Annotated in this window: 48 protein-coding genes, 2 tRNA genes and 1 pseudogene (1 of these 51 running past the window's edge); 32 read left to right on the top strand and 19 right to left on the bottom strand. The window is 34.2% G+C overall.

Annotated features, from left to right (window positions below):
* Positions 1–1,383, top strand: a 1,383-nt coding sequence (locus BUE24_RS23560; RefSeq protein WP_139241881.1) for a CBM96 family carbohydrate-binding protein, incomplete at its 5' end; no start/stop codon positions are given.
* Between the two features lie 335 nt (positions 1,384–1,718).
* Positions 1,719–3,608 (top strand): CBM96 family carbohydrate-binding protein, encoded by a 1,890-nt coding sequence (locus BUE24_RS00015; protein ID WP_073312325.1) that lies wholly within the window; start codon positions 1,719–1,721, stop codon positions 3,606–3,608.
* A gap of 219 nt (positions 3,609–3,827) precedes the next feature.
* On the opposite strand, the gene BUE24_RS00020 is transcribed toward BUE24_RS00015, so the two are convergent.
* The 8 genes from BUE24_RS00020 to BUE24_RS00055 form a co-directional block, all read right to left on the bottom strand.
* Positions 3,828–4,841, bottom strand: coding sequence for a LacI family DNA-binding transcriptional regulator (locus BUE24_RS00020; RefSeq protein ID WP_073312326.1), 1,014 nt, complete (start codon positions 4,839–4,841; stop codon positions 3,828–3,830).
* 275 nt (positions 4,842–5,116) lie between these two features.
* Positions 5,117–7,105 carry a glycoside hydrolase family 127 protein gene (locus tag BUE24_RS00025; RefSeq protein ID WP_073312327.1) on the bottom strand — a complete coding sequence of 663 codons (1,989 nt, stop codon included), beginning with the start codon at positions 7,103–7,105 and terminating at the stop codon, positions 5,117–5,119.
* 68 nt (positions 7,106–7,173) lie between these two features.
* Positions 7,174–8,691: a sulfatase family protein gene (locus BUE24_RS00030; RefSeq protein WP_073312328.1), complete on the bottom strand. Its 1,518-nt coding sequence runs from the start codon at positions 8,689–8,691 to the stop codon at positions 7,174–7,176.
* 3 nt (positions 8,692–8,694) lie between these two features.
* The gene (locus BUE24_RS00035; RefSeq protein WP_073312329.1) at positions 8,695–9,330 is read right to left on the bottom strand and encodes a bifunctional 4-hydroxy-2-oxoglutarate aldolase/2-dehydro-3-deoxy-phosphogluconate aldolase; all 636 of its coding nucleotides are present in this window, start codon (positions 9,328–9,330) and stop codon (positions 8,695–8,697) included.
* Positions 9,323–10,273, bottom strand: a complete 951-nt coding sequence (locus tag BUE24_RS00040) for a 2-dehydro-3-deoxygalactonokinase (protein ID WP_073312330.1) — start codon at positions 10,271–10,273, stop codon at positions 9,323–9,325. Before BUE24_RS00040 ends, BUE24_RS00035 begins: the two co-directional genes overlap by 8 nt.
* Before the next feature lie 2 nt (positions 10,274–10,275).
* Positions 10,276–11,715 carry an aldehyde dehydrogenase family protein gene (locus BUE24_RS00045; RefSeq protein WP_073312331.1) on the bottom strand — a complete coding sequence of 480 codons (1,440 nt, stop codon included), beginning with the start codon at positions 11,713–11,715 and terminating at the stop codon, positions 10,276–10,278.
* Positions 11,699–12,853 (bottom strand): mandelate racemase/muconate lactonizing enzyme family protein, encoded by a 1,155-nt coding sequence (locus BUE24_RS00050; RefSeq protein WP_073312332.1) that lies wholly within the window; start codon positions 12,851–12,853, stop codon positions 11,699–11,701. The genes BUE24_RS00045 and BUE24_RS00050 overlap by 17 nt, the downstream gene beginning before the upstream one ends.
* A 356-nt stretch (positions 12,854–13,209) precedes the next feature.
* Positions 13,210–14,082: an AraC family transcriptional regulator gene (locus BUE24_RS00055; RefSeq protein ID WP_073312333.1), complete on the bottom strand. Its 873-nt coding sequence runs from the start codon at positions 14,080–14,082 to the stop codon at positions 13,210–13,212.
* Between the two features lie 403 nt (positions 14,083–14,485).
* Here BUE24_RS00055 and BUE24_RS00060 point away from each other — a divergent pair, with 403 nt between their 5' ends.
* From BUE24_RS00060 to BUE24_RS00080, 5 genes are all read left to right on the top strand, one after another.
* Entirely contained in the window at positions 14,486–17,527 is a 3,042-nt protein-coding gene (locus tag BUE24_RS00060) for a SusC/RagA family TonB-linked outer membrane protein (protein ID WP_073312334.1), read from the top strand.
* A gap of 17 nt (positions 17,528–17,544) precedes the next feature.
* Positions 17,545–19,149, top strand: a complete 1,605-nt coding sequence (locus BUE24_RS00065; RefSeq protein WP_073312335.1) for a RagB/SusD family nutrient uptake outer membrane protein — start codon at positions 17,545–17,547, stop codon at positions 19,147–19,149.
* Between the two features lie 203 nt (positions 19,150–19,352).
* Entirely contained in the window at positions 19,353–21,740 is a 2,388-nt protein-coding gene (locus tag BUE24_RS00070) for an alpha-amylase family protein (protein ID WP_073312337.1), read from the top strand.
* A gap of 6 nt (positions 21,741–21,746) precedes the next feature.
* Positions 21,747–22,751 (top strand): family 16 glycosylhydrolase, encoded by a 1,005-nt coding sequence (locus BUE24_RS00075; protein ID WP_084549337.1) that lies wholly within the window; start codon positions 21,747–21,749, stop codon positions 22,749–22,751.
* A gap of 24 nt (positions 22,752–22,775) precedes the next feature.
* Entirely contained in the window at positions 22,776–24,344 is a 1,569-nt protein-coding gene (locus BUE24_RS00080; RefSeq protein ID WP_073312338.1) for an MFS transporter, read from the top strand.
* Positions 24,345–24,574: 230 nt separating this feature from the next.
* Here the strand turns inward: BUE24_RS00080 and BUE24_RS23775 are convergent, their stop codons facing one another.
* Entirely contained in the window at positions 24,575–24,715 is a 141-nt protein-coding gene (locus BUE24_RS23775) for a hypothetical protein (protein ID WP_170864521.1), read from the bottom strand.
* Positions 24,716–24,774: 59 nt separating this feature from the next.
* Between BUE24_RS23775 and BUE24_RS00085 the strand changes: the two genes are divergently transcribed.
* Both BUE24_RS00085 and BUE24_RS00090 read left to right on the top strand, forming a co-directional pair.
* Complete coding sequence (locus BUE24_RS00085; RefSeq protein WP_170864522.1) at positions 24,775–25,602, top strand: helix-turn-helix domain-containing protein; 828 nt, start codon at positions 24,775–24,777, stop codon at positions 25,600–25,602.
* Positions 25,603–25,764: 162 nt separating this feature from the next.
* Positions 25,765–26,673, top strand: coding sequence for a DUF2911 domain-containing protein (locus tag BUE24_RS00090; protein ID WP_084549338.1), 909 nt, complete (start codon positions 25,765–25,767; stop codon positions 26,671–26,673).
* 82 nt (positions 26,674–26,755) lie between these two features.
* On the opposite strand, the gene BUE24_RS00095 is transcribed toward BUE24_RS00090, so the two are convergent.
* The 3 genes from BUE24_RS00095 to BUE24_RS00105 all read right to left on the bottom strand — a co-directional run bounded on the left by BUE24_RS00095 (position 26,756) and on the right by BUE24_RS00105 (position 31,800).
* Positions 26,756–28,270 (bottom strand): hypothetical protein, encoded by a 1,515-nt coding sequence (locus BUE24_RS00095; RefSeq protein ID WP_073312341.1) that lies wholly within the window; start codon positions 28,268–28,270, stop codon positions 26,756–26,758.
* Between the two features lie 473 nt (positions 28,271–28,743).
* Positions 28,744–29,937 (bottom strand): formylglycine-generating enzyme family protein, encoded by a 1,194-nt coding sequence (locus BUE24_RS00100; RefSeq protein WP_084549339.1) that lies wholly within the window; start codon positions 29,935–29,937, stop codon positions 28,744–28,746.
* 204 nt (positions 29,938–30,141) lie between these two features.
* The gene (locus tag BUE24_RS00105; protein ID WP_073312342.1) at positions 30,142–31,800 is read right to left on the bottom strand and encodes a sulfatase; all 1,659 of its coding nucleotides are present in this window, start codon (positions 31,798–31,800) and stop codon (positions 30,142–30,144) included.
* A 198-nt stretch (positions 31,801–31,998) separates the two neighbouring features.
* Here BUE24_RS00105 and BUE24_RS00110 point away from each other — a divergent pair, with 198 nt between their 5' ends.
* The 3 genes from BUE24_RS00110 to BUE24_RS00120 all read left to right on the top strand — a co-directional run bounded on the left by BUE24_RS00110 (position 31,999) and on the right by BUE24_RS00120 (position 36,902).
* Positions 31,999–33,042: an aldose epimerase family protein gene (locus BUE24_RS00110; RefSeq protein WP_073312343.1), complete on the top strand. Its 1,044-nt coding sequence runs from the start codon at positions 31,999–32,001 to the stop codon at positions 33,040–33,042.
* A 218-nt stretch (positions 33,043–33,260) separates the two neighbouring features.
* On the top strand, positions 33,261–35,285 hold the full coding sequence (locus tag BUE24_RS00115) for an Ig-like domain-containing protein (RefSeq protein ID WP_073312349.1): 2,025 nt from the start codon (positions 33,261–33,263) through the stop codon (positions 35,283–35,285).
* A 222-nt stretch (positions 35,286–35,507) separates the two neighbouring features.
* Complete coding sequence (locus tag BUE24_RS00120) at positions 35,508–36,902, top strand: sulfatase-like hydrolase/transferase (protein WP_073314351.1); 1,395 nt, start codon at positions 35,508–35,510, stop codon at positions 36,900–36,902.
* 27 nt (positions 36,903–36,929) lie between these two features.
* Here the strand turns inward: BUE24_RS00120 and BUE24_RS00125 are convergent, their stop codons facing one another.
* Positions 36,930–37,439 carry a GNAT family N-acetyltransferase gene (locus BUE24_RS00125; RefSeq protein ID WP_073314353.1) on the bottom strand — a complete coding sequence of 170 codons (510 nt, stop codon included), beginning with the start codon at positions 37,437–37,439 and terminating at the stop codon, positions 36,930–36,932.
* 216 nt (positions 37,440–37,655) lie between these two features.
* Between BUE24_RS00125 and BUE24_RS00130 the strand changes: the two genes are divergently transcribed.
* From BUE24_RS00130 to BUE24_RS00190, 13 genes and pseudogenes are all read left to right on the top strand, one after another.
* Positions 37,656–38,237, top strand: coding sequence for a Crp/Fnr family transcriptional regulator (locus BUE24_RS00130; protein ID WP_073312351.1), 582 nt, complete (start codon positions 37,656–37,658; stop codon positions 38,235–38,237).
* A 64-nt stretch (positions 38,238–38,301) separates the two neighbouring features.
* Positions 38,302–38,925 carry an FMN-dependent NADH-azoreductase gene (locus tag BUE24_RS00135; RefSeq protein ID WP_073312353.1) on the top strand — a complete coding sequence of 208 codons (624 nt, stop codon included), beginning with the start codon at positions 38,302–38,304 and terminating at the stop codon, positions 38,923–38,925.
* Positions 38,926–39,115: 190 nt separating this feature from the next.
* On the top strand, positions 39,116–40,378 hold the full coding sequence (locus BUE24_RS00140) for a glycosyl hydrolase family 18 protein (RefSeq protein ID WP_073312354.1): 1,263 nt from the start codon (positions 39,116–39,118) through the stop codon (positions 40,376–40,378).
* Positions 40,379–40,552: 174 nt separating this feature from the next.
* A pseudogene (locus BUE24_RS24190) lies at positions 40,553–40,879 on the top strand (ACT domain-containing protein); the annotation flags it as partial.
* Between the two features lie 83 nt (positions 40,880–40,962).
* On the top strand, positions 40,963–42,006 hold the full coding sequence (locus BUE24_RS00150; RefSeq protein WP_073312356.1) for a helix-turn-helix domain-containing protein: 1,044 nt from the start codon (positions 40,963–40,965) through the stop codon (positions 42,004–42,006).
* 75 nt (positions 42,007–42,081) lie between these two features.
* The gene (locus tag BUE24_RS00155; protein WP_073312358.1) at positions 42,082–42,828 is read left to right on the top strand and encodes a type 1 glutamine amidotransferase domain-containing protein; all 747 of its coding nucleotides are present in this window, start codon (positions 42,082–42,084) and stop codon (positions 42,826–42,828) included.
* A 12-nt stretch (positions 42,829–42,840) separates the two neighbouring features.
* Complete coding sequence (locus BUE24_RS00160; protein WP_073312360.1) at positions 42,841–43,275, top strand: nuclear transport factor 2 family protein; 435 nt, start codon at positions 42,841–42,843, stop codon at positions 43,273–43,275.
* A gap of 8 nt (positions 43,276–43,283) precedes the next feature.
* Positions 43,284–43,760: a YybH family protein gene (locus BUE24_RS00165; protein WP_073312362.1), complete on the top strand. Its 477-nt coding sequence runs from the start codon at positions 43,284–43,286 to the stop codon at positions 43,758–43,760.
* A gap of 11 nt (positions 43,761–43,771) precedes the next feature.
* Positions 43,772–44,854: a serine hydrolase domain-containing protein gene (locus BUE24_RS00170; RefSeq protein ID WP_073312364.1), complete on the top strand. Its 1,083-nt coding sequence runs from the start codon at positions 43,772–43,774 to the stop codon at positions 44,852–44,854.
* 56 nt (positions 44,855–44,910) lie between these two features.
* Positions 44,911–46,308 (top strand): serine hydrolase domain-containing protein, encoded by a 1,398-nt coding sequence (locus BUE24_RS00175; RefSeq protein ID WP_073312366.1) that lies wholly within the window; start codon positions 44,911–44,913, stop codon positions 46,306–46,308.
* A gap of 228 nt (positions 46,309–46,536) precedes the next feature.
* Positions 46,537–47,355: a retropepsin-like aspartic protease gene (locus BUE24_RS00180; RefSeq protein WP_073312368.1), complete on the top strand. Its 819-nt coding sequence runs from the start codon at positions 46,537–46,539 to the stop codon at positions 47,353–47,355.
* Positions 47,330–47,716: a hypothetical protein gene (locus BUE24_RS00185; protein ID WP_073312370.1), complete on the top strand. Its 387-nt coding sequence runs from the start codon at positions 47,330–47,332 to the stop codon at positions 47,714–47,716. Before BUE24_RS00180 ends, BUE24_RS00185 begins: the two co-directional genes overlap by 26 nt.
* 158 nt (positions 47,717–47,874) lie before the next feature.
* Positions 47,875–48,456, top strand: coding sequence for a hypothetical protein (locus tag BUE24_RS00190; protein ID WP_073312372.1), 582 nt, complete (start codon positions 47,875–47,877; stop codon positions 48,454–48,456).
* A gap of 36 nt (positions 48,457–48,492) precedes the next feature.
* Here BUE24_RS00190 and BUE24_RS00195 read toward each other — a convergent pair.
* Positions 48,493–48,577, bottom strand: a tRNA-Ser gene (locus tag BUE24_RS00195).
* Positions 48,578–48,749: 172 nt separating this feature from the next.
* On the opposite strand from BUE24_RS00195, the gene BUE24_RS00200 reads away from it, so the two are divergent.
* Both BUE24_RS00200 and BUE24_RS23780 read left to right on the top strand, forming a co-directional pair.
* A complete protein-coding gene (locus BUE24_RS00200) occupies positions 48,750–49,811 on the top strand; it encodes a M28 family metallopeptidase (protein ID WP_073312374.1) in 1,062 nt (353 codons plus the stop codon).
* A gap of 374 nt (positions 49,812–50,185) precedes the next feature.
* On the top strand, positions 50,186–50,344 hold the full coding sequence (locus BUE24_RS23780; RefSeq protein WP_170864523.1) for a hypothetical protein: 159 nt from the start codon (positions 50,186–50,188) through the stop codon (positions 50,342–50,344).
* 144 nt (positions 50,345–50,488) lie between these two features.
* Here BUE24_RS23780 and BUE24_RS00205 read toward each other — a convergent pair.
* The 4 genes from BUE24_RS00205 to BUE24_RS00220 form a co-directional block, all read right to left on the bottom strand.
* A tRNA-His gene (locus BUE24_RS00205) sits at positions 50,489–50,564 on the bottom strand.
* A gap of 59 nt (positions 50,565–50,623) precedes the next feature.
* Positions 50,624–51,340 carry a bacillithiol biosynthesis deacetylase BshB1 gene (bshB1, locus tag BUE24_RS00210; RefSeq protein ID WP_073314355.1) on the bottom strand — a complete coding sequence of 239 codons (717 nt, stop codon included), beginning with the start codon at positions 51,338–51,340 and terminating at the stop codon, positions 50,624–50,626.
* A 3-nt stretch (positions 51,341–51,343) separates the two neighbouring features.
* Entirely contained in the window at positions 51,344–52,513 is a 1,170-nt protein-coding gene (locus BUE24_RS00215; RefSeq protein ID WP_073312376.1) for a trans-sulfuration enzyme family protein, read from the bottom strand.
* 113 nt (positions 52,514–52,626) lie between these two features.
* Positions 52,627–54,822, bottom strand: coding sequence for a response regulator (locus BUE24_RS00220; protein WP_084549340.1), 2,196 nt, complete (start codon positions 54,820–54,822; stop codon positions 52,627–52,629).
* Positions 54,823–55,142: 320 nt separating this feature from the next.
* Here BUE24_RS00220 and BUE24_RS00225 point away from each other — a divergent pair, with 320 nt between their 5' ends.
* The 5 genes from BUE24_RS00225 (at position 55,143) to BUE24_RS00245 (ending at position 57,387) form a co-directional block, all read left to right on the top strand.
* Positions 55,143–55,781: a peroxiredoxin gene (locus tag BUE24_RS00225; protein WP_073312379.1), complete on the top strand. Its 639-nt coding sequence runs from the start codon at positions 55,143–55,145 to the stop codon at positions 55,779–55,781.
* Positions 55,782–55,848: 67 nt separating this feature from the next.
* Positions 55,849–56,163, top strand: a complete 315-nt coding sequence (locus BUE24_RS00230) for a thioredoxin family protein (protein WP_073314357.1) — start codon at positions 55,849–55,851, stop codon at positions 56,161–56,163.
* The gene (locus BUE24_RS00235; RefSeq protein WP_073312381.1) at positions 56,144–56,401 is read left to right on the top strand and encodes a DUF6952 family protein; all 258 of its coding nucleotides are present in this window, start codon (positions 56,144–56,146) and stop codon (positions 56,399–56,401) included. Before BUE24_RS00230 ends, BUE24_RS00235 begins: the two co-directional genes overlap by 20 nt.
* 111 nt (positions 56,402–56,512) lie before the next feature.
* Positions 56,513–57,013, top strand: coding sequence for a thiol peroxidase (gene tpx / locus BUE24_RS00240; RefSeq protein ID WP_073312383.1), 501 nt, complete (start codon positions 56,513–56,515; stop codon positions 57,011–57,013).
* 5 nt (positions 57,014–57,018) lie between these two features.
* A complete protein-coding gene (locus BUE24_RS00245) occupies positions 57,019–57,387 on the top strand; it encodes a diacylglycerol kinase (protein WP_073312385.1) in 369 nt (122 codons plus the stop codon).
* A gap of 60 nt (positions 57,388–57,447) precedes the next feature.
* On the opposite strand, the gene BUE24_RS00250 is transcribed toward BUE24_RS00245, so the two are convergent.
* Positions 57,448–57,671, bottom strand: the end of a protein-coding gene (locus tag BUE24_RS00250) for a hypothetical protein (protein WP_073312387.1). The gene runs 910 nt beyond the window's last position; 224 of the gene's 1,134 nt are visible here — the last part of the coding sequence; its start codon lies off the right edge, out of view — the gene reads right to left on this strand; the stop codon is at positions 57,448–57,450.

Consider the following 57,671-nt stretch of genomic DNA (forward strand, 5'->3'; position numbering starts at 1 on the left):
GGAAACGGCGGTGGATGTGATAATACCAAAGTAGCTATTGCTTCAGAAGACGCTTACTTGCAAGGAACCACTCGTTTTAACAACGGAGATCTTCGCGTAGAGAGTGGTAACAGGATTTCATATCTTAAGTTTACCGTGCCTTCGGCTACAGAAACGGTTACTGCAGTGAAGTTAGAATTAGCAGTGTCTTCAGATAGTGGAAGTGGATTAATTGAAGTATTTAAAGGAACTTCAAACAACTGGACAGAGGCCAATCTTTCTAACAGCAATAAGCCGGGGGAAGGGGCTAAATTAGGATCATTGAATACCAGCTATGGAGTGAGTCAATCTTATCAATGGACACTATCAGGAGTGACTCCCGGAGAAACCATTTCTCTTATTGTAAAACAAACTGGAGGGAATGATGTTTCTTTTTCGTCAAAAGAAGGGAGTGTTGCTCCAAAGTTAATCCTTGAGCTTGAGTGTAACGACGGCGGGGGAGACGGAGGAGATGGCTCTGGTGGTGATTGTGTGGCTTTGGAAGAAAATGGAGTAGTTGCTGTAGAAGCAGAGCATTTTGTAGACCAAACCAAAACTACCAATAGAGAATGGTATGCTTTTGATGCCAGTACAACAGGAACACCAACACCAGATCCAGATCCAAATCATGCTAGCGGAGCTAGTGAAGGCGGATACTTAGAGATTTTACCAGATACTAGAGTCACGCATTCGGATCCTTTGGAAAATGGAGTGAGTTTCTCAAACACACCTGGACAAGTTGCGATTATTAACTACAAGGTGAAATTTACAAACCCAGGAAAATACTTTGTATGGGTGCGAGCACATTCTACCGGATCTGAGGATAATGGAGTGCACGTTGGTATCGACGGAACCTGGCCCGCTTCTGGACAAAGAATGCAATGGTGTTCTGGTAAAAACCAATGGACTTGGGAGAGTAAGCAACGTACTGGCGCAAATCACTGTGGAGAACCAGAAAAGATATTCATTAATGTACCCACAGCAGGAGTACACACCATATCTTTTTCGATGAGAGAAGATGGATTTGAAATGGATAAGTTTGTACTTTCTAAAGTGTATACAAAACCTACTGGAACTGGACCGACTGAGGTATTAGTAGATTGTGTAAAGAATGATAACAAAGCATATTCAAATACTCTTAAAGAAACTAAAATTAAAGTATATCCAAATCCGGCAAATGATTTTATTCAGATAGCAGGTACACAAGAAGGAGATGAAATTATTATATATGATTTAAATGGGAGAAAAATTTATTACACCAAAACCAATAGTAATATAAAGCATATGGATATTTCTAGATTAAAGAGAGGGATTTACATCATTTCTATCTCCGGAAAAGATAAAATACAGTTTGTCAAACAATAATGATAATAAAGTAGTATTCGAGTATTTCTTAAAACCGAATAGTATAAAATAAAGTTTTTACAGCCCACTTAATACTTTTGGAGCATCATACTTTTTAAAATAATTTTTAATAAGAGACCTCTTTTTCAAAGGGGGAGGTATAGTACTGATGTGGCAATAGTTGTGGGCTGTTTATTTCATATAAGATCTATTAGATCATTAATCCATATCCAAAATTTCATTCCGTAACAGCCATAAATGAAGAGATGACCAAAACTAAACTGATAGTGTTTTGCTGGTTTTTAGCTGACTTTGGAAATCCATTAATAGGAATGATAAAGTAAATCAATTTAATTATGAAAGAAAATAGACTTGATTACAACGTAATAATATTTATCATTTTGCTAATGATATTGACAACTACAAAAATGCGTGGTCAACGATTTATCGGAGATGCTGGAGTAACATTCGATAATTCCAAAAATGACATTAATTACCCTTTTATGCGAGAATGGCAAAAGGCAGGAGTTGAAGGAGGAATTCCTTTAAGAAATACCTTGCCGATTAAGATTACCTTAGCACCAACAGATTCAAAAGGAATTCAAGATGCCATTAATCAGGTAGATACGGGAGGGGAACCAAGTGTAATCTTATTGAAAGAAGGAACATACACCATTGACCAACCGATACAGCTTAAATCAAATGTTATCTTAAGAGGGGAGAGTAAAAATCAAGTTGTACTTGAAGTTATTATACGGTCAAATGGAAGTAATAACAAACAGGTAATCACGTTTGATGACGTTCGTAAATCTGGTTTGGAAGATCTAACTTTTGAATATATACCAAACAAATCAATTATCTTATATGATGATCGTAACGTACCTCTTAATCGATTTTGTGGAAGTCGTTGTTTTAGCAATGATCCTGAAGGAGACAAAAATATGTATGTGTCTTTTGTGCGAATGAAGGAGAATTCAAAAAATTGTTGGATTGATAATTGTGTGTTTAAAAACTCAGGATCCGATCCTTTGGAAATATGGGGAAATCATATTACATGTAGAAATAATTTTATTGATGCTTGTTATAACAAAGGAGGAGGAGGTAATGGATATTATGATATTCGAGGAGATTACAATCTTTTTGCCTATGAGAAAGTAAGAAGGATTAGACACTTTACCATTCAGCAAAAAGCAAAATATAATGTAGTCACTCAATGTGAGATTGAGGTAGACGTTAATTTTCATAATGGAGACAGAGGGTTTAATTTAGTAGAAAACAATAGAATTACTAGTTTGCAATGGAGATCCTGGGGAGCTTTTGCCTCAGGAGGATTTAGATATGGACATGATAAACCTGGACCAAACAATATCATTTTTAATAATATCACAAAGGGTAGGGGGAATTCTGAACAGTTTGGTGGTAACGATAAAGTATTTGTTTTTGATCAATATTCAAAACCTCGAGTATTAAAAAATGCTCCTCCATCTGGAAATACTTTTTACCCAGTAGTATTAAATGGGAATGGAGGGAATAATGGAGAAGGATGTGAAGAAATACTAGAAATAACTGCATGGCAAGATGCTTATCTACAAGGAAACGCCTCTTTCAATGCTACTAGTTTACGTGTTGAGAAGGGAAAAAGAGTATCCTATCTCAAATTTGAAATTCCTGAGGATATTGAGGATGTTACAGGCGCAGTATTAGAAATGAGTGTGTCTAATGACTCTGGAAGTGGACTAATTGAAGTGTACAAGGGAAATTCAAATGATTGGACAGAAACAAATCTATCTACTAGTAATAAACCTGACGAAATGGGGAAATTAGGATCACTTAACACTTCTTATGGGGTAGGGCAATATTATCAATGGGAACTATCTGGAATTACTCCTGGGGAAATTATTGCTCTTATTGTAAAACAAATTGACGGTAATGATGTTTCTTTCTCATCAAAAGAAGGTAATCGCCCTCCAAAGTTAGTTTTAGAATTAGAATGTGAAGAGCAGCAGGAGTCTGATGTATCACAAGGATTTATCGAAATGAAAATTTTCCCTAATCCTACAAATGATTTCTTAACCGTTTCAGGAGTAGAATCAGGAGAAACTATCATGCTTTATGACTTTTTAGGCAACATTTTGAAATCCATTATATCTAAAGGAGAAGAAGATCGATTAGACCTTTCTGAGATACCTTCTGGTCAATATGTTATCAAGGCTATAGGAAATAGTTTAATATTGATAAAAGAATAAAATCACTTTGTCAGAATAAGTCTTACTAAGATACACGTAACATGATTTGAATTTTATAAAAGAAAGAGGGCTTTTGCTCTCTTTTTTAATGCTTCAATTTTTATTGGGAGCTTGAGTGATTCTTGTTATTAACTTTTTTTTGGTAAATAACAAAGTATTACCAGCTGATTTGGATGGTAATGACTCAAATTGGTATCAAGTAAAAACAGTGATAGCTTATTATTTACAAGTGGATTTTCTTTTGATCAACGAAGTGTTCATTATAGTTGTTTTATATTCTTCAGAATTTTGATTTATTCTATTCACTAATTGTTTTACAGCTAACAACCCCAATTCTTGACCATGTTGATTTACAGTGGTTAATGGCGGATTGCTGTTTTCTGATAATATTCCATCTGTGAATCCTATTACGGAAATATCTTCGGGAACTTTCAATCCTAAACCTATAATAAGATTCATAGCACAAATCGCGGATAATTCATCTGAAGCTAGAACACCATCAATAGTATCACTTTGTAAATAGCCCTGAAAATCTTTAGCAAAAATTTTATAATCGTCAATGACAAAGAGTTTTGAAGATTCAATGTTTGATGCTTTATTTATAGCTTTTTGGAAACCTTGAAGTCTTCTTGTACCAACACTAGTATTATGAATAGGAGTTACAAAAGCAAGATTCTTACAGCTAGAATCTATTAGGGTAGTTGTTGCATTATAAGAAGACTTAAAATCATCGATGACTATTTTATCGGTAATAATTTCATCAATTACACGATCAAATTGAATAACAGGTAACCCTCTATCAATAATGGATTGAATATGCTTATAATTCTTTTTTATAAAGGTACCTTTGGAGATAGAGATGATTAGACCATCAACACTTCCATTTGCAAGCATTTCTATACTTTTTACTTCTTTATCATAGGACTCGTCTGAAATACAAGTAATGATATGGTATCCTTGTTTGCTAGCTTCTTTTTCTATACCTACCAATACCTTAGCAAAAAAATGAGCTAAAATATTAGGAATAATTACACCTATATTTCGTGTCTTCTGTTCTTTTAGATTTTTTGCGGTAATGTTAGGAATATAATTATATAACTCTGCTAGTTTTTTAATTTTGTTTTTGGTTGGCTTACTAATCTCTGGATTATCCGTAAGTGCTTTAGAAACTGTTGATACCGAAAAGTTTGACAGTTCTGCAAGTTTTTTTAATGTCATCATTCTATTGTTCATATTCAATATTTTTATACTAATGGTAACACCGTTTGATATAATAACTTACTATAAATAACCCTTGCCGCTATAATATTTGTTCCTGAATTTTAGGAATTAAGAACATAAGTACACACTCTTCTAATCGTCCTCTATTTACCTGTCTTTATCTTTTGTTAGGGATAAAGGGTATTTCGAACCTGAAAAAAATCCATTCTGAAAATGCCGCAAAACTAGGTATGCCAAGAGATAATTGATTAAACAGCATAGTGGCTTGGTTTACATCGTTTATTTGTTTAATCCCATATTACAGGCATGAAGACTGTCATCTCTGCTTCTCCTCGGTTACTCCATGCAAAATAAGGAACGAATTGTGTTTTGAATGACTTCCACTGTGGTTGTTTAATCACTTTATACATATCTTCAGATCGGTCTGAACGAATTAGTATTTCTCCTTCAATGGTAGTTACACCGCCTAAAAAATCCATTCGATGATAAAGGTGTAAGTCCTGGTTACTTTTTATATAAACATCGAGTATCCTTGTGTTTTGTGGTAAGTCTGGTGATTCAATACAATACACAATGGGGCCTCGTTTGATCGCCAATTGATTTCGTACTTCTTCAATTCTAGGGTGTCCTTCTACCAGCGTAATTTCCATAGGCATATCCAAAATAATTACATCACCTGCTTTCCATTCACGATGTATAGTTGCGAATGTTCCTGGGACTACCTGTATTTCGGTTGATTTGTCATTGATTTTAAGGGTACTGCCCTTTGCCCATGCGGGTATTCTTATTTTAATTTCGAAAGCATTCGATTTACAAGCTTCAACAGTAATTTTTACAATACCTTTCCAAGGGTATTCGGTATCTTGTTTTAATTTAAGTGATGACCCATCTTGTAAAGAAGTAATCAGGTCATTTGCACCAAATAAATTTACAGAAACTCCATTTTCGGTTAAACTATATGCCCATCCAGAAATCTTAGCTAAGGTTCGCACTAGGTTAGGAGGACAGCAAAAACAATCCAGATAAGGTTTTCTGTTCGGTGTTTCAGTGATATTTTCATGAGCGTGGTAATCTCGTGTATTGTGAATCATTCGTAGAGGATTGGCATAGAAATAATCTTTACCTTCAATACCAATTCCGGATAAACCACTGTTGAAAAGTACCAATTCAATAATATCTGCATATTTGGATTCTCCATGAATTTGTAGCATTCGATAGCTAAACATGGCGTTACAAAGATTTGCACAGGTCTCATTATAGGCTGTCATATTTGGCATCATATATTCGTCAATAAACCCCTCTTCAATCATATCCAAGTTTGTTGATGCTCCATAATGAGCTTGCCCAACAGCACCAGTAACGTACATTTTTTTTGCAGTTATGTTTTCCCAAAGTTTATCCAGTGCATCAATTAATGCTTGCTCTCCGGTTTCTGCATATACATCTGCTGCTCCTGCATAATAATATAAAGCCAAAACAGCATGTCCAACAGCTTCGGTTGATTCCCTTAGGGCGGTTCTTTCTTGAACCATATCCCCAATAGGATATCCTTCTGTAGTACTATGATGTTCAACATCGTACTTACCCCGATTATTGATAAAGCGTTCAGCTAGTTTTAGATACTTTTGAGACTTGGTTATTTTGTACAACTCAACTAAACCCATAATTTGAGTTTGATTAAAACCAAACCGACCATATTGCTTAGTTTCAGGCATAAATATGGTACATAACAATTCGGCTTGTTTCAACGCAATGTTTAGAAAATTCTTTTGTCCTGTTAACTTATAATGAACACAAGCACTGATAAAAAGATGCCCGACATTATACATCTCATGATATTTCCTATTTTCATATCGATCTACTCCTTCTGTAGTTTGTATATAGGTATGGATATATCCGTCATCTTCTTGAGCCCTGCCAATGATATCGATGTATTGATCAAGTTCTTTTAAAAGTTCTGCGTCTTTGGTTTGTGCATAAACGTAAGCTTGTGCTTCCAAAAACTTATAAAAATCACCATCATGCCAAAACATACCTTGATGTGTCCCGGTTTTTTCTCCGGCTGCGATTTTAAAATTGTTCAGTGCATGACCTATATCTCCACACAAAACTTTACCCATATACGGTATCATGTTGTGATATAAAGAAGTAAATTTCTTAGCCCAAAAACCTTCGGTCCATTTGCAGTCTGTTACATTGATTTCTTGCATTTTTTTGAAAGGGCTTTCTATTGGTGCTATTATGTTTTGTTTTTTTATTTCTTCGTTTACATTCATTTCTCTGTGGTGTATTAGATGTATTTAGTTGATGTTACCAATGATTGAAAAAGTACTATTCAAAAGCATTATTCTACGGTAAAGGTTTCTTCAAAATTGGGCATATTCAATGTAGACCAATTTTCTTCTGTTTTCTTATCATGAAACCATTTAGGCTCTATATGTGTTTTTGCCCATTGATTCGATTTTGCTACCAATTGCTCAAGGACCTCTGGGTGTTGTTCACTAAGGTCGTTTTTTTCTTCAATATCATTGACTATGTTGTAAAGTTTCCAAGGAGTTCGCTCTCCTTTATAAGCTTTCCAGTTATTCAACCTAATCCCAACTTCATTACTTCCTGTTCTATGCCTTAAGGTGAATATAGGTTCTTCGGGTCGGGTTTTCTTTCCTTGAATAAAATCATACCATATATCTTTCCCATCTATTATTTTATTTTTTGGCATTTTAGCTTTGGCCAATTTTACAAGCGTTGGATAAAAATCTAGAGCAGATACTGGATGTTCATAAGTTTTTCCTTTCGGAACGTTTTTTGGCCAATGAAAAAACATAGGTACACGAATTCCTCCTTCGAGTGTATTTCCTTTTCGACCTCGTAAGGGGGTATTCACTCCTCCTTTGTCTGTTCTACCCCCATTATCACTTAAGAAGACAATAAGCGTATTTTCTAATTCTCCGGTTTTTTGTAAACTAGATACAAGTTTACCTACGCCACGATCGATAGCATGTACCATAGCTGCATAAATTCTTCTGTTTCTATCTTCTATATGCGCATATACTTCTAAGTCTTCATCTTTAGCTTCTAATGGTGTATGAGGAGCATTATACGACAGATATAAAAAGAAAGGCGATTCTTTTTTTGAAGCTTGATTTATGAAATTTTGTGCTTCTCGAGATAAAGCATCAGTAATGTATTCTGTTTCATCTACGTCAGCGCCATTCTCTTCTAATGGGGTAATGTATTCCCATATTTTATCATTCCCTTTTTCTTTTTCCTTTTGATAAGCTACTTTAAATTGTTCTGGGAAATAATTATGACCACCGCCCAAGAACCCAAAAAAATGATCAAACCCTCTATTATTAGGGTGATACTTTGAAACCGTCCCAAGATGCCATTTGCCGATAGCACCTGTATAATACCCCGCTTTGTTTAATACTTTGCTAATAAAAGGCTCTTTTATCGAAATCCCTTTCTGATCATTATTATGAGCTCTAGGTAAATTGTATTGAGAGCCAATATTGTGAGGGTATCTTCCAGTCATTAATGCCGCTCTGCTTGGACCACAAAATGGATGTGCTACATATGCTGAAGTGAAAATAGCACCGTTGTTTGCTAGGGTATCTATTGCCGGAGTTAAAATGTCTTTAGCTCCATTAAACCCAACATCTGCATAGCCAAGATCATCACATAAGATTAGGACAATATTAGGTCGTTCATCTTTTTTTGTAAGATTTGATTCTTGTGATTGCTTTTCTGCTTTGGAAGTTTCTTTGCATGAAACAGTAAAGAAAATTGTTACCACAAAGGCCAGCATATGTAGCAGAACCTTATTTATCAGTTTATACGTTATAGTTTTATTCTTGCTCATGTTTTATCTTTTTAAAACTGATGTAATGCTTTTAAAATGATCCGCCAATCCAACCAAATCATTATTTTCGATAAGATTCTTATCAAAAAGAGAACTTCCCATTCCTACCCCTTGACATCCTACGTTTAAGAAATCAGTAATGTTTTGTTTTGATACACCGCCAGTAGGTAATAAGGGAATCTCCTTCAAAGGACCTTTGATATCTTGTATGAATTGAGTACCCAATTGGGTAGCGGGAAAAACTTTTACCATATCGGCTCCCAGACTCCAGGCTTTATAAATTTCTGTTGGTGTATACGCCCCTGGAAAGACGGGAATTTTTGCTGAAACACAAGACGAAATAACTTCTTCATTAATAATTGGAGTTACTATGAATTGAGCTCCTGCATTCAATGCCTCTGCAAGCTCTTTCATAGAACAAACTGTTCCTGCCCCTACGTTCAACTCAGGGAAACTACTAACCAACTCTTTAATAGAGGTTACCGCATTTGGAGAATTCATTGTTATCTCGATCGTGTAAAAACCAGATTTCAGATAAGCAGGAATGATTTTTATAACAGTTTCAAGAGTATACCCTCGAAGGATACCAACAATTGGTGTTTGTTCAAACTTTTTCCAGGAAAATACTTGATCATGCATAGGCTTTAGCTATTTTTTTATGCCCTAATAGGAGGGCATTGTCAATAATTTCTGGTTTGAAGCAGGTAAAATTTTCCGCAGGGATATTGGATGCCAGAGCAAGAGAATAAAGTTCTTGAAGCATTCCTGATGCGCCTAAGAAAATCTGCTGTTCAGTTTGTTTCAAATGAGCAAGTTCGCTACCAATAATCAATCCAGATAGATAGTAAAAGTTCATTTCTTTTTTGGTGTGATGAAGTATGTTATTTGCTCTTATTGAAAATAAAACTTTCATTATTTCATTATTTATTCCTTTTTGTACTCCATCCAAAAATATTTTCGAAAACTTTGGATCCCATTTTATGTTGGTCATGGAGAAGGATAAAATACTTTGCGTGCTCAGTATTTCGAAAAGTTCACCAGTCATAAATGTTGAAAAATCATATATTTTATCCTCAAGAAAAGTAATATGTTTTGAATGCGTTCCTGGTAAAACGATTATTCCTTCCGAAGCTTCTGAAATATGGTCCATTAACCCAATTACTTGCGCTTCTTCACCTCGTATAACATCCTTTTTTGTTTTAACTCCGGATATTAATAGAAGTTGAATACCTTTGGCTAAAGAGGTTAAACAACAAAGTATATCCTGACCGTTGATAGATTGTGGAACAGAAGCATATTTAAGTTCTTTCATCCCAATTGTAGAGGTGATCATTCCTGAAGCAATAACCAAAAGATTGTTTTTGTCAATACCTGAGAATACGTTTAGTTGCTTTAGTAAATAATTTTTGAAAAAAGCCTCTTGAGAAAATTCCTTTTGCTCAAGGTATTTTTGATATAATTTACTAACTCCTAAATTTGTTTTGTGTTCTTGAATTACTTTTAAATTCTTAGTGTCGACCAGCCTTATTCTAAAATTGGTAGTACCCCAATCGCAACTTATAAATTGCTTTGGTAAATTCATTATTACAACTCTTTAGTAACTCTTTTCTTAATTAAATAATCATCTAGTGCAAATACAGAGCAATCAACCCCGATTCCACTATTCTTGATTCCTCCATGGGGGAGATAGATGTCATATTTAAATCCGTTGAGATGAACTTCGCCAAACTCAAGTTCTTTGGTAAATTGATGTAAGGTGTCTTCGTCAGAGGAATAGACATAGGATGCAAGACCAACACTGGTACTATTAGACAATGCAATTGCTTCCTCTATAGAAGAAAAAGAAGTGATAAGCGCTACAGGGCCAAAAATTTCTTTTTGTAAAGTATTTGCTTCATTATTTTTAAATAATAGTACTGTAGGTTGATAATAAAATCCTTCTTTTGCTATTCTTTCTCCACCAAACAACAATTTTGCTCCTTCTTCTTGCGCTTTTTTGACGATATCATCCACTTTTACCAGAGATTGTTTGTTGGCTAACGGTCCCATAAGAGAAGAATTTTCTTCATCTTTTCCATAACCGATTTTTATAGTTTTTACCTTTTGGGTAAACTTTTCTACAAAATCGTCAAAAATTGTATCGTGTACATAGAATCGATTGGGTGCAACACAAACCTGTCCGGCATTACCGTATTTCAAATCAAATCCATCGGTTACTGCTTTATCTAAATCTGCATCGGGGAATACCACAAAAGGAGCATTTCCTCCGCATTCCATACTATAACGCTTTATAGATGTACTACTACTTTGGGCAATTAGTTTTTGTGCAGTTTCTGTCGATCCAATCATTGTGATCAACTTGGGAATAGTACTTTCGCACAGAGGAATACCCACTTCTGTTACATCTCCGCAGATCACATTGATCACTCCTTTAGGGAAATTGATTTCTTCACAAATCTCTCCAATCATATAAGCAGACAAAGGAGAGAACTCTGATGGTTTTAAAATAATGCTACAACCCGCTGCCAAAGCCGGGCCTAATTTAAAACCTAAGTTCAATAAGGGGAAATTGTAAGCTAGAAAGGCAACAACAACACCTATAGGTTGATGAATCACTTTATGTGTGTGGGTGCCTTCTTTATCATTAATAGGAATATCTGTTTTGTTTTTAATCTCCTTTGCATAAAATTCAAGGGAATTCGTTATGCTCGTCATATCCTCTTGAGTGCCATTCCAGCTTTTTCCCATCTCGTACATCATCATCTCCCTTAGTACGTCTGATTTTTCTATGATTTGGCTTCTGAGTTTTAAAATCCAATTTTCACGCTCCTCAACAGATAATTTCGACCAAAATTCAAAACCTTTTTGAGCAGCATTCAGTGTATTTAGCGTATCTTGTTTTGTTGCCCAACTTAATGTTGCCACAACTTTTTCGTTTAATGGTGATATTAAATCAAAATGAGTATTACCTACTGCAGGAGTTAGCTCCCCGTTAATATATAATTTTTTATGTCCAAAGTCCATGTGTCTTGTCTATTGTATATTTTTCAATTACCTCTTCATTGACAGTAAAACCTAAACCAACGATATCATCATCTAGTTGTATAATTCCATCCTTGAAAATTACGGAATCATTTGTTAACTCTTCTCTCAAAACATTTTCGGTACGATCGTGTTCTATATAATATACCGGATCGTGCAAACGACCAGGAATTGTATCAAGATTCATAATGAAATGAGCAGCAGCAGCAAAAGCAATCCCTGTACCCCAAGTATGTGGCACAATTTCTATTCCGTATACAGAGGCCAACGTAGCGATTCTTTTTGCTTCCGTAAGTCCACCCGAAGAACATATATCCGGCTGTAGAATATCGATTGATTTTGACTCTAATAGCGTATGAAACCCGTAACGTAAGTATTCACATTCTCCTGCAGCTATAGGAATAGAAGTTCTTTTTCTCAATTCTTCAAACTGGCTGTAATATTCTGGAGAAAGAGGCTCCTCAAACCAGCTAATATCATAAGGTTCGACGGCCAGCGACAATTGCGTAGCTTCTCTTAAGTTATAGGCATGATTGGCATCAATCATCAATTTCACATCAGGACCAATAGCTTTTCTTATGGCTTTTACATGTTCGATATCCTTTTCGATACTATGACCGACTTTCATTTTAATCGCCTTGTAACCAATATCTACATATTTTTTTGCCTCTTTAGATAGAGATTCAGTAAGATCTGGTGTGTTTGTAAAATACAAACCCGTTGCATACGGTGTTATTTTGTCTCTTTTTTTTCCTCCCAGTAAATCGTATACGGGTTGTTCCAAAATCTTTCCTTTAAGATCCCATAGTGCAACATCGATGGCACTTATTGCAGCTACTAGGATTCCTCTTCTGGCGTAGTCCAGGGTTCTACGATACATTAAATTCCATAGGGTCTCTGTAGCCAAAGGGTTTTCTCCTAATAAATAGGACCTTAAAAAATCTACACCTGCTTTTATAACGCTAGCCGGGCCATAACCTTCCCCCCAACCTATATGTCCTGTGTCAGTAGTTATTTTTACGATACATATACGCCTTTCTGAATATTCCCACTGAGAAAAAGAAAAACTTTCTTTTAACGTATCGCAAAGAACAAAACTTTCAATTGATTTAATTTTCACTATACTAATTTATTGTTGAATCAATTTGTTATTTAAATGTTTGAAATTTAGCTATGTAAAAAAGAAATTAAATAATTAGAATTACGAACGAAAGATTGTTTTGGAATCTTTAGATAACAATAGCTAAACATTGTTTTAAATTTTAACAAATTAAATGCATGTTTAACAATTAAAACAGGTAGATTTTATCTTTTACATACATTATATTAACCCATTACTTTTAGACTGGAAAGAGAGCTCTTCTTTTTTAGATGCCTCTTAAATATAGCTTTAATTTGAGTTGATGCTTATTCTTTGAATGGTGCTTTTATGAAAATCAGTGAAGCCAAAAAATACTACACTTGATTGGATAAAATTTAAAAGGCTTGGAATTTCTTTTGATATTCAGAAGGAGTTATTCCCATTAGGTTCTTAAATTGCCTATTGAAATTGGTGATGGTATTAAACCCGCATTGATAACAGATGGTGGTGATTTGTAATTTTCCTTCAATTAGAAGTTTGCAGGCATTAACGATTCTGATTTCGTTTAAATATTGTGAAAATGATTTATGAGTTTGTTTTTTGAAATATCTGCAAAATGAATTTGGGGTCATATGAGCGATTGAGGCTATTTCTTTAAGCTCTATTTTTTTGTCATAATTGCTGGTCAAATACGTAATGATTTTGGCAATTTTTTGCTTTTCTTCTCTTCTGAAAAAAGCAGCTTGTGTCTCTCCACATAAAAATTGAAAATTTTCATTCTGGGATAAAGTATGAAGTATTTCTAGTATTTTAATAATTCTTAGAGCTCCATTGTCTTTTACCAAATCGATGAAGAGATTATGGATAAGGCTCTTTTTGACAACAGAAAATTTTATTCCCCTGTTAGATTGATACAGCAGAGATTTGATTTTTTTCATTTCACTCAGTTGCATGAATTCCTCTCCCAGAAAATCTGGCTCAAATTTAACTACAATAACATCGACACTTTCTGTGATTGAATCTTTCAAATAATACTCACTATTATTTTTGAATAGGTGTGGTAAATTACTTCCTATCAAATATAAATCTCCTGGATTAAAATGATGTATTGAGTTACCCACATATCTGGTACCAGAACTCTTTAAAAAATAAATAAGTTCCAGCTCTTTATGAAAATGCCAATCTTCTTCAATACAAGGAATAGTATCTCTCCTAACCAGGAAAGATTTATCGGGTATCAGATCATTTTCTTTATATGTAAGTCTCATTATTAATAGGAGTTAAGAATTGGGGTAAAATGAAGGACTACATTATAAGGATAGTGTATTTAACCTTTATTTAATGCTAAAGAATGCAAATTTATGTACTCATCAAAATTTCTGGTTTCAAAATTTCAATAATTTTTGTTAAAAATGGTACAAATAATTCATAAAACGACCTTCAAAATTGTAAAAACAGGAACAAGGTTAAGATAATGTATATGTGGGGTAAAAAAAGTCCACCGTTTTTTCATTTAATGATTTAATCTTGTCTTGATTTTAAAAAAAAGTAAAATTTTGGTAAAAAAATGATGACTTTAAAGTGATGCAATCTATACTAACTTCATTTTGCAAATTTTAAGGAAATCAAAACCGAAGGAGACAAGAATTAATTGATAGTAACACAAACATTATGAATGCTAAACTTAATGCATCACCTAAAAGTACTTTTGTAAGTCTAATCTTTATATTTTTATTAGGGGTGCTAAACATATCTGCTCAAGAATTAATTGAGGGAAAAATAGTAGACGAAGGAAATATCCCTATTCCAGGAGTTAATGTTCTTATTCAAAATACAACGAGAGGAGTAGTGTCAGATTTTGATGGTAATTTTAGTATTACGGCGTCACCCAATGATATATTGGTTGTTTCTTATTTGGGATACGAAACTCAAAGTATTTTGGTAGGGGATCAGAAAAGTATTACCATAAAATTGGTAGCCGATTCTGAAGAACTCGAGGATGTTATTGTTGTTGGTTATGGTTCTGCCAAAAGAAAAGATTTATCAGGATCTTTTTCTACCTTAAAATCAAAATCTTTCGAAAATCAACCGTTATCAAGACCTGAAGAAGCATTACAAGGTAGAGTTTCTGGTGTTTCCATTCAAAAATCTAGTGGAATTCCAGGTTCACAAATAAAAGTAAGAGTTCGAGGAGTAAATTCTGTAACAGGAAACAATGCTCCTTTGGTAGTAATCGATGGTGTTTTCGGAGGTAATTTACAAAGTCTTAATCCCGCAGATATTGAGTCTATTAATGTATTGAAAGATGCTTCGGCTTTGGCAATTTATGGTTCTCGGGGTTCTAATGGTGTGATATTAGTGACTACCAAAAGAGGAAAAGGAAAGACCAAAGTAAGTGTTGAAACATTTACAACCATTTCTGAAGTGTCTCGGTCCATAGACAGGTTAAGTTCAGAACAATTTGCACGTTTCAAGAATGAAGAAAGAATCAATAATGGTAACGCTCCAATTTTTAGTAATTCAGAAATAGCAAATTTTGCAGCCAACCCTATTGATTATGAAGATGCAATTCTTAGAGATGCTTTCGGTACCAATACGCAACTTTCTATTAGTGGAGGATCAGATAATTTCAGTTATTTTTTATCCGGTAATTATGTAAATCAGGATGGTGTTGTTATAACAAATGATTACGAAAGATATTCCATACGATCTAATGTCAAAACCGACATTTCAGATAAGCTATCTTTGGGAGTGAATATTTTTGGAAGCAGAGAAACTGATATAAATAACCCTAATTCTTTTGATAGAGTAACTGGGAGTTTATTAACAAGAGCTATTACATATGACCCTACTACTCCAATATATAGCGGGAATGAGGATATAAATGATGGTTTTAATATTGAATCATTGAATTCATTTGCAAATAATAGACCAAATCCCATTGCGGCTTTAAATCGAAGCAAACGAGAATTTATTACAGATAGACTAAACGCAAATATTGATTTTAAATATAAAATCACAGATCGTTTTACCTATAATTTAATTGTAGGTTTAGCTACGATAAATAACACTTTACAATCTTTTATAATTGACGGTGATAATTCAACGTCAGATGCTGTAGGTCATACTACGGTAAACTTTAATAACACAAGAATCACTAATCATCAAGTCAGTAATATACTTAATTACAAAAACAATTTTGGTAGCCATAATTTGGACGCTACAGCGGTATACGAATTCCAAGGGTCTCGTTCTGAAAGCAACTCATATAGTACCGTTGATGTAACTATACCTGGTTTTTTTGTTGGAGGTGATGAAGGTAATCCAGACGACCAAAGATTTACTAATGGAGGAGGGCAAACGGCAATCCAATCCTTTTTGGGTAGGGTAACCTATAGTTACGACAATAGTCTATATTTAACTACTTCACTTAGGGTAGATCAATCCTCTAGGTTTCTAGAGGATAACAGAACCGGGTATTTCCCTTCTGTGTCTTTGGCTTACGGATTTAATAAGCTGATAGAAGACAGCAAGTTTGATAATTTGAAGCTTCGAGTAAGCTGGGGAGAAGTAGGTAGCCAATTCATATCACCACTTGCTAACCAAGCTGGTGTCCTTAATGTATTTCCTGCGGTTACTTTTGATGGGGTTACTGCAGTAATTGGAAATAGATTCTCCAGAGCAGCAAATCCCAATATAACTTGGGAAACTACTGAGCAATGGAATGCCGGAGTAGATATTGGTTTGTTGAATAGGTTTTCATTATCGTTTGATTATTTTATTAAAAATACTAGAGATCTTCTATTAGTTCGTCAACTCCCTAATTCCAATATAAATTTCTCCAGTAACGTTGGAGAGGTTAAAAATCAAGGATTTGATATTACCTTATCTGGAGATATCATACAAAATGATGATTTTATCTGGAACTCGAGCCTAGCACTTTCATATGTAGAGAATGAGGTTATTGCACTTAATGACGGACAGGAACAAATTGTAGGAAATATCCAATCAATAGATGGAACAACAAACCCCATAAATGTTATACGTGAAGGATTGCCATTAGGACAATTTTATGGATTTGTATTTTTAGGTACCTGGAAGAGCACCGATAACATACCAACAAGACCTAATGGTACACCTTTATTTCGACCAGGTGATGCTAGATATCTTTTGGATGAAAATAACCGTCCAATGTTACAACCTCTAGGTAGTGGGATCCCTAAAACCACTTGGGGACTTAATAACACCTTTACTTACAAAAATTGGGATTTAAATGTCTTTATTCAAGGAGCACATGGTTTTAAAGTGTTTAATCTGGTAGAAGGAGCAATCAACGGACAAAGAGGTGCTTTTAGAGATAATTTATCATTCAATGCCCTTAATGCCTGGACTCCCGAAAACGAAACGGATGTCCCGAGATTAGGAAGTAATACATTGCTCAATTCTAGTCAGTTTGTAGAAGACGGAGATTATATAAGATTAAGTAATCTTACCATTGGATACACTATAAAAGATTTGTTTGGGGCACGAACCAAATTCTACATCGGTGGCCAAAATCTAGCAATTATAACAGATTATAGTGGTTATGATCCAGAGGTAACATCCACACCAGGAAATCCTTCGTCGGCCAACTTAGATGTAGCATCCGGTATAAACATTGGAGCAATACCGACTCCAAGATCCTATACGTTAGGAGTGAAATTTGATTTTTAATTCAAAAAAAAAGAAAAATGAAAAAAGATAAGAAAAACAAGATCTTTATGAGGCTCATTTTCGGAATTGTAATATTTGTAACAATAGGTACGGTAAATTCCTGTGCAGAACTAGATCCTGATTTAACAGAGTTTAGTGTACCACCAGAATCTTTTGCTAGTCTGGAAGAATTACGTACTAGTGTTTTTGGTTTGTATGGATTGGTGCGAACAGCAGCCGTTTTCACCACTTTTTATGCACCTAGTTGGGCAGGGGATGATATCACTACACATTCAGGATTGAATAAGGGAGATTTTAGAGAATTTGACCAACGGAATGTAAATGCAACCAATGCAAGACTACTAAATAACTGGAGAGGAATGTATAATGTGATTAATAACACAAACATAATATTATCTAGGGTAGATGCATTGCTGGGTTTTGATACTGTGGATCAAGATGAACTTTCTAGATTATTGGGAGAGGTTTACTTTTTAAGAGGAATGGCCTACTATCATCTTTCCAGAACTCATGAAAAACTACCGTTGGCTTTATCTAGGCTTCCACAAGAAGATGTAACTACATCGTCACGTCTTGATGTTTTTATGCAGATTGAATCTGATTTATTGGAGGCAGAGTCTAGATTACCAATGATTAATCCGGATATTACAGCAGTTGGAGTCGAAGGAGCATCAAGAGTAAACAAAGGTTCTGCAAGAGCATTGTTAGCTCGGTTTTATTTGGATTGGGCAGGTTTTCCGTTAAATGATACTTCTAAATATAGTGCTGCCGCAGAAATGGCAAAAAAAGTAATGGATGAAAGTGGAGCGCATGGTTTTGGATTGTTGGAAAATTTTCAGGATCTATGGAAATTAGAAAATAGATTTAATAAAGAATCTTTGTTTACCATTGCCTATAACAGTAGCGCACGAATCAGAAACTTAAAATTTAATAGAGTTGGTTATCCCGGAGAAGCTCCATTTAGAGGTTGGGATGAAACGTATGGTGAAATAAAGTTTTTTGAAGATTTTCCAGAAGGAGCAAGAAAAGAAGCGACATATAGAATGGATATAGATTGGAAGAATCTGAGCCTACAAAGAAGTCCAATTTTGGCAAAAATAACAGGTCCTCCAGGAGATTTACCGATGACTGGTGCTTGGCATTTTACAGAGCGCAATGATTTTTATATGAGATATGCAGAAATTCTTTTAACATATGCAGAAGCTTCTGGTCGATCGGGAAATATAACGACTGATGCCTGGGAAGCTCTGAATATGGTGCGCAGGAGAGCTGCAGGTTTACCATATAATACACCAGTTACAAGTCCTGTTCCGCAACTGGATTTGGAAGGAAATGAAATACCGGGATTAGTCTATGTAGATATAACCAGTGGAGATTTAGCAGAATTAGCTTTTACTGAACGAAAATGGGAGCTTGCGGGAGAATATTTAAGATGGAACGACTTGGTAAGAACACAAAGGGTGGAACAGGCTTTAAACAACAGAACTCCTGCAACTTCTATGAGCAATGACGGAACCTTACTTCAGGAGATTAACTTAATAGAAGGTAGTTTGGGTATCGATAATTATTTTTCTCCTTTGCCACAGGTGATTGTGGATGAGAACCCCAATTTAATAAACTAAACTCACTTTTTTTTATAGATTGTAGTTATAAAGGATCTAAAATAATAAACAGAGGGCTACTTTATTCCTCTGTTTATGTTTTAGAAATAGAATTAATTAATCAATCTTATGACAAACAGGTCACTTTTGTAAGTGATGTATAGTATTAGAAAAACATTGTTTTTGGCAATAACAGTACAATAACCAATATTTATCGCAAAAAAATGTCTCGACTTTTTATAAAATACCCTTTACTTATTTTACTAGTTTGTTTTTTTACTAACTGTAATCAAGAAGAAAATAGTTATAAAAAAGATGCTTTATACAAAATTGAAGTATTACAAGGGTTAATACAAAAAGCTCAAAATAAATCATTGGATGTAACACGGGAAGAAACTACGTTGTGGTTTGCCAAAGAGTTTCTAAAGTTCGCTAATTGGGATGAAACGAATAGAGATGCAGTCGAGAAATTATTCGGATATTATCAAAAATATGAAGAGGATAAAGTAAAATTAGCAAACGAATTACCGGATTTTGAAAGAAAAAAAGTCATTGAAATTTTAGACGTAGCGATTAAGAATTTAAAAGATCTTATAGATGACAATATTACAAGAAGGGCTGCTCAAAAAATAGATTGGCAAAATATTGAGGTAGAAGACAATATTTTGACAAACAATGGGAGGCCGGTTTTTTTACATGATTACTTCTCCAAAACTGTTGGAGCTCCATTAACAGATAACAATGTGTACAATGATCATTTGGGAGCAATTTATCATACAGGAAGCCATTTATACGAAGTAAATCAAGATAGACCCAGTAACCCATATATGCTTAATGAAGATGGTACTTTTGATAAAAAGCTTTTGAGCTATATCACAGAAGTACCTGATACCAATATTGGTTTTCTATTGCTTTGGAATATGGGAGTGCCGGATTGGATGAAAAAGAAAGAGCCTGAAATTGGCAAGGGGAGATCCTTATTTACCGGATTTGATATAGATAACCCTTTGGTAAGAGACGTATGGAGTAAAGTAATCAAAAAAACAGGAGAGGTAACAAAAGATAAAAAAGTAACACAATTAGGATATATTTTATCAAACGAACCCCATTGGTTTTCAGAAAAAGGACATTGGACCTATAATTTTCTGGAGATGAATTCAATTTCATCTCATACTTTAAACAAATTTAGAGTTTGGCTTTCCAAAAAATATGATAACGAGATTGATACATTGAATAAAAATTGGCAAAGCAATTTTAAAGATTTTGATGGTATCGATATTGAGATCCCAATGGACAAAGCCAAGCGAGGAACTCCAATTTGGTATGACTGGTGCAGATATAATATGGATAGAGGTACAGAGTGGTTCACCTTTTTGCAAAACGAATTAAGATCTGTAAACCCAGATGCAGATACCCATATAAAAATAATGGCAAAATTATTTGTAGATGATTATCGGTCGCACGGGGTGGATTATGAAGCACTAACAGAATTGACTTCGATGATAGGTGATGATGCAAAAATAACAGGAGGTAGAAACTACCGTTCCCAAAAACCAGAAAAATGGGAAGAAAATTATGCGTTTTATTGGAATGAATTAGCGCATTCTTATGATTTCCAAGAGTCTGTTTCTCCTCAAAAAATACACATTAATTCTGAAGGGCATTTTTTATCCACTTCCGGATGGAGGGAGTTGGATACACCTGTGGATTATGTAAGGAGTAGTTTTTGGTTGGCGACTTTACATGGTATGGATGTAAGTCTGTCTTGGTTTTGGGCAAGAGACCCTGATGGCTCTCCGGAAGATCGATTGGAAGGAGAATTGAACTTTTTTGATCCTGCATTAGCGGGTTCTTATGCCGGTTCGGTCAATATGCAGCCACATGTGGTCAACGAAGTTTCACAGGTTATGTATGATTTGAATAGCTTTTCTGAAGAAATTCTGGCACTTCGTGATCAGCGAAGACCGTTGAGGTTATTTCATTCAGAGACATCAGCTATCAACAAAAAATATCATATGACAGAACATTCAGAACTATATGAATCTTTATACTTTGAAGGATTAACTCTTGGATTTGCAACGGAAAAAATTATCCAAAAACAAGACCACAGTAATTGGGATGTCATTGCGATTTATAAGACCGAGTATGTAACGGATAGTGAATTTTTGGCATTACAATCTTACTTGGATCAGGGCGGAACTATTATTATTGATAGTACAAATAGTTTATCTAAAAATGAATATGGACAAATACGTGAGGATCGGTTAACATCAGGTAACGGAAATTTAATCTACCCCAAAGCAAGTAACCCGAATGCTTTTAAGGAATTAGTCCTATCAAGTGTTACCAATAATATATCCAATATCAAGCTTAAGGAAAATAACAGTTCTGGTCATAAAAGCTGTACTTGGAGAATAATTGAGGATCCAAAGGGTAAGGGGTATATTATGACTATTATTAATTTGGGAAAAACTACAGCTGATTTGAAGATTAGTTGCAATGATAGTAGAGAGTTGAGAGTGACTAATATGCTAAATGGTATTGAACTGGAGTCAAGTTTTAAATTAGAGTCCAAAGGAGTTTTGCTTATAAATATTTCCAAAGGAATATAAAATTCAATGAAAAAAATATTCTTTTTCCTGATTATACCCGGTATAGTTTTGCCAGATAGTTGTCAAAATAAAAAAGTGAAACATCCGTCTTCTGAAGTGATAAATAATCAGGTACTACCACTATCCGATCAAGAAAATAATGGGAATTGGTTATTGAATGAAGAGGTCAGCGATGAATTTAATGATTCGGAAATTGACGAAGAAAAATGGTACATAGTAGGTAAGTTTAAAAATGGAAAACCGTTTTATAAGCACCCGGATAAACCCCAAACAAAAGTTTGGAAAGGAAGAGCACCTTCACAGTTTTCTGGTCGAAATTATCGTTTGGAAGATGGAATTTTAAATCTTGAAGTGCGATGGGAGCCTGATTTTCCTTTCAGTGAAGAAATTAGAGTGCCTGTTTTTGGAGAAGCAATGCCTTATGAAAATATAACAACAGCTTGTTTTATTGGTAGAAGAGAATTCAGATATGGATATGTTGAGATACGTAGCAAATCAGCCGACACACAAGTTACCAGTGCTTTTTGGTCTACCGGGAGAGGTATTGAAATGGATTTTTTTGAATCTTTTGGAGATGGAGTGGGTCTAGATAAACAGCATTTGGATAGCGAGTTATGGTGGTCTATAAGAGATTGGAAACAGCTAAGAGGGAAACCTACTTACACAGAACGAAAAGACATTGGTTTTAGAATGGCAGAAGATTTTCATGTATATGGTTTCGAATGGAATGAAAAAGGAGTAAAATACTATGTTGATGGAAAATTATTATCTGTGATAAGTGCTGAACAAGTGACCAAATGGGCCAAACAGAATAGAGATGTAGACGAAAATTATAATGGTTATGTAGCCAAAGTTCCAATTCATCTATGGTTAGATATGGAAATTTTTCATTGGAATGGATATCCAAAAAGTAAAGAAGAATTAGAAGCAAATAGCCCAGATGATCAAAAAGAGGATGGAGTTGTAGATTATCAAATAGATTATGTTCGGGTCTGGCAAAAACAAGTATAAATAACCTATTTTACTAGGAATAATATGAGTAAAGAAAAAAGAAATGCATACATATATGCAACAATTGTAGCGTTAGGAGGCTTTGTGTTTGGTCTTGATGCGGCATTAATTTCTGGCGGATTTAAGTTCATTACCTCCGAGTTTAACTTGAATGATTGGGAAGTTGGGGCTATAGGTTTCGGTCCTGGGTTAGGGGTACTCATTGCTTTGCCATTATCAGCTTGGTCCAGTAATCAGTATGGTAGGAAAAGAACACTGCAGGCCATAGCCTTACTTTATATCGTTTCTGCAGTTGGATCTGCTCTGGCGACCTCGTTTACAACACTTTTTGCAGCGCGTTTTTTAGGAGGATTAGCTTTTAGTTCTATTACATTGGCATCTATGTATATGGGTGAAATTGCTCCAGCGTACGAGAGAGGTAAGTTGGTTTCTATGTTGCAAATTAATATTGGAATAGGGTTTTCTGCGGCTTATTTTATCAACTATTGGATTTTACAACAAATGTCATCTGATGCGCAATGGGTACAGACCATAAATTTGGCGTATACCGGGTGGCGGTGGATGCTGGGGATCGAGATTATTCCTGCACTGATATGGTATATTCTATTATTTAAAATCCCTAAAAGTCCAGCTTGGCTGATCTATAAGAACAGGATCGAAGAAGCCAAAAAATCCTTGTTAAAAGTTTATACGCAAAGTGAAGTCGAAGGACATATTTTGGAGATGAAAGAAAGTGTAGAAAACTCCAATAGCAATAGATCAATAGGTTCACAATTGTCAGAGATCTTTAGTAAACCTAGGAGAATAATATTGATCGTAGGACTTACTTTGGCGATAGTGCAACAATCTACAGGTATAAATGCTATTATGACCTATGCTTCTACGATGTTTGAGCAACTGGGACTAGGTACAGATGGTGCTTTTGCAAGTGCGATATGGTTAGGTGTTATTGGATTAATAGCGACAATTTTATCCTTGGTTTTAATTGATAGAATAGGAAGACGTCCTTTGGTGATCGGAGGGCTTATCTGGATAATTTTAAGTCTAGGAATATGTGCATATGGTTTTAATACGGCAACCTATACAATTACAGAAGGGGCTATTGCTAAAATGAACACGGTTCCCGAGGTTGAAAAACTGAATGTGTTAGTAGGAAAAGAATACGATAATGACATTGAATTCAAAAGAGCAATTAAAGCCATAATGGGAAACAAGTCTGCACGGGATAATTCAAGCGTCTTTTTGAAGGAGTCTGCAAATATTAATGCGCTTCTGATTTTATTAGGAATCTTGAGTTTTGTTGCAGCATTTAATTTTTCAATTGGGCCTATTATGTGGGTGTTGTTTTCAGAAATTTTTCCGATCTCCTTACGTGGGATAGCAATACCTTTATTCGCCTTAGTTTCAAGCTCAGTAAGTGCTTTGGTACAATTCTTTTTTCCCTGGCAATTGAGTAATATGGGAGCAAGTACAATCTTTATTTTCTATTCGGGTATTGTATTTCTAGGTTTGATTATTCTTTATAAGTTCTTACCAGAGACCAAAAATTTAACAATAGAAGAGATTCAATTAAAACTTCAACAAAAGAAATAAAAAAGTAATTCTAACAATTACCATACGACTGGAGGAATTAGAACATTCCAAACAAATATATTTGTAATGTGTTTTTATGCCTTTACGAATCTTAGATGACTTTATTTGTTTTATAAAATCTAGTCTAATGTTACGGAAGGCTTAATACATAGCAAAGTACATTTGTGTTATGGATGAATTTTATGATTACTTTTTGTTGTTTAGCTCTTTTCAAGGTTTCTTTTTAGCTTTTATTGTTTTATTGAAAAGAAATAATCCTCAAAATGTGTGGTTAATGTTTCTTTTGGTAGTGTTTTCCCTTTATCTTCTGGAGTTATTTCTGGTGCAGAAAAATATTTTAAAACAATTCCCTTACTTAATGCTTTCAACATATCCGTCCATTTACTTTATTGGGCCAGTGTTGTTTTTGTACGGTAAGAAACTCATCAAAATGAGAACTTTTAAGTATGAAAGTGTTATGCTATTAAGTATTCCTTTATTGATATATATAGCATTTATTCCTTACTATGTGTTGGATTCAAGCACAAAGATTGGTTGGGGTTGGTACTCGAATGATGTTTGGTGTTTTAGACTTGTGAGATTGTTTTTACACAAATTCTTTTTTATCAGTTATTCATTTGTGTTTGGGCTAGCGACAATTTATGTCCTGAATACTTTTAATAGAGTTGGCAGTAAGGAGGATGATATTACAAGAAAATATAATTGGTTTAAAATTGTACTATATATCTTCACTACATTTATGTTTATAAATTTTTTGTATTGGACACTTTGGACAAAATATTTTCATAATTCCTTTTTCACCTTATTTGTAGGGATGCTAATTCACTTTTTGATATACACCATTATTCTAAAACCTGATCACTATTTTTATTCTAACAATCAAAAAAAGGCTTATAAAAATTCTTCCATTTCTAAAGAGGAAGCAGCACGAATAGCACAAAAATTTTTATACTACCTCGAAAAGGAAGAACCTTTTTTGGATGACTCTTTTGATTTGGAAAAAATGGCCACTCGTTTACAAGTAAAAAAGCACTTTTTATCCCAAGTTATAAGCCAAAATTTAAATTCGTCTTTTACTAAAATTGTTAAAAAGTATAGAGTAGAGAAAAGTGTTTTTCTTTTAACACAAGACAAAGAAAGAAAACGAAAAATAGCCGATATTGCTTATGAATGTGGTTTTAGAGATACCTCAAGTTTCTATCGAGCATTTAAAGAAATAAAAAAAGTAACTCCAAATAATTTTAGAGAACACCTATAACGTTATCTCATAAAATTAAGAATGTTAAAGATATATAAATTCGTGTTGCAAAAAATTAATTGCAACTCGTATTATTGGTATTTAATGGATGTTTGCTGTTCTCAAGACTTGGAATCATAATAAATTCCATGCATTTCAAATAAAAGATTAATTAAGCTAAAAATGAAAAACATGTTAAGTGTAAAAATCAAAAAATTATTGGTACTGATTATAGCGGTATTTCTTATTGGATCCATTCAATCTCAAACAGATCCTGTTAAAGAGGATTTGGGAAGGTTAAATAGACCAACTACAAGTCAAAGAGCAGAAGTGTCACAAAAAATAGGAATTAGTTTCATTAAGGTAAATTATGGTAGACCGAATGTCAAAAACCGAAAAATTTTTGGTGGATTATTACAATATGGTAAAATATGGCGTCTTGGTGCAGATTACCAAACTATTCTCGATTTGCAAAACGAATATATAATTCAAACTGATACAATTCCAAAAGGGAAATATGCGCTCTATGCTATTCCCAATAAAGATAAATGGACTATCATTTTTAATACAGATACCAATGGGTGGGGTCAGTACACATATAAAGAAGAAAACAATGTTTTCAAGTTCGAGGTTGAAAGGCAAGATTCTCCCGAATTTACAGAAACTTTTACTATAGGGTTTATGAATACTTCTATGAACAACGGAGAATTATTTATACAATGGGAAGATTCAAGAGTTAGATTACCAATAACTATAGGTAAGAAGCATAGAGAGGAGATAGAAAAGAATTTTACCACTGCACTAGGGTTAAATGAAAGAAGAGTAGGGTATAAGTATTATCTGGTAAGTGAGTATTTATTTATAGAGGAGAAAGACTATAAAAAAGCACTAGCTTACATACAGAAATCTATTGATACGGGTAATACGGCTTTTTATACGCATTATTTGAAGGGAGAAATTCTATTTGCAATGGGTAACAAATCAGCAGCTGTTGCAGCTGCAAGAGAAGCGCAAAAAAACTTGTTCAAAGGATTTTCGAATCCTGAATGGGAGCATAAAATAGAAAAAGCAATCGTTGATTGGGGAAAATAACTTTGGTTATATAACTATATTAAAAAAAACAGCCTCTATAACTTAGAGGCTGTTTATGTTTTATAAAGAGAAGAATATAAGGTTAATTACAGTTTGGATAGCTGCTAGAAACTTGTTGAATACTACTCGGGCTATTGCTGCATTTTGGTTGTGTGTTATCTGTTATGTTTTGAATAAATCCACTTGGGAAATTGTTCCATCTTTGATTGGTGATTCTTACTCCATCTCCAATGCTGATACCTCCAGAAGGACCTATATATTCAAATCCTCTGAACAAACCAAAGCTTGATCCTGGATCTATCATTTTATTCCACTGATTACAAGGAACAAATTTCAGATGTTTTTGCTTTAACTTGGCTTTGGTTCCATAATTAGCTACCACTTTGGTTGCGGTCGGATTTTCAAATTTCCCGGCTCTCAAATTTCCAATTTGACTTGTGATATACTGAGATCTATTGGGGTGATCCAAAATTTCTGGAGATAGATTTACAGCCCATTGTGTACCATTATTTCGTTTAAAGGCATTTTCTCTAAATGCTTTGCCAGAAAACCCGGAAAATTGAGATTTTACAAAATCTTGAAATTGTGTTCTACCGGCATCAGTAAGAGGAAAAGCTCTTTGTGCATCAAATATTGCTAGAGTTCCTTCGTCATATCTTATGGTGAAACCTGAGCTATTACTGGTAATTCTTCTTGCAGTCACTTTTCCGTTTTGTGCAAAATGGGGAGATAACATCAACGAGGATAAACCTTTGGTATTATGAATGCCGTCTGCAAAAATATCTTCGACACCTCCATCTTTGATTCCATTTTTCACATCGTTTTTCATAGACCTATCATCGGTCTCTAATCGCAAGGTAATCCCACCTTCACATCTGAGGTTTTTAAACAAAACATTACTGCAATTATAAGTTTGAACTAAACCATATCCTGTATGGGAACCAGTTTGACTTATATTTTCTATGATCCCATTTTTGGCTCCTGGCTTTCTTTCGGATGCTCCAGAAACATGAATCATCAGTATTGAGTTTAATATACTTCTGCGATCTTTGATATCAAAATTTGCCAATCTAAAGTTGTCAACACGTCCTACACGGGCAGCGGCAATAAATTGATTAGTAAATCTGGAATCACACATGTCTATTGTAAACCGGCCATCTTTACTAATGATACTAACATTTTGCAATCGATCTCCATTTCCACTCGCACCAATATTGAATATAGCCCCTCTATTCAAATCAGGTTGAATAATAGTACCTGCAGCTATTTCTAAATGAATGTTAGATTTCAAAACAACTTTCCCCCATGTATATGTGTTCTGAGGAATTTCTATGATGGCGCCATCTCTTTTGTTCTGATTAATGAAAAGATTCAGATCGGCGCTCGTAGACCCGGTAAATACTACTCTTTTTATGTTGGAAGGAGGAGGAGTGTAAAAGTTGTTTCTCCTAAAAACAGACCCCATTTTCCCTTCATCAAAGGTTTCTGAAGATATATTTTGAGTGTCTATTTCTTCAATTTGATCAGGTGAACAACTGATAATTGTCAAAAAAATGAGTAATAAACATGTGTTTTTTATAATTGATTTGGTATTCATAATATCAAAATTTTTGACCGTAAATTTTAAATTATGGCACAATGCATCCCTTGTCAGTATGTTTTAATACACTGATTAATAGTTTGTTAAAATTTGAGTAAATTATGGAATAGAACAGTTTAGATATAGAGTGAGACTCTATTCTAATTTAACATGGGTGCATTATACCTGTTCAGTATTTACGGTTTTAATTAATATAAGTTTGTGTTAAATTAAGTTTTGAGCAAGTCGACATTGCAATTAATAATTGTGTAAAATTATTTTAAAAAAGTAATGATCTATAAAATTCTATTAACCCTGATAAGCACTATTTTAACCTTCTTTATAGGGTCCTTATTTTAATTGTTAATTGACAATTAAAAATGTTATCAAAATCTAAAAAAACAATGTTTTTGATACAGAATTGTTTGTCATAATGAAGTAATGTGTTCTTGTTAATATTTAAAAAGAACTGTTACAAAAAATTGAATTTCCTAATTACTAGTTTTGGATAACAATTGATCTATACTCACTACTGTCCGAAATCCAATATGATCTGTAGAGGAGTCTGGAGAAGCATTCATTCTGGCCGAAGACCTATAGCTTGCACAGTATGTATCACTGCATAAAAAAGATCCTCCTTTAATAATTTTTTCGGTTGCATATGGATTAGATGGGTTTAAAGGCTTTGATGCACCTTTTGGGTTTACTGTAACATCCTGTTGGCTGATTTCTTTGTAATAATCAACATTATACCAATCTGTTGTCCATTCCCAAACATTCCCTGCCATATCATAAAGACCATATGAATTAGAAGGGTAAGAACCAACATCTGCCAGGTACTCTGTACCATCTTTTTGATCATTGTATACGGGAAACTCACCTGTCCAAGTATTTGCATTCTCTGTTAGTGTAGTGTGATCATTTCCCCAGAAAAATATGTCGTTCTCTATTCCTCCACGGGCTGCATATTCCCACTCGGCTTCTGTTGGTAACCTTTTTTTAGCCCATTTGCAATAGGCCAAAGCATCTTCAAATGCAATATGGACTACGGGTTGGTTATCTTTACCCTCTATAGAACTTTTGGGACCAGAAGGATGTTTCCAGTTAGCTCCTATGGTCCAATTCCACCATTGCGCATAATTTCTGAAATTAGTTACCGAAGATTTGGTTTTATGAAACACAAGGGAACCGGGTTGCAAAATAGAATCGTGCGGACGAGGAGTATTGGGCGGTAGTTGTAGTTTTAGTTCTTCCCAATTCACCGGTCTTTCGGCAAGGGTTATATAGCCAGTTGCCTCGACAAATTTCTTGAATTGCGCATTAGTTACCTCTACAGTGTCCATAAAAAAACCTTTTATGGCAACTTTATGTCTTGGCTTTTCATGATTCATAGCTATAGTATCATGATCCACTGCACCTTGATAGAATTCTCCACCTGGAATCCATTGCATTCCATCAGGAATAGATATCCCATCAGGGATTTTGGTAATTAGGTCAAGGCTTTTAGAAGTGGTCTTTTCTTTTTTATCAAAATCTTTTGGAGAGAATGTTTTTATTTCTTTTTTACAACTAAATAGTGCGCAAATTCCCAATAAATAGAACCAGATCAGTTTAATATTAAATATGTATATTTTAGACTTAAATGTCGAAGTAGATATTCTTTCCGATTGTGATTGGTTATACATGAAATTATTAATGTTGAGTTTTGCGTAACAAAATTAGAGTTCTCTTTTCAATCATTGCCTCCATTATATAAAAATTAGCAATACTTTGATTCTTTTTTATTGATTGCATAAATTAAGTATGCGAATTGCAGTGGTTTTTAAAACTGCTAAGATTCTATTCCATTTGGGATAATGGGCATCTATATTATTTCAAGTGTGACATATTTATTTACTAGCCATGTTTCCTTTCCATCCTCTATTAAATTGTTCTAATAATTTTGCAACTATTTCGGGGTTTTCATTTGCTATATTAACAGATTCTTCAGGATCACTAATGTGATCGTAAAGTTCTAAAAACACCGGAGGCTTTTCTTTATCTGTATAATCTTTCCAAACAATTAATCGATGGGTTTTGGTTCGCATTGCATATCCCATCAGGTTGTTTTCAAATAGGACTCTATCCCATTTTTCTTGTTGTTGGTTTTTAATCTTTTCTTCCACCTCGACAATAAGAGGACCGAAATAAGTTTCACGCATTCCTTGTGAAAGAGGATTTGCCGCCCATTCTCGAAGCGCCGGAGAAGGGAATTGGCTAAACGCTGCTTTTTTCCATTCCATATTTGGGTTTTGGAGAAGTGGAACAAAACTTTGCCCTTCCAAATGTTCTGGTGGATGTAAACCAGCTAACTCTACCAAAGTAGGATACATATCGACCAACTCTACCAGTGCTTCTGTGGAAGTACCTTTATTGCTTTTATGCATATTAGGTGTATTTATTATCATAGGTACACGAGTAGAAATTTCGTAGTTGGTAGCTTTACCCCAAATTCCCATTTCTCCTAAATGCCAACCATGATCGCTCCAAAGTAAAATAATAGTATTTTCTCTTAGATCAAGTTCTTCCAAAGTTTGTATTACTTTGCCTATTTGCGCATCAATATAGGTAACCGAACTTAGATAGGCATGTTTTAATACTCGGGCAAGGGAGTCATTGATTTTTCCTTTTTTGGGAATACCACTTCGTACGCGCAATTCAAAAGAAGGGTGTAACCCCATGGCAGCTCCATTTTCAGGGCCTTCCGTTTGAGAAGATAACTTTATATTTTCTGGAGTATACATATCCCAATATTTTTTGGGAGCTAACCAATCCAAATGAGGTTTTTTGAAACCTACTCCCAGGAAAAATGGTTTGCCAGAATTTTTCTCTTTAAGTTCTTTTAAAGTTTCTTTGGCTAGTAATGCATTATATCCATCTTCGTAAAAATAATCAGGAACATCTGCCTTTTCGTACGCAGGACCTTTACCTAATCCTTTACTCGCAGCATCCTTCCCGTATTTGGCAATCATATCGGCTTTATTCTCTTTGTACATCTTTTGATTTTCTGGAAGTGCAAATCCGCCCGGAGTTGTTTCTCTGGTAAATTTCATTCTCTCCAAAGCGGGCTCTCTACTCCAAGAAAGCTCAGGATCACTAAAAGATGGTTTATGATATATTTTTCCTATTTGAATGGTTTCATATCCGTTGTCTTTGAAATGTTGGGGTAAAGTGATAATATCAGGATTTACATCTCTGAAATAGGCATAATTCTCAACTACTTTAATCGTTTCGGGCCTTGAGCCAGTCATTAAACTTGCTCGAGATGGACTACAAATAGCTTGTTGTGTATAAGCCTTATTAAATAATAAACCGTTGGCCGCCAACGAATCAATATTTGGAGTAATTGCAATCTCAGAACCATAACAACCCAACTCAGGACGTAAATCATCTATGGCAATAAACAAAATATTAGGTTTAGTTTCTTCTTGTATATCCTTTTTTGAAAGTTCTTTTTGCTTGCAACCTCCAATGAGTAATAATAAGAATGCAAAATGAAATAATTTCATTAATGATTGATTTATGTAATTAATTTTTCCAGCACATGAGTACTGCAAAGAATGTATCAAGCGAAAATAGGTAATGAGGATCAATCTTAGAATTCATGAATTACCTTATGTATACACTAAATTAACTTTCCTAATGATATCCATTATGATTTCATATTATTTTAACGAAACAAAAACTTCAATCTATATAAAAGGGGTATGCACATAAAAAAAAAGATAGGTTATAAGAATGAAAAAGAGCTTTTGTTATTTGAACTATCAAATGATAATAATATAACTGTTAAAATAACCAACTACGGGGCAACAATCACTTCTATAGTGACTCCTGATTGCAACGGGAAGTTGGAAGAAATTACTTGTGGTTTTGATAATATAGAGACCTATTTTTCGGAAAACTATTTGAAACATAACCCCTATTTTGGAGCCACAATAGGAAGATGTGCATCACGTATAGATAGCGGAGTGTTTGAAATAGAGGGACAAAAATATCGATTACCAAAGAATGATAGAGGAAATCATCTGCATGGTGGTTGGAAAGGGTTTGATAAAAAAATGTGGGAAGCAACTTGTAGAGAAGAAGATGGTCAAACGTACCTTGTTATGAAATTGCAAAGTTCTCATATGGAAGAAGGCTATCCTGGTAATGTTTCTGTTACGGTAGAATTTCATTTGAACAATGCTAACGAACTAAGCATTTTATATCATGCGGGGACTGATATGGTTACACCAATATCGTTGACAAATCATACGTATTTTAACTTATCTGGTTTCGCCGAAAATGTAGAGCATCACCAGGCAATTATTTATTCGGATCACTTATTAGAATTGAGTGACCTGGGTATAGCTAATGGCACTATCGTCTCATTAGATCAAAAAGATGAAGATTTTAGAACAGGAAAAGCAATTGGGACTACGATGAAAGCTTTGGAAAAAGGATATGATCATTATTATTTATTCGATAATAATTTTGAATTGACTAAAGTGGCTTCGTTTTTTCATCCTACTAGTAAACGAGCTCTAGATGTTTCTACAACAGAACCAGGGATGCTTTTTTACACCGGATATTTTATTTCTGACCAATTAAGTCGTGAAAATGGTGACCAATATGATAAATTTAAAGGTTTTTGCTGCGAAACCCATAGATATCCTAATGCACCAAACCTAGAAAATACACCAAAAGGAATTACGTATCCAAATGCTCCATATACAAGTAAGACCGTTTTTAGGTTTTACGTGGGTTAAAGGTTTTTCAATATTTTCTATTAGATTTCTTTACAGCTTGTTATACACTATTTATACAATTTTTAATGCTCTAAAACGCTCTTGTATCTGATTAGCAGGAGCACCTTGATTTTTAGCAAATTGGTAAAATAGTGCTATAGTAAGTTAATTTTCAACTCATTAGAATGTGATTGTCACCCTAGTTTTGCTCGCAATATTTAACATAAACTCAATTACTTATGAAAAAAAATGTTGCAATAGCATTGTTGTTGTTTCTTATGATTATCGAACTACGAGGACAACAACCTGTAGAAACTATTAATCCTGATGACACCTTTGTTTTGGTAGGTGATATGTCGGATGAATTTGATAGCGGTGGAATCAATTGGTCCCAAAAATGGGAACAAACTAATAATTTACCCAATATCGCAGCTTGGAATTTAACTAATCAGACCAACGTGACCAGGGGAGAATATTTTGACAGAGGTTCTGCAAAAATTACCGCCAGATATAATGGTGTTAATCCTGATGGGACTTCTATTGATGTAAATGGGAAATATTACAACTCAGGATGTCTCCAATCCAAAAAAGTACTACCTGTAAATTTTGAAGGATATATCGAGGCTGTTATCAGGGGAGCGGATATCGATAATCCGGACCCACATCCTTTTAATGGAGGTGTTGACCGCTCAAGAGGATTGTGCCCTGCTTTTTGGTTATACAGTAAATTTTTTGATAACAATCCTGCAGATGGAGGTGTAATCTACACCGAAATTGATATTCAGGAACTACAACAGCACGATTTCTACAATGGAGTTCAGGATGGGGTAGAAGATACAGAATCAAATCTACATATTGCTTTTAAAAACGGTAGTGGAAGAAGATGGGTGAGACCTAAACAAAATCCGGATGAACAATTAAATAAGTACGCTCTTGGTTTTGATCCTAGAAAAGATTGGCATACCTATGGGTGTGAGATTACTCGAGATGAGATTCATTTCTTTGTTGATGGTAAAAAAGTAGGGAAGACTTTAAAAAATACACATTGGGGGAAATTACCAATGCGTGTCATTATGTCCCTAGGTATGAGAGTACCATTTGTTGATTTTGGAGGTAATGCTTTTACTTCATTCGACCCACAAGGTGATTATCCTAATAACCAACGCTTACAGACATTGGCAGAGAGAGCACGACAACAATTAGGAGAACTACCAGAGTCTATGTACGTGGATTATATACGGGTTTGGAATAAGACTGCCACAGGGGCAAATATTCCTCCTCAATTGGCAATTACTAATCCTAAGTCTAATGAACAATTTGATGCTGGGCAGGAAATTTTAATACAGGCAAATGTTTCAGATACGGATGGGAGTATTGCTAAAGTAGAGTTTTACGATGGAACTCAACTTTTAGGGACACAGGCAAGTTCTCCTTATCAATTTGGGTATACATCCGCTCCAAATGGAAATAGAACGATTAGAGTTGTAGCTTTTGATGACAAAGGAGCACAAACCGAGAAAACGGTAACTGTTATTGTTAATTCTTCAAACCCTGATCCTAACCCAGGCGGTGAGTTTTATATTGTAAATAGAGTGTCTGGAAGAAAACTTCGTCCTGCTAATGATAAAAATGGAGCAAGTATCAAACTTTCACCAGTTCGTAATATCAGTAATTGGGTAAAATGGAGAAAAATAAATACCGATAATGGCTGGTTTTATTTGCAAAATGTAAAAACGGGAAAATACTTTAGACCTCAGGGAGCAAATGGATCAGATGGTACTACCTTGGAGCAGCAGCCTAATACATTTGTTGGAGCTTGGACACAATGGAAAGAAATACCTTCCAATTCAGGATATGTGTTTTTAAGAAATAGAGCTTCAGGGAAATATATAAGGCCTAAAATGAACAAGATAAATAGTTTGATTGAATTAAGACCTAGTTCAGAGATTACTAATGTGACTCAATGGAAACTACAAGCTGTCGGTAAGACAAATCAAAAACTTAGTACAAGCCTTGCAAATTTGGATGTTATGATCAAGGTGTATCCTAATCCTGCAGAAGATTACGTGACTCTGGCATTCAACAATTTCAAAAGTGATGATGTAGAAGTTACGGTTGTCGATATCTTGGGAAGTGAGATTTCTATACCACAATCGATTGTTGACAACAGAATGATGCTTGACGTTAGTAATTTGAGTGGACTATACGTATTAAAAATACAAGCGGGTACTCATACCTTTTCAAAACAATTAGTCATAAAATAATTGATTATGAGTTCGGTATATGATATAGAAATGTGGTGAAAACAATCTTTTTTCATTGTGAAGCTTCATCTTACTCAAATTATTCTCAACAAAACAATGAAAATTACTTGTTTACTATCTTAGAACCTTAAAAATTATACCGAACTCTTTTGATTTGTTGTTACTATAGTTTATTAAATTAGAAAGAGAACAAAGTAGGAAGTAATGATTAACAAAAATGTAATGAAGTACAAATTTATTTTTACCAGTATTTTTTTAGTGACACAACTAATTATTGGTCAACAAAAACCTAATATCGTATTACTTTTTGCTGATGATGCAGGGTATTCAGATTTTGGTTTTCAAGGAAGTAAAATTATGAAAACGCCTAATTTGGATAAGTTGGCTCGTAGAGGCGTAATTTTTTCTCAAGGGTACGTTACCGATGCCACTTGTGGACCATCCAGAGCTGGATTGATAACTGGTCGGTATCAACAAAGATTTGGATATGAAGAAATTAATGTCCCTGGATATATGAGCAAGAATTCTGCTTTATTAGGTGATGATATGGGATTACCATTGAATCAGATGACCATGGCAGATTATCTAAAAAAACTAGGGTATACTAATGCTTTGTTTGGGAAATGGCATTTGGGTGATGCGGATAGGTATCATCCATTAAAAAGAGGTTTTGATGTGTTTTATGGTTTTAGAGGAGGAGATAGGAGCTATTTTGAATATCCAGATCCTTCAAAAATTCATCATGATAAAAGAATGGAACGCGGTTTTGGAAATTATGAGGAACCGAAATCCTATGTGACAGATTTGTTAGCCGACGAAGCTGTCAATTTCATAGAAAATAATAAGAATACCCCTTTTTTTGTAATGCTATCCTTTAATGCAGTTCATACACCTATGGAAGCTAGAAAAGAAGATTTGGAAAAATTTCCAAATCTTGACGGAAAGCGAAAAGAACTTGCAGCCATGACTCTTGCTATGGATAGGGCTTGCGGAAAAGTTTTGGATAAACTTAAAGAACTTGGACTAGACAAAAATACCATTGTCGTATTTTCCAATGATAACGGAGGGCCCACAGACAAGAATGCTTCGGATAACAGACCATTGAGTGGTACCAAATCCAATCATTTGGAAGGAGGACTAAGAGTTCCTTTTATTCTGAGTTGGCCTGATAAAATTGATAAAGGGATAGTATATAATTATCCTGTTAGCACGCTGGATTTGTTACCTACCTTTTATAGTGCTGGGGGTGGAAATCTTGGGGATCTAACCAAAATAGATGGTGTAGATTTGTTACCATTCTTGATTCACAAAAATACAACTGGTCGGCCGCATCAAGAATTATTTTGGAAAAAAGACGTAAGAGCTGTTTTAAGGGAGGGAGATATGAAATTGATCCGTTTTCCGGATAGGCCAGCAGAATTATATGATTTGTCAAAAGACATTTCTGAACAATACAATTTAGCACATCAATACCCAGAAAAAGTTAAGGAGATGTTCAAAAAGATATTTGAATGGGAGCTAACCCTAGAACGACCTCTTTGGCTTTTAAAAAGGAAATTTGAAAAATATGATATTGATCGTATGGACGCCTATAGAAATGGTAGTTTAAAGGATTGATAGTTTAGTATTCATTTATGTTTTTCCTTACAATTTCATCTCAAAAAGACAACAATTGGGTTCCTCTTGATAATGTTGAGGTAGTGAGGCGGTATCGGTAAGCTCAAAAATTCCTAAAAATTCAAACCCTGCAGACGTATAGTGCTTGATTAAGCTTTTGTTATTACCCAGTGTATCTAGTCGAATGTATTTCTTTCCATGTTCCTTTGCATGCACCTTGGCCCAGGTAACCAGCGTATGGATGTAGCCATTTCCTCTAAAACTGGGATGATTACAAATTCTATGGATATAGATCCCATCATTTTGATCCCGATCTCCCCATATTTCTTTGTCGGTATAAGCAATTGCCCAGTTGAACACAATTTGCTCGTTTACGACCAACTTCCATTGTCGTCCTTCTTCTATTTCTTGTTGTACAAACGCAGCTTCAAAATAGGGCCATACCACCACATTGTGCTGTATTTGTGTATTCCTGGCGGCTTCGTACAGTTCTAAAATTGCTGGGATATCAGATAGTTCGCAGTTGTGAATGTTCATGGTTTTTAGTTTTAGCAAAGATCGAGGTATTACAAAAAGGGTACAACCCGAAAATTGCTTAGGTAGGGTAAAATTATTAAAATTTTGAAAGTATTTGTTGGTACTATTTAACATTTAGAATTCTTGTAAAAGCATTGTCAATTGCTGTAGTTCTTATATTTTCTATCTTTATATCATCAACCCTTGTAACTGCATAATACCTTAGCAAAAAACAAAATGAAAAAGCCTTTGATTAAATCGATTTCAAAACACGTCAAATTAAGTGCCGAGGAAGAAAATTTAATGGAGACATATTGGAGGGAGAAAATCCTCGAAAAAGGGGATTACTTATTGAGAAATGGAGAAGTTTGCCGAAGCGATAATTATGTGGTTAATGGAATATTAAAGGCTTTTTATATAAATTCTGAAACAGGGAAAGAGGAAATCCTATATTTTGCAATTGAAAACTGGTGGGCAACAGATATTGATAGTTTTCAAAAACAAAAACCTTCTGTTTACAATATTCAGGCCATCGAAAAGACTACATTACTTCAGATTAGCCATAATTCTTTTGAAGAAATGTTGAAAGAAATTCCAAAACTTGAACGCTTTTTTAGAATAATCCTTGAAAATTACATTGGCAGTTTACAGCGCCGAATAATCATTAACAAAGTACTTGACACAGAACAACGATATATAGCGTTTTTGGAAAGTTATCCAAAAATTGCCGAAAAAGCCCCCAACTATCTTATTGCGTCTTATTTGGGGGTTACTCCCGAATTTTTGAGCAGAGTTCGTAAAAAACTTCAAGCATCTTAAACTACATCAATTTTTTTCATTTTTCTAATCCAGAACTTTGTCTCATAATCAAAATTTAAAGAATATGAATAAGGTTTTAATTATCAACGCAAGTGTAAGAAAGGAAAATTCACATAGTCGAAGACTTACACAACTTTTTGAGGATAAATGGAAAAAGAAAAATCCAAAGGATATTTTTACATATCAGGAAGTTGGATTAGAAGAAATCCCACCCATAAATGAAAAGTGGATCGCCAGCGCATTTATAAGACCTCAAGATAGAACCGAAAAAAATCAATCTGGCGTGGCATATAGTAATCAGTTAGTCGAAGAATTTAAGATGCATAATATTTATGTAATTGGAACACCAATGTATAATTGGTCAATTCCTAGCGGACTAAAATCCTATATCGACCAACTTATGCGAATCAATGAGACCTGGAAATTTCGTTCAGGAAAACCCGATGGCAATTATATGGGATTACTCAAAGATAAAAAAATGTTCATTTTTTCGAGTCGTGGGGATTCTGGATATGGGGAAAGTGAAAAAAATGCGCATATGAATTTCCAGACGACATATCTCAAATTTGTGTTCGGAATAATGGGAATAGAGGATATTTCAATACTATCATTGGACAATGAGGAGTTTGGAGGGGAATTATTTGAGAATTCTAAAAAAGAAATCTATAAAAAAATGGAACAGATTTAAAAAACAATAGTAACCATGACTGTTGGTAATAAGGTTTTTAATTCTTGCTGATATCATTTATCATAAAAAAATGTTTTTGCTTTAAATGCAAATCAAAAGTAGTTTTTGTAAATTCAGTATTAGTTTAAAATTGAAAAATTATTCAGTTAAACCTGCTACTTTTTAGATACGCAACGCTAGATAACATTCGATGAAACTATTTTTAATTACTATTATTTCAATGCTATTACTAGTAGGATGTGGTAATGATAGCACAGCTGAAAATGAGAATACAACTTCAAAGTTGGATAACGTCGATTTTATTAGTCAACGGCACTTACATGAAAAGAAATTTGAAGGATTCGATTTCGAAACGGAACAGCAATGGGATAGCCTTAATACTATTTCACCAAAAAAAGTATTGCTCAAAAAAGGAAAAATTCATCCAGCTATACGCACATTTGGTTGGCACATTTATTCCAATGGCTCTTCCTGGAAAAATTATAACTTTTCTATGCTATGGGGTATTTCTTATTTTTCTTATAGGATACAACCGGAAACAGGAAGGTATAAAACTATCCATCAATGGAAAACTACTACTTTGATTGATAGTGCTAAGGCGTCTAATTGTAAAGTATTTCTTTCTATATCTAATTTTGGAAGTGAGAATAATGCTATTTTTCTTAAAAATCCCAAAGCTCAGAAAACTCTTATTGATAGTGTTTCAAATTTATTAGCGCTAAGATCAGCAGATGGTATAAACATCGATTTCGAAGGTGTATCCAAAAAAGATAAAACGAGTTTTACCAAGTTTATTATTGCAATTTCAAATGGACTAAAACAAAAGAATCCAAATTATATGATATCTCTCTGTCTGTATGCAGAAGATTGGAACGCTATTTTTGATATTCCGACGATTGATCTTTACGTAGATTTTTACACTTTAATGGGGTACGATTATTATGGTAGGTTTAGCAAAATTACAGGGCCAGTGACTCCATTTAATCAAAGTCAAAAATTTGGGAAAGGGTTAAAAAACTCTATTCAGTATTACAAAAATAAAGGAGTTGATTTCAATAAATTAATCGTTGGTCTACCTTATTATGGTGCTCAATGGTCTACCAAAAAATCGTTCCCAGGAGCAACGGTATCAAAATTTATAGACCATCCACCTTACAAAAGGATTAAGAAATTCTATATGGATTCATTACAAACTCCAGTACAATTTGATTCCATAAGTTCTTCAACCTATTTGGTTGTTAAAGAAAATGACGACGAATTTCATCAGCTTTTTTTCGAGGATGAAAAATCACTTTCGATCAAATATGATTGGATAAAGAACAATCGATTGAGTGGTGTAGGAATTTGGGCCTTAGGCTATGATAATGGTCATTCTGAGTTATGGGATCTTTTGACTGAAAAATTTTCTAAAGAACAAAATATTGATTTGTACCAGGACAATAGCCCCGATTAAAATATATGTTTATTAAATTTATGTCGAGCTATTTTGACGTTTTCTGATTGAATTTAGAATATGTGGTAGTTCTTTATACAAATACAAAGCGAATATGAAATGGCTGGCGAAAAAAGATTATCTGAATTAATAAAAGGAATGAAGCTCAAACTAAATGATTGAGAGTATGTTTTTTCGTCAATAGACGATATTAGTAAAATTAATCTCAACGATACTATTTGTAAGTTTAATGAAGGAGAAGGAATAACAATAGTGATAGAGAAAGGAAAGGTTGATGAATTGAACTTGGATTCCGAATATGTTACCTCGTGGATCACTCTTATGATTCATTCATCACTGGAAGCCGTTGGTTTGACAGCAATCTTTTCGACAGAATTGGCAAAACACAACATAAGTTGTAATGTCATTGCTGGGTATTATCACGACCATATCTTTGTTGATAAAAGGGATGCGCTTAAAGTCATTGAAGTATCGTCTAAGTTATCCAAAGATGAACAATAAAACTGAAAAGTACGGTAACATTTTGCGCTGCAACAAGACATATATTAAACGATGCAATTGAAACTTGAAACAAACTCGTATTCATGAATTTTGAAAGTCAAATTATCTTTTTCTTTAGTGCTTTAGGAGCATTCAATGGCTTTCTTCTTTCTTTATATTTTGCATTTACCGCAAAGACCAAAAAGTTTTCAAACTATTTCCTTGCTTTCTTGCTTTTGGTGTTAAGCATTAGAATCATCAAATCGGTTTTTTTTTATTTTAATCGGGAACTATCCAATGTTTTCATTCAAATTGGGTTATCGGCCTGTATGTTGATAGGCCCTTTTTTATTTCTCTATCTAAAAAAATATACCAAGAAAGAAAGAATAAATTGGGCAATTCATGTCATACCATTTTTGATAGGAATATCTATTCTTGGAATATTTTACCCTTATGTAGGACATCGAACAATTTGGAGTCGATGGATAGTAAAAGGGATCTATTTTCAATGGTTAGTCTACATTGTTTTATCTTATAAATTTATCAAGCCTACCATACTAAAGTTGAAGACCAAAGACAGACTAAAAAACATTGATATTTGGCTACTAAGTATTTATTTTGGAGTTGGTTTTATTTGGTTAGGATATAACATCGGTGCATACACCTCATATATAGTCGGAGCATTATCATTTTCATTTGTTTTGTATCTAATAGTGCTGTTACTTATTTTTAAAAGTAATAAGCAACCTACTTTTTTTGAAGAAAAGGAAAAATACAAAAACAAAGATATCGAAGATAAAATGTTAGGAGAAATAGAGAGAGGTTTATCAAAAATTGTGGATAACGAACTATTTCTTGACCAGCATATAACTCTTGCAAAAATAGCAGGAGAACTGGGCGTGCCAAAACACATTTTGTCTCAGTATTTGAACGAAAGACTGGAAAAATCTTTTTCGACTTTTATCAATGAGCTACGAGTAGAAAAGGCAAAGGAGTTACTACACAAAAAAACTAACTTCACCATAGAAGGTATAGGTTATGAAAGTGGTTTTAAATCGAAATCAACTTTCTTTACCGCCTTCAAAAAAAATACTGGACAGACACCTTCAGAATACCAAAAAAACATAGGTTTTAGTTCGGTTTTATAAATCCGAACTACTCTTTGGTTATTCTACGTCTATTACTCGATTTCGTTTTTCATATTTGCTCAAAACAAGAGAAATATGAAAAAAAAACTGCTCTATTTTTTAGGTGTTTTACTATTAGTGAACTGCTCAAAACAAGAAAACAATGGGCGTATTCTTATCGTGACTTCAAATCAGCATACCTATGGTAGTAGCAAAATTAATGCTTCAAATCATTTTGCAGAAATAGTTGTGGCGTATGACATTTTTGTAAACAACAACTTTTCGGTCGATGTTATCAGTCCCAAAGGAGGAGCAATCCCGATAGGATATATTTCAACTTCAGACTCGATTCAAAAGAAATATATCTACAACAGTGAATTCATGAATGTCCTAAAAAACACCAAAAAACCTAGTGATATTAATCCAAGCGACTATGTGTCTATATACTATAGCGGTGGTGGAGCTGCAATGTTCGGCGTTGCTGAAAATACCGAAATAAAAAATATTGCAGAACAGATTTACAATCAAAATGGGATCATTTCTGCAGTCTGTCATGGAACGGCAGGAATTGTTAATCTAAAGGATAAACATGGTAATCCGCTCTACCAAAATAAGAGGATCAGTGGTTATCCAGACTTATTTGAAAATAAAGGAGCAACATATTACAAGACATTCCCTTTTTCAATAGAGAAAAAAATCAAAGAAAATAAAGGAAACTTTTTATACTCAGATCAGCGACAAGATAACTTTTACGTAATAGATGAGAATTTTATTACTGGTCAAGATCCATCCTCTACAAAATCTGTGGCGCAACAAGTGGTCAACATTCTAACAAACAAGTAAACACTTTTACAAATGAAAAAAATAATTTTTACAACACTTTTGCTTTTTGCATTCAGTACAGCTAATAGTCAGAAACAGAGTCCATCCGAAATTCAAAAAATCTCAGAAACCATTATGCTGTATATAGATGGTACCGCTAATGGAGAACCCAATAAGTTAAAAAAAGCTTTCCATCCAAAGTTTAATCTCTATTCTGTTACTCAAGAAGATAGTTTACGCGTATGGGAGGGCAAAAACTATATAAACAGGATAAAAGAAGGACAAAAAAGCAATAGAATAGGACGTATTGTTGCAATAGATTATGATCAAAATGTAGCAACGGCCAAAGTAGAAATCATTATGCCTAACCGTAGGGTTGTTACTGATTACTTTATGTTGCTTAAATATCAAGGTACGTGGAAAATCATTCACAAAAGTTATACAGTTAAGAATTTAGTGCAACCATAAAGTACGATATGAAAAAGATAATTTATACCGCCAAAGTTTTGGTCATATTGATATTGTCATCCATTAGCTCTTACGCCCAACAGTTTAATGGTAACAGAGATGATATTGATGTTATCCTTAAAAACACGGCTCAATTTTCTGCCTATGTCATGGCTTCAGACTATCAAGGGATTTCTAATAGTTATACCGCAGATGCTAAGATCTTTCCAAATAAATCCAATATCCTATCTGGAGATTCAATTATAGAATATTGGACTTTACCAGAAGGCATATCGACTCCATATCATAAGATTAGGCAAGAAGAGATTACTATTGTAGGTAATACAGCTTATGATTATGGTTATTACGAGGGAAAAACCAAACACAAAGACGGTAGAATTTCTACTTGGGCAGGTAAATATGTAATTGTTTGGAAAAAAGTGGATGCCGATTGGAAAATGTATTTGGATATCTGGAATTCAACCCCTCAACAGAGTTTACCTTGATAATTAAAAAAATGAAAATCAAAATATTTAGCCTTTTACTATTATCTATTTTCATCGGTTGCAATTTTAAGTCAAAAGAACAGCAGTCAATTGATGAAAAGATTAAAAAAGCTTTAATACAGAATAATGTTCCCAGTCTTTCAATCGGACTTATAAAAAATGGAAAGATAGAGTTGGTAAAAGGTTTTGGATTCGTTTCGAGAACAGACAGCTCCAAGGTTAATGAAAATTCTATTTTTCAAATTGCTTCTCAATCAAAAATGTTTACAGGAATTATCGCCAATAATTTGATACAAGAAGGAAGATTAAATCTTAACACACCAATTACGGAGTATCTTCCAAAAGAAGCTATCAAGCGTTCAAAAAAGACTTTAGAAAAGATAAAATTACGAAATCTCTTGACCCATACATCTGGAATTCCCAGTGATGCTTGTTCGGTATATCGCGAGAGAATCGAGGGAGAAGCATGGCTGAAAGGTTATCCTAAAGACAGGATAATAACAGATTTAAACCAGTTAAAACTAGAGTTTGAACCAAATTCTAAATTTCAATATTCAAATTCAGGCTATGCTATTGTTGGATTTATATGTGAGTATGCTAGCGGATTAATGTATGAAGAACTTTTAAAGAAATATATAACCGACAAATACCATCTCGATAATACTGTAGTAGATTTAAGCAATGAACAGAAATCAATTTTAGTAACACCATACAAAAAAAGCGAAAGAGAAATACAAACCAAAGCTTCTGATATGGGTATGGCAACACCAGCAAGCGCAATTTTTTCGAATGTAACTGATTTGACCAACATTCTTTCCAAACAGATACTCGCGTATCGCAAAAAAGAAATACAAAATCCTTTATATCTTACTTTAAATACATCAAAAATGGATGAGGGTTTGGAATATGGTTTCGGACTTATTAAAGAAACCAAAGGAAAAACCATAAAGTATGGGCACGGAGGAGATGCGGACGGATTTGCCTGCGAATATTTTTTCAATCCAACAGAAAACACAGGTATTGTAGTATTGACATCGAGCGGTGGTCGTTGGGTAGGACAATTAGCAAATGAAATCCTGGAAAGCATAAATTAAGATTAATAATACTAATCTACTTGTAGTGATATAAACAATAAAACTAAATTATCAATATGACCAAATACATTATTTTCATCCTTTCAGTATCTTTTTTGGGATGTAACAACATAAAAAAACAAGAAACTCAACCTCTTTTAGAGTATAATAAAACTATTGATTCGCTAATGCAGATCAGTTATAAGAGAGGAATTTTTAATGGTAATGTATTAGTAACAAGAAATGATTCTATTGTGTATCAAAACTCTTTTGGATATACAGACGGTTCATTAACTACTGAACTAACAAAAAAATCTATCTTCTGTCCTGGTTCAATTGCAAAGGAATTTGTTGCCGTATCTATTATGATGTTAATTGAGAAAGGGGAATTACATTTGGATGATACACTTTCTCAATTTGATTTAGATTTACCAAATTGGTCAGAAAAGGTAACCATCAAGCATCTCTTAAACTATGTAGGTGGGCTTCCTCAAATTGATTATGATAATGTGAAAAACGAGAAAGATATTTTAGAAGATTTACAAGGAGTAACGAGTTTACTATTTGAGCCGGGCACTGATTTTAATTATAATCTTAATAGTATTTTTCTTCAGCAAAAAATTATTGAAAAGGTTACGAAAAAAACGTTTCAAGAATTTGCGAAAGAAAATATTATCATTCCTTTGGGAATGAAAGATGCAGTTTTTGACCCTGATTTTGATTACCCAAATAGAACTAGAAGTTTTGATATCTACAAACAAAATTCGCTTGAAGTTTATATGATAAAAGGTATTTTATGGACAAACATAGAGGATTTAAATACGTGGATTACTGCTTTGCATCATAACAAGCTAATTTCAAGAGAATCCTTAAAAACCCTTTTGAAGAATCAATATTTTGAAAATAAAAAGGCAATTCTAGGAGGTACCGATGATGCATATACTATGCATAGGCATGGTGGAGAATCCTATCAGTTTGGATCAGTTTTCATTAGTGAGTTCGAGAATGACCTCAATGTTATTTTAATGTCTAATCATAAAAATCAGGTTTGGGAAATAGGGCATTCTGTTTTTGATATTATGAAAGACAAAACGTTCATCTTACCTAAAAAATCGATATATAGAGAAATTAGAAAAAAGTGTTTGGATAATATCAATGAAGGGATCCAATATTATTATTCTTTGAAAGAAAGTGATCATGAGATCTATAGTTTTGAAAATCCAAACGAATTGAATAGTCTTGGTTATGATTTGTTGTCTTTAAAAAAGGTTAATCAGAGTATTGCAATATTCAAATTAGCAGTTTCCGAATTTCCTAACAATGCCAATACATATGATAGTTTAGGAGAAGCTTACTTCATAGATAAACAATATGATCTGGCGTTATTAAACTATAAAAAATCGTTAGAACTAGATCCAAAAAACACAAATGCGGAAGAGATGATTAAAAAGATAAAAAACAACATTATAAAATAACGTATGAGGGTTTAAAACCTGGGAGATTTTTCGATAATCTTTCTGGATAGTTTATTTTGTTGTTTTTGATGATTTTTTGGAAGTTAAAAACTCAGTTAATCGCCGAGGTTTTTGTCTAATAATATTTTGGAATAAAATGAGGTAATTATACACCTATCTTGGCAACAATTTTCTAACCCAAGCAACCAATCATCAAAGAAGTGCGTCTATTAAAATAAACAACCTTTTATGAAAAAAATATTATTACTCGCATTACTTATCCTTTCAAATAGTCCTGTACAGGCTCATCTTAACCCAAACTTAACAAGTCCAATTCTCAAAGAAATACCTTTTGATTTCTCTCAAAATCTACCTGTCATAGAAGTAAATATAAAAGGAAACAATTACAGGTTTCTTTTTGATACCGCGGCCGCACATTCCGTTGTATCTGAACATTTATTTACAGAATTAGGCTTAAACGTTATAAAGAAACAATCGATAGCGGACTCTAACAACAACATTACCCAACTAAAGGTTTGTCAAATTGATGCTATGTCCCTTAATGGAATTAATTTTCAAAATAAGCCTGCGGTGGTTACCGCTTTGGATAAATCCTATAAAATTGGGTGCCTAAATATTGATGGTGTTTTTGGTAATGATGTAATGAAAGATTACTTCTGGGGAATCGATTATAAAAAACAAATCATCACACTTACTGATGATAAATTTTTGTTTAACATACCTGAAGAGGCACACGTAATTAAATACAACACAGCAAAACACAGTTTTACACCCAAAGTGGTACTTAAGATAGATGGGAAAAAAGTGAAAAATCTCTCATTTGACACGGGTTATAACAAAAGTATTTTTTTGAACAAGTCTTTTATCAGCGCCCCATTAAATATGGAATCTACAATAACCTATTATGGTTCAAGCGGCGAAGGTCTTTTTGGCGGAGCCAAGCCGAAGACATTTTATAGATCAATGCTAAAAAACGTACAAATAGGAAGCTTAAAGGTCAATAAAGCTTTGGCAACCTTAAATGACGGAAAACCCAGGATTAGGTAATGATTTTTTTAAGGATTACAAGGTCTATCTCGATTTTGAGGATAGTAAAATTTATCTCGTCGGTTATTCAAAATCAGTTGAAGAGAAAGTTTTTAATTCCTTTGGGTTATCATACATCGTTAAGGATAGCAGTTTAAAGATTAATACTATAATTAAGGGCTCAAGTGCAGACAAAAACCAATTAAAAATCAATTACGAAATTTTAGAGATTGATTATTTGACTGTGAGTTCAGAGATAAAAGACAATCCTTGTATTTTTTTAAAAGAAATTTTCAATGAGAAAGAAACGATTTTAGTAAAGTATAAAACACCTGAAGGAACTAAAGGCAGCGTAGTGCTAAAAAAAGAAAAATTACTATAAACAAGCTGTTGCCAACAATGACTATAAACAATTGCTATTACAGGTTTATGCTGAAAATTACGCAGGAATTTTTAGCTTGTCGTGTACTTGCAAAAGTCCGTGCCAACCCACGCAACTGTTCATAGCCGAGACCGTTATAGCTAATTAAAATATAAAAAATGAAAAGGACAATATTTTTAGTATTTATGATTCTATTTCTAATTACGTCAACGGGATTTATGCAATCCAAAGACCAATCGATTAAATTTCATAAAATAGAAATAACAGCTTCATCTATTAATTTGGTAAAATTCAATATAGCTGACACATCAAACACTGCATTTGTACAGGAAACAATTGACGGTAATGGGCGGACTAAGGAATTAAAATTCTATAATTCAAGACACCAATCGACATACACAGGATCTGGGTTTTATGGAGGACCGATAATTCGATATAATTATTCTAATAATACAATTGTAGAAACTTTTTATAGTGATGAAAATCAAATAGCGAATGACTTTAAAACTTCAGAAGTACCTTACCGATTTATATATCACCTGGATGATGCTAAAAACATCAAGTCAATTGAGAAGAAATATATAATGGAATTTGAATGGACTCTAGAAAGCTTGAATGAAACAGTGAAACATTTGGAAGTATACAAAAAGTATGCTTTTGAAGGATCTGAACTGAAAGATGTGTTTGGATATAATTATGCAGTGGGTAAATTAAATGGGATAAGTCCTATGAAAAAATAAAACCCCTGTTAATACAGGGGTTTTCGTCGTGTTTCGCGGAGAAAGAGGGATTCGAACCCCCGGAGGTGTGACCCTCGCCGGTTTTCAAGACCGGTGCATTCGACCACTCTGCCATTTCTCCAGTGTTTGGTCTTATCAGGTATTCCCTGATTGCGGGTGCAAATATAAAACCTTTTTTAATTCTAAAAAGAATATTTTTAAAATAATTTTAGAGGTTTTTACATTCCATAACCTATTGTTGAAAAGATATGCAATGAATTAAGTATCTTGTACGCTCTAAATTAAATAATTGCATGAAAAACACATTAATTCTACTAGGGTCCCTTATTGTTTGTTGTTGTGGGACTTCACAAAAACCTTCTACCACAGATCAAAATACAGAAAGTACACTCGAAAGTAAGAATGAAACGGCTACAAAATACGCAAAGACCATTACAGCCCAAGAACTCAAAACTTATTTGTACACTTTTGCAGGAGACGATTTTGAAGGGCGGGATACTGGAGAACCGGGGCAGAAAAAGGCTGCAGAATATCTTAAAGAACAGTATAAAAAAATGGGAATTCCTTCTCCTTTGGGAGGAGATGATTATTTCCAGGAGATTCCTAAAAGTTATTTCAGGGGAGATATCAAAGCTTCAGAAAATGTATTGGCCTATATAGAAGGGACAGAAAAACCTGAAGAGATCGTTGTGCTATCTGCTCATTATGACCATGTTGGTGTAGATCTAGATGGAAATATATACAATGGAGCCGATGATGATGGTTCAGGTACTGTTAGTATACTTGAAATAGCTCAGGCGTTTATGCAAGCCAAAAAAGATGGCAAAGGCCCAAAGCGTTCTATTCTATTTTTACATGTAACAGGAGAAGAAAAGGGGTTGTATGGCTCTAAGTTTTATACAGAAAACCCAGTTTTTCCTTTAAAAAATACAGTAACTGATCTGAATATTGATATGATCGGTAGAATAGATAAAGCACATGATACTGATGATAAGAACAATTATGTGTACTTGATAGGTAGTGATCGTTTGAGTACAGAATTACACAATATTAGTGAGGAGGTAAACAAAAAGTATATACAATTGGATTTGGATTATACCTATAATGCCAAGAATGATCCTAATCGTTTTTATTTTAGAAGTGATCATTACAATTTTGCAAAGCATAACATTCCTATTATCTTTTATTTTAATGGGGTGCATGAGGATTATCACCAACCTACCGATACTCCAGATAAAATTAATTATGATTTGTTGACCAAACGTGCACAGTTGGTGTTCTATACCGCCTGGGAGGTAGCCAATCGCTCAGAACGTCTTATTGTAGATGGTGCTGATAAAAAAGAAGGGGAATAAGTAAAGTATTTATAAAAGTGAAATCCTTTGATAATTGAAGACAATGATTTAAAAGGACTAAAAACTAAAAAGAGGAGTTCAATTACATTGAACTCCTCTTTTGTTGTCATAATAAGCTAAGCTTTACATACGCTGTAATCAATTAGAACAAATTTTTTGGTGAAATCATTCAGGAAAATTTGGAATACCTACGGTAAAACCGTAATATTGCATAGTCAAAATGCAGAAATTGGGGGAATTACCCTTAACGTAAGCACAGTATAAATAATTGGTGTAGCCCTAACTGCACCTTTTTTTGTGCCCATAGGGGAGCTCTTCTCTTCAAAGATTTACGAATAGATTTTAGTATCTTTAAGCATATCAAAATAAATAGTATGCTTAATCTCACACAATTTAGACCTTTATCCCGAAAAGAACAGATAATTATCAATGGTGGAACATTACCTGATACTAAAGATCACAGTGCAGGTGATTGTAGCGGCTTTGCTGTATTAAACGCAATGCCAGAACCAGGGCGTTATTGCAAGTCATAGTTTACTTTCCTTTTATATATAGCTATTTGCATAGATTTTTTGTGAAATTTTAGTATTCACCCCCTGAATTTTTGGGTAACATAGAGGGTTGCATTAGAGCTATATAAACGACAAAACCCCGCTATAAGCGAGGTTTTTAAAGGCGGGTGGAAGATCGGTCTCGAACCGACGACCTCCTGAACCACAATCAGGCGCTCTAACCAACTGAGCTACAACCACCATTTAATTTTGGTTTGCAAAAATAAAGTATTTCTGTATTTATGCAAACATTTTTTTTAATTAAATTAAGTCAAAAATGGAATCTACTGCTACAGAGCGCTCTACAGTGAAGCCTTCGGCATAGGCTACCCCAATAATTCTGCCTAAATCGGCAGCTCGGTACTTAATACTCTCCATAAAGTTCTTACTGGAGATAGGAGTAGAAGGTTCTTTACTGTTTTCGTCATAAAACTGAGAAGCATAGGCCCGTACACTATCCATTTTTTGATCTATGTAACCACTTACATCCACCACAAAGTCTGGCTCAATGTTTTTCCATTGGATGTAATGATATACCTGTTTGGGTCTCCAAGGAGCTTGTGTTTTGCCATCTACCTGGGTTTCGATCATACGCAAACCGGATAGAAAACAAGAATCACTAGCCAATTTGCTTCCTTTTGCATGGTCGATATGACGATCATCAATAGCATTACAGAGTACAATCTCTGGGCGGTATTTTCGGATCACTTTAATAATTTCCAGTTGATGCTTTTCATCATTGACAAAAAAACCATCTCTGAAGCCTAGATTTTCTCTTATGGTTACTCCCAGTGCCTCTGATGCTTTTTGCGCTTCTGCGGCTCTTATTTGGGGTGTTCCTCTGGTACCTAACTCTCCTTTGGTAAGATCTAGTATACCTACTTTTTTTCCGCGGTCAACTTCTTTGGCTATAGTACCAGAACAACTTAACTCGATGTCGTCTGGATGTGCACCTATGGCCAGAATATCTAATTTTATCATTTAATCTTGAAGTGCTAAAGTTTTTACTTTGTTTAGAGCTTGCTCAATGTCTTGTATTAAGTCGTTTTCTTCTTCAATACCTACACTTAGTCGTAATAAACCGTCATTTATTCCTTGACGCTTTCTTTCTTCTTCAGAAAGTAGAGCATGCGAGGTAAGCGTAGGAGAGAGGATAGTACTTTCTACCCCAGCAAGACTCATTGAACTTTTAATCAATGTCAACGCTTTTTGAAATTGTGTAGCATCCAAATGTGATTGCAATTCAAAGGATAACATTCCTCCAAATCCTTTCATTTGCTTTTTGGCAATTTGGTGATCAGGGTGTGTTGGTAAGCCTGGATAATGCACAGCAGCGATGTCTTCTTGCTCCTCTAACCAGGTCGCAAGTTTCATTGCGTTTTCGTTTTGTTGTTTTACCCGCAAACCTAAAGTTTTGATACTTCTCTCGAGCATCCAAACCGTAAAATCACTTAGGCTTCCTCCAAAGTTTTTGGCAACTTCAAAGATGCGATTCATATGTTCTTCAGTAGAAATTACCGCTCCAGCCAAAATATCACTGTGCCCACCTAAGTATTTGGTTGCAGAGTGAATTACGATATCAATTCCTAATTCGATGGGATTTTGATTTACAGGTGAAGCAAAGGTGTTATCAATCATACTAACAATACCTTGGCGTTTTGCTATAGTAGCAATGGCTTCAATATCGGTTATCGTTAGCAATGGATTGGACGGAGTTTCAATATAAATCACTTTGGTATTAGCTTGGATCTTTTCTTCAAAACCAGCTGCTGTTTGCGTATCCACATACGAAAATTCAATGCCGTGTTTTTCAAACTCTTCATTCACCAGGTTTGCAGTACCTCCGTACAAGGTTCGTTGTAATACGATATGATCTCCTTTTTGTAAGAAAGCAAACAAAGTAGTGCTAATCGCGGCCATACCGCTACCAAAAATTAAAGATGCTTCTCCTTTTTCTAAAGCTGCTATTTTTCTGCATAAAGCTTCCTGGTTGGGGGTATTAAAATACCTTGGGTATCGTTTTACATCAACATCTTCAAAAGCGTAAGAGGTGGATAAATAAATCGGAGAAATAGCTCCTTTAAATTGTTGGTCTTCAATTTCTCCCAAATGGGTGCAAATGGTATTAAAACCTATTTCTTTTGAACTCATAGTTGTTTAGTGCTGTAATTGATTTTGCATCTAAATTAAGATATTCAGAAGAAATCAAATAGGATTTAACAGTTTAGAAAGAAATATTAAGAGGAAATAAGTGTGGTTGGAGATTAGGCCATTTTCACTTTGGAAATGTTACGCATAATGGTCTGGAAGAATTGCTGCGTATCGTACGGTTTGATAATCACATCATTCATTCCTACTGACATGGCTTGATTTCTGATTTCTCCCTCTTCTACAGCCGTTAACGCAATAATTGGCATATGGGTGTTGAAGGTTCGGATCACTTTGGTTGCCTCAAGACCATTCATTTCTGGCATGTTGATGTCCATCAATACCAAGTCGAATTTTTCTTCTTTCAACATCTCGATTGCCGCCATACCATTGCTGGCAATATTACAGGTGTATCCTTTTTTCTTCAAGATGTTTTGAGTAACGATCTGGTTAATCTTATTATCATCTACAATCAGCACATTAAAGTTTGTCGTACCAATACTCAACGTTTCTCCGGTTTGTAATGAAATTTCCTGCTCTTTGATTGCTTTTTCGTAAATCAAATCAAAATAGAATTCAGATCCTTTACCTTCTTGACTATTTATTTTGATTTCACTTTTGTGTAGTTGTATCAGTTTTTTTACAATAGCCAGACCTAAACCAGTACCTTCATACTCCTGATTTTCATTCTTGACTTGAGCAAAATTGTCGAAAATCGATTTTTGCTTTCCCTTCGGGATACCAATTCCATCGTCTTTTACCAAGAAACGTAACAAATAACGATCATCGTATTGTTGTAAACATTTTACAGAGATCCAGATATTACCGTCTTTGGTAAACTTCAGCGCATTACCGATTAGGTTGATCAGGATTTGAGATAAGCGAACAGAGTCACCTAATAAGGTGCTGTTTATTTTGGAATCAATATCGATATGAACTGCATTGTTGTTACTTTTTTGCTTGGTATGTAAAGAATTTACAATTCCTTCAATAAGCGATCGGATTTCGAAGGATACTTTTTCTAGGGTAACCTCGTTAGTTTCTATTTTACTCAGCTGCAATACATCATTGATCAAAGCTAACAAATAGTCTCCAGAGAATTTTAAGGATTCCAGATATTCGTTTTTCTTTTTTTCGGCAGGATTTTCCATCAAAAGCGAGGTCAATCCAATTACTCCATACAATGGAGTTCTAAGTTCGTGACTTACCGTAGATATAAACTGAGATTTTAAGGTAGAAACCTGCTCAGCAGTTTCCTTGGCACTAACCAGTTCTTTATTTTTCTCGATCAATACATGATTCAATCGTTTCTTTTGGATATTGTTTTTGTAAGAACTTATTAAAAATGCCAATGAGATCAGAATTAAAATAATACCAAGAATGATACTAATTCTCCATTTAATCACTTCTGATTCGCTTTCCTTTTTTTCATTTTCTGCTTTAGTAGCTCTTTCTTCTAACTGATCTACTTCATATTCTGTGATAGCTTGTCTTAGTTCTTTAAATTTCTTGTATTCTTTTCCTTTTAGAATATTCTGAAATTGTTTCTTCTGGAAAATATAGGCTTGTAAATAGTCTTCCTGAGATTTGTATAGCTCTGATTTGGTTTGGTAAGCAGAAGCAAGCTCCTCGTGATATGTAGATAAAACCTCGTCACTATTTTTTTTGTTGGTCGTTCCCTGTACGGCATAATTAATAGCCTCATTGATGAAACCTTCGGCATCTTCATATTTTCTGATGCTCAAATAATACTTACCCAGCAATCCGGTTAATTTGGTTTTTGCCAAATTAGGGGATTGATCATGAATAAGTTTTCTGGCAGGAGCTAAATACTCGTAAGCACTGTCAAAATCATTTCTAGTAATATAGTAATCTCCCAAATTAAGCAAGGGGGTGGTCATTCTTATAGTATCATTAATCTTGAAAGCCAAAGAATAGGATTGCTTATAGTTTTCTACACCTCGGGCTCGGGTCAAATTATGTTTGGTATTAATTCTACCCAAGCTATTGAGTAAGTCAATTTCAAGTTCTCTACTTTTAGAACTTCTGGAAAGTATTAATGCTCTGCTATAATTGTATCTTGCTTTCGTATCATCTTCATTGATGTCATAATTCTTTGCAATGATATTGTATATCTTGGCAAGACTTTTATCATCATTATTATAAAGAGCGGTTTGTAATGCCACGGTAGCAATCTCCAAGGATTTTGTATACTCGTATTCTTCTTGTAATTGTTTGGCCTTTTCGATATAGCTTTGAATACTATCCGAAATAATAGAAGTTTGGGATTGTACTAGATGAGTGAAACCCATTAGCACTATGATGGTTATATAGTGAATATATTTTTTCAACTTTCTAATTATTCTTGGCTCGTTTCCTTGGACCAAAATACGAAAATTGATGAAACAGAGTGCAATTCACCGTAAAAAAAGTGCTATTTATCCGTAATTTTTGTAAGGAAATGTATCATTTTGTAAGAATTTAATACATTTTGTGGTCTCGATAATGGATAATTAGAAAAAACTATTCATACATAAAAAATTAAAATAAAGGGGTATTTCTAGTCCGTTATCAAGATGTATCTTTGCGCTGTTTTAAAAAATTAATCAATTATCAATTTAAAAAATACAATATGACATTTGTAGGTAAAAAATTCCCGAGTTTAAACGTTGACGCAATGAACGATATGGGGGATACTTTTAAGCTTAACGTTTTGGAAGAAGCAAAAAATAACAACAAAAAGGTGTTGCTTTTCTGGTATCCAAAAGATTTTACTTTTGTATGTCCAACAGAATTACACGCTTTTCAAGAAGCGATGGCTGAATTCGAAAAGAGAAATACAATTGTAATCGGGGCATCATGTGATACACCAGAGGTGCACTTTGCATGGTTAAATACCGCTAAAGAAGATGGAGGAATCGAAGGAGTAACATATCCAATTCTTGCAGATTCTAATCGTAATCTTGCTAGTACTCTAGGAATCCTTGATATTACTAACGAAACCTATAATGAGGAAACTGGAGTGGTAACTGTAGAAGGAGATAACGTAACTTATAGAGCGACTTACCTGATCGATGAAGAGGGGACAGTATTTCATGAAGGAGTAAACCATATGCCAGTAGGAAGAAACGTTGCAGAGTTTTTAAGATTAATTGATGCTTATGCTCACGTTCAAAAAAATGGTGAGGTTTGTCCTGCAAACTGGGAAGAAGGAAAAGAAGCAATGAATGCAAATAGAGAAGGTGTAGCGTCATACTTGGCAGCTAACTAAAATAGTAACAAACGCACTCTATGGGTATTACTATGATCCAAGAGTGCGTTTTTTAAATCATATAGATATGGTTCAGGAACTAAATGAAGATAACCTTTCTCAAATTGTTGAAGGTTCTGAAACAGTAGTGGTTCAGTATTCTGCTTCATGGTGTGGTAACTGCAGAATAATGAAACCGAAATTTAAAAAATTGGCTACAGAAAATAGCGATACTACATTTATCGTTGTAGATGCCGAAAAATATCCAAACTCCAGAAAGATGGCTACAGTAGATAACTTACCTACATTCGCTACTTTCAAAAATGGAGCATTTGTGAATCAGGTCCAAACAAATAAATTTGAAATCTTAAAAGACCTAGTAAATGAAGTTACCAGTAATTAAGCATCTTACAAGTTTTATAGAAGAAAACGATGAAGATTTTGTCGTTGAAACCATAGAAACTTTGGAAGCCTTGACAGAGGTTCCCTCGTTAAAAGATGAAGAACTTGATGTAATAGGGGAACTAATATCGAATTTGTATGGTGCCTTAGAGGTTGATAAAATGATCAAACAAGGTACTCCCAAAAAAGAAGCGCTCAACAATTTTATGCAGCGAGTTTTGGGGTCTATCGATACCTGAAAAAGAAAAAAGCAAACCTTCCAATCGGGAGGTTTTTTATTTTATAGAAACTTTACCAAAATACGATATAATCTTTTTAATTTTAACACACAAAAAACAATCATTTATATTATGGCTACAATAACTTTACAAGGAACAGAAATACATACTATCGGTACATTACCTGAAGTAGGGCAGAAAGCTCCTGATTTTGAATTGGTAAATACAGACCTGTCTACTTCAAAATTATCAGATTACCAGGGACAAAAGGTAGTTTTAAATATCTTTCCATCTATCGATACCGGGATATGTGCTGCTTCAGTTAGAGCTTTTAATAAAGAGGCTAGCGATTTATCCAACACAAAAGTATTATGTGTTTCTAGAGATTTACCATTTGCACAGGGGCGTTTTTGTGGTGCAGAAGGACTTGAAAATGTAATCAATCAATCCGATTTTAAGACCGGACAATTTGGAAAAGACTACGGGGTTGAAATCGTTGATGGACCTATGCAAGGATTACACTCTAGAGCAGTTGTAGTTGTAGACGAAAACGGAACAATTGCATATGCAGAACAAGTACCAGAAATTGCACAGGAACCTAATTATGAAGCTGCAATTAATGCGCTCTCCTAAAAAAAATGAGTAAGATCACCAAGTTTATCGTAGGAAGACTAAAAGGATGTGGTTATGCATTTACCGGAGCAATGTTATTACTCAAAACAGAACCAAGTATACAGGTACAAGCGGGTATCGCTGTAGTTATGACCTTTTTGGGATTCTATTTTAATATCACTTCTACCGAGTGGATGTTGCAAATTTTTGCCATAGGACTGGTAATGAGTATCGAAGGCTTAAATACTACGATAGAAGCGGTAGCGGATTTTATTCATCCAGATTTTCATAATAAAATTGGATTTATAAAAGATGTTGCAGCTGGGGCGGTTTTTATTGCCGCGGTAACCGCAGTAATCATTGGATTGATCATTTATATTCCTTACATATTTTAAAATAATACAAAAGCCACTTTATAATGAGATAAAGCGGCTTTTGTATTTTGGTAAAGGAGATTATTTAATCTCTATAAATGTGGTTTTACATTTTTCTATCTTTATTTTTCCTCTACCCAAGATGACATAATCGTTTCGGTTATTACCTACTAGACTTTTCTGTTTAATAAAAAAGGGATAGCTTTCTGCTTTCATATTATTAAAATACCCTCTGGAACCTGCGATGATAGAAATTTCTTTAAAATCGCCGTAGACACCATCACTTTGTTGCTTTTGAAGGCTCA

This window comes from Aquimarina spongiae (assembly GCF_900141785.1).
GTDB classification, from domain to species: domain Bacteria; phylum Bacteroidota; class Bacteroidia; order Flavobacteriales; family Flavobacteriaceae; genus Aquimarina; species Aquimarina spongiae.

Excerpts from the sequence above, each read along its gene's own strand:
- BUE24_RS00095 (WP_073312341.1), bottom strand. The coding sequence starts at position 28,270 with ATGAATACCAAATCAATTATAAAAAACACATGTTTATTACTCATTTTT.
- BUE24_RS00230 (WP_073314357.1), top strand. The coding sequence starts at position 55,849 with ATGGTTCAGGAACTAAATGAAGATAACCTTTCTCAAATTGTTGAAGGT.
- BUE24_RS00105 (WP_073312342.1), bottom strand. The coding sequence starts at position 31,800 with ATGAAATTATTTCATTTTGCATTCTTATTATTACTCATTGGAGGTTGC.
- BUE24_RS00165 (WP_073312362.1), top strand. The coding sequence starts at position 43,284 with ATGAAAAAGATAATTTATACCGCCAAAGTTTTGGTCATATTGATATTG.
- BUE24_RS00065 (WP_073312335.1), top strand. The coding sequence starts at position 17,545 with ATGAAAAAAGATAAGAAAAACAAGATCTTTATGAGGCTCATTTTCGGA.
- BUE24_RS00175 (WP_073312366.1), top strand. The coding sequence starts at position 44,911 with ATGACCAAATACATTATTTTCATCCTTTCAGTATCTTTTTTGGGATGT.
- BUE24_RS00055 (WP_073312333.1), bottom strand. The coding sequence starts at position 14,082 with ATGAGACTTACATATAAAGAAAATGATCTGATACCCGATAAATCTTTC.
- BUE24_RS00115 (WP_073312349.1), top strand. The coding sequence starts at position 33,261 with ATGAAAAAAAATGTTGCAATAGCATTGTTGTTGTTTCTTATGATTATC.
- BUE24_RS00215 (WP_073312376.1), bottom strand. The coding sequence starts at position 52,513 with ATGAGTTCAAAAGAAATAGGTTTTAATACCATTTGCACCCATTTGGGA.
- BUE24_RS00225 (WP_073312379.1), top strand. The coding sequence starts at position 55,143 with ATGACATTTGTAGGTAAAAAATTCCCGAGTTTAAACGTTGACGCAATG.
- BUE24_RS00035 (WP_073312329.1), bottom strand. The coding sequence starts at position 9,330 with ATGCATGATCAAGTATTTTCCTGGAAAAAGTTTGAACAAACACCAATT.
- BUE24_RS00045 (WP_073312331.1), bottom strand. The coding sequence starts at position 11,715 with ATGGACTTTGGACATAAAAAATTATATATTAACGGGGAGCTAACTCCT.
- BUE24_RS00190 (WP_073312372.1), top strand. The coding sequence starts at position 47,875 with ATGAAAAGGACAATATTTTTAGTATTTATGATTCTATTTCTAATTACG.
- BUE24_RS00135 (WP_073312353.1), top strand. The coding sequence starts at position 38,302 with ATGAATAAGGTTTTAATTATCAACGCAAGTGTAAGAAAGGAAAATTCA.
- BUE24_RS00020 (WP_073312326.1), bottom strand. The coding sequence starts at position 4,841 with ATGAACAATAGAATGATGACATTAAAAAAACTTGCAGAACTGTCAAAC.
- BUE24_RS00075 (WP_084549337.1), top strand. The coding sequence starts at position 21,747 with ATGAAAAAAATATTCTTTTTCCTGATTATACCCGGTATAGTTTTGCCA.
- BUE24_RS00015 (WP_073312325.1), top strand. The coding sequence starts at position 1,719 with ATGAAAGAAAATAGACTTGATTACAACGTAATAATATTTATCATTTTG.
- BUE24_RS00235 (WP_073312381.1), top strand. The coding sequence starts at position 56,144 with ATGAAGTTACCAGTAATTAAGCATCTTACAAGTTTTATAGAAGAAAAC.
- BUE24_RS00085 (WP_170864522.1), top strand. The coding sequence starts at position 24,775 with ATGAGAACTTTTAAGTATGAAAGTGTTATGCTATTAAGTATTCCTTTA.
- BUE24_RS00060 (WP_073312334.1), top strand. The coding sequence starts at position 14,486 with ATGAATGCTAAACTTAATGCATCACCTAAAAGTACTTTTGTAAGTCTA.
- BUE24_RS00140 (WP_073312354.1), top strand. The coding sequence starts at position 39,116 with ATGAAACTATTTTTAATTACTATTATTTCAATGCTATTACTAGTAGGA.
- BUE24_RS00155 (WP_073312358.1), top strand. The coding sequence starts at position 42,082 with ATGAAAAAAAAACTGCTCTATTTTTTAGGTGTTTTACTATTAGTGAAC.
- BUE24_RS00080 (WP_073312338.1), top strand. The coding sequence starts at position 22,776 with ATGAGTAAAGAAAAAAGAAATGCATACATATATGCAACAATTGTAGCG.
- tpx (WP_073312383.1), top strand. The coding sequence starts at position 56,513 with ATGGCTACAATAACTTTACAAGGAACAGAAATACATACTATCGGTACA.
- BUE24_RS00090 (WP_084549338.1), top strand. The coding sequence starts at position 25,765 with ATGAAAAACATGTTAAGTGTAAAAATCAAAAAATTATTGGTACTGATT.
- BUE24_RS00125 (WP_073314353.1), bottom strand. The coding sequence starts at position 37,439 with ATGAACATTCACAACTGCGAACTATCTGATATCCCAGCAATTTTAGAA.
- BUE24_RS00245 (WP_073312385.1), top strand. The coding sequence starts at position 57,019 with ATGAGTAAGATCACCAAGTTTATCGTAGGAAGACTAAAAGGATGTGGT.
- BUE24_RS00110 (WP_073312343.1), top strand. The coding sequence starts at position 31,999 with ATGCACATAAAAAAAAAGATAGGTTATAAGAATGAAAAAGAGCTTTTG.
- BUE24_RS00185 (WP_073312370.1), top strand. The coding sequence starts at position 47,330 with ATGACGGAAAACCCAGGATTAGGTAATGATTTTTTTAAGGATTACAAG.
- BUE24_RS23780 (WP_170864523.1), top strand. The coding sequence starts at position 50,186 with ATGCTTAATCTCACACAATTTAGACCTTTATCCCGAAAAGAACAGATA.
- BUE24_RS23775 (WP_170864521.1), bottom strand. The coding sequence starts at position 24,715 with ATGTTGAAAGCATTAAGTAAGGGAATTGTTTTAAAATATTTTTCTGCA.
- BUE24_RS00200 (WP_073312374.1), top strand. The coding sequence starts at position 48,750 with ATGAAAAACACATTAATTCTACTAGGGTCCCTTATTGTTTGTTGTTGT.
- BUE24_RS00130 (WP_073312351.1), top strand. The coding sequence starts at position 37,656 with ATGAAAAAGCCTTTGATTAAATCGATTTCAAAACACGTCAAATTAAGT.
- BUE24_RS00025 (WP_073312327.1), bottom strand. The coding sequence starts at position 7,105 with ATGAATGTAAACGAAGAAATAAAAAAACAAAACATAATAGCACCAATA.
- BUE24_RS00180 (WP_073312368.1), top strand. The coding sequence starts at position 46,537 with ATGAAAAAAATATTATTACTCGCATTACTTATCCTTTCAAATAGTCCT.
- BUE24_RS00160 (WP_073312360.1), top strand. The coding sequence starts at position 42,841 with ATGAAAAAAATAATTTTTACAACACTTTTGCTTTTTGCATTCAGTACA.
- BUE24_RS00070 (WP_073312337.1), top strand. The coding sequence starts at position 19,353 with ATGTCTCGACTTTTTATAAAATACCCTTTACTTATTTTACTAGTTTGT.
- BUE24_RS00220 (WP_084549340.1), bottom strand. The coding sequence starts at position 54,822 with ATGGGTTTCACTCATCTAGTACAATCCCAAACTTCTATTATTTCGGAT.
- BUE24_RS00030 (WP_073312328.1), bottom strand. The coding sequence starts at position 8,691 with ATGAGCAAGAATAAAACTATAACGTATAAACTGATAAATAAGGTTCTG.
- BUE24_RS00040 (WP_073312330.1), bottom strand. The coding sequence starts at position 10,273 with ATGAATTTACCAAAGCAATTTATAAGTTGCGATTGGGGTACTACCAAT.
- BUE24_RS00100 (WP_084549339.1), bottom strand. The coding sequence starts at position 29,937 with ATGTATAACCAATCACAATCGGAAAGAATATCTACTTCGACATTTAAG.
- BUE24_RS00120 (WP_073314351.1), top strand. The coding sequence starts at position 35,508 with ATGAAGTACAAATTTATTTTTACCAGTATTTTTTTAGTGACACAACTA.
- BUE24_RS00150 (WP_073312356.1), top strand. The coding sequence starts at position 40,963 with ATGAATTTTGAAAGTCAAATTATCTTTTTCTTTAGTGCTTTAGGAGCA.
- BUE24_RS00170 (WP_073312364.1), top strand. The coding sequence starts at position 43,772 with ATGAAAATCAAAATATTTAGCCTTTTACTATTATCTATTTTCATCGGT.